This is a genomic window from Kitasatospora sp. NPDC054768, from assembly GCF_053612025.1.
Window position 1 is genome coordinate 29140 of the sequence record NZ_JBSHBN010000009.1, and the last position, 54216, is coordinate 83355.

A 54216-nucleotide genomic window follows, 5' to 3' on the forward strand; every position below is an offset into this window, starting at 1 on the left:
GTTTGGTGGTCGGGTGCTTCTTTTTTTTATATGACCATGTTTCCTGTGCGCCCGCGGGGCGGGGGCAACCCCCCCCCCCGCGCCCGACTGCCTCTTCACAGCCTTGACTCGGACGGCGACCAACCCCGCACCCCGGGCAGGGGGCTCCTCTCCCGGGCTCAGGCTCAGATGTCGCCGAACTCGCCGCTGCGGACAGCGGCAACGAACGACACCCAGGCCTCGGCGGGGAAGACGAGAGCCGGCCCCTGAGGATCCTTGGAGTCACGGACAGGAGCCAGGCCGGGAAAGTCAGGAGCCACCTCGACGCAAGACCCGCCATTGTTGCTGTAGGAAGACTTGAACCACCGAGCCCCGAACAGATCTACGCCGTCGACCATGACGCCCCTCTCAGGCTTCGCCGAACTCGCCACTGCGGACAGCGGCAACGAACGACACCCACTCTTCGAGCGGGAAGACGAGCACAGGCCCCTTCGGGTCCTTGGAGTCTCGGACCGGCATGACACCTGGGCAGCCGTCTGCAACGTCAATGCAGCCTCCCTGCCCGTTGCTGTACGTACTCTTCCGCCACCTGGCGTCGACGAGGTCGAGCTCCATAGCGCTCACAGCCCTTCCGTGCCCTCCCCCGCCCACGCAAAAACGCCTGGCTGGGGGAAACCCCCAGCCAGGCGTCCGACTACCTCTTCACAACTTCGACTCGGACGGCAACCAACCGTGCACCCCAAGCAGGAGACACCTCTCCCGGGCTCAGACGTCGCCGAACTCGCCGCTGCGGACAGCGGCAACGAACGACTTCCACGCCTCGGCCGGGAAGACCAGAGCCGGGCCCTGAGGGTCCTTGGAGTCACGGACAGGCATCACGCCTGGAAAACCGGGTGCTACCTCGACGCAGTTACCCCCGTTGTTGCTGAAACCGGACTTTTGCCACCTGGCGTAGGTCAGGTCGAGAGTGGGGCTGATCATTCGAGGTCCTTCCGAGCAGCGCGAATCACGTCGAGCGAAGCCACTTTGGACAGCGACTCCACCTGGAGTTGATCGTAGTCACTGTCCCAGGCTTCGACCGCCTTGTGTCCTCGCTCCACGATGCCACGGGCCTGAGACTCGGCATAGCCGACAATCGAGCGATCTCGCAAGGTCAGCAGGACGATAGGCATCGTGAACGGGACGTGTTCCCCGAGAGTAAACGGAGCCACTTGCAGCGTAAGGGTCGGAAGCTCGGCCAGGCTCTCAAGGTGTTGAAGCTGGCGAAGCATGACGTCACGTCCCCCCACTGGACGAAGCAGGCAGCTTTCATCCATGACGGCGTGCACCGTCGGCGGCGGAACACGATGGAGCACCTGCTGGCGGCCCATCAGGAAGTCGACTCGCTCTTTGGCTTGGGACTTGGTGATGCTGCCGCGAAGCACTGCCGCGCTCGCCAAGGCCGCCGCGTACGCCTCGGTCTGGAACAGGCCTGGCATTACGTTTAATTCAAAGGTTCGGATCTTCCGGCACCGCGCCTCAGCCTCGACGTACTCCTCGAATCCTTCCAGCAGGCTGGCGTTTGAGATCCGGCGCCACAGCTCGATGAACAGCTCGCCCGTATCGAACACCCGGTCGGCCGCAACCGCGAATTTACGGGTTACAGGCTTCTTAGCCCCTTCGAGGTAAGAGATCAAGCCGTGGCTGTAGCCCATGCGCTTGCCAAGGGCGGTCTGAGACCAGCCCCTTGCACGTCGCTGCCTGCGGAGTTCATTCCCGAAGCGCACAGCAGGAGACAGTGACTGATCGCCTTCATCGAGCTCCATGACTCTCCTCGCCTTGTCACTCGGCAGAACCGTGAAGGTTGAAGCCTGGTGATCGTAGCCGGCAAGGCGCCAGTATGGCTACACCCGGTGATTCATCGGGAGCACAGAGCAATCATCAGAGACCCCATGCCTTCCGCGCGGAATCCAGACACTCCCCTTCAACTCCACGAATTCTTAACGGACTTCACCAGCCCGGAGGGCGGCAACCCGCGCGGGAGCATCTTCGTGGAGGTCGCGCCCGGGAAGGCCTACCGCCCGCCCATCGACGGGTGGCCACTGCCACCCTCCATCAATTCCTCTTACCTGGAGCAGAGTTGAGCAGGACCCGCATCATGAGCAAGCCCCCGGCCCGCCGGTCGGGGCAGCAGATCTTCGCCCTGCGCGAGGACCCCGGCGGATCGGGCGAACTGTCCGCCCTCCTCGTCGATCCCGTCTACATGGACGGGCTGATCCTCCCCGGCGGCAGCGCCGAGCAGGACGAACTCCCCCACCTCGCGGCCCGCCGGCACCTCGAAACCGAGACCGGCCTCGTCCTGCCCCTGCGCACCGTCCTCACCATCGACTACATGCCGGCCGCCGAGTTCCCCGAGGGCCTCAACCTCGTCTACGCGGGCGGGAAGCTCACCCCCCAGCAGGCCAACACCGCCACCCACCACCAGCCCCCGGACGAACTCCGCGCCCTCCACTGGGTCCCCCGTCACCGGCTCCGCGACCTCATGGCCGACGACCAGTGCCGCCGTGTCGAGGACGCCTGGGACGCCTGGGAGCACGGCGACGGCCTCCCCCTCCTTGTCCGGGGCGTCCCGGTCCCGGTCGGCTGATCACACCGACACCCCAGAGGCCGGACCGCCATCGCTGCGGTCCGGACCCTCACTTCAGCAGAACCCCTGAGTCGGCGTCGTAGCGCACCGCACGGCGCACTCCATTCGCACACACCCCTCCCTTGAGGCACTCCCCCATGCTCAAAACCCACCGCCGTCCCCGCATGTTCGTCGCGCGTCTCGACTCCCGTACCGAGTCCACGCCCCTGGCGCGCTACCTGCTCCGCGCGTACCTCTCCGGCCTCCCCGCCGGCGAGCGCTACGCCGACACCGCCGAGTTGCTCCTCGGCGAGTTGTTCGCCAACGCCGTCCAGCACTCCGACGCCCCCGACGACCAGCACATCGAGGTCCGCTTCACCGTCACCGGCTCCCGTCTCCGGCTCGAAGTCCACGACGCCGACACCACCCACCCCTCCCTCCGCCTCCCCGCTCCCGACGACGAGCACGGCCGAGGCCTGCTCCTCGTCGACCAGCTCGCCGAACGCTGGGGCAGCGCCAACCGCCCCGGCGGCACCGGCAAGTACGTCTGGGCGCTCGTCGCCCCCGCCCCCAGCCCCTCCCTCGTCACCGCCTGAAAGCCCGAACCCCCATGCACCTCACCACGCTCGCTGGCCACGCCCTCTCCCGCGGCCGCACCCCCGCCGACACCTACGCCCTCCTCGCCCGCCGCACCCACAAGCCCGTCCCCTCCGCCCGGGCCGTCTGCCTCGCCCTCACCATCCCCCTCGCCGAGACCGTCCGCCGCCTGGCCGACTGCCACGACGCCCTGCTCACGGACCCCCGCCCGGGCTCCGAGACCGACACCGGCGAACTCCTCGAAGCCCTCGGCGTCTTCGACGTCCCCGCCTCCCTCACCGACACCGAACTCGCCGTCGTCGAGCTCTTCCTCGTCGCCATCGACGCCATGGGGGGCATCCGACCCGGCCACCACCACGGACTCACCCGCTGGTTCACCACCGGCAACCTCACCGCGGCCTACCTCTCCCTCGCCGCCGCCCGACCCCTCCCCCGCACCGGCAACCCCACCCGCTACTGGACCACCCTCGTCACCGCCGGCGAACTCCTCACCACCACCCCCAACCCCGACACCCGCCTCAAATACGCCCTCACCCACTGCCGCACCCAAGCCACCCGCACCTGACCAACACCCCTTGCTGCGCAGGAAGTCGGCCCCACCGACTTCCTGCGCAGCAGCACACGCCGATCGCCCCGCCCAAAAACCCAGCCGCCCCATGCACGAGAAGTCGACCCCGCCGACTTCCTGTACGCCATCCCAGAGGGCGTTCTGTGAGGGCATGAGAGAGGTCCATCCATTGCGCCGAAGGCCGGTGCCGATCAACGCGGTTGACGTTCGGCAAGGACGCGTTCCGACGGAGACAGGAACGAGCGCAGCCCGCCCAGGCGACCTCTCGGCCACCAGGGCGCGTTTCGAAAGTGCTGGTCACCGCCATTCGTTGACGGCTTCGACCAGCACCGTCGCTTCGTGGCGCACAGCGGGTTCGTCGTGTCCCGTGGCTGCCGCGGCGGTGGTGCTTGAAGCGGTGGATCACCATCACGGTGCCGCCGAGGCCGACGCGGCCCCCCGGCACTCGCCCTTCGAGAACGGATCCGTCACGACGGGCGACACGTCACGCCCGTCCTGGACCGGGTACCGCGAGGGCGACAGGCCCACCCGTCAGTTGCGCGAGTCACGCCGAGTTGGCCGCACGCACCTCCTGCGGACGTTCACCGATCAGGCCGCGGGACTCGCCGGCTGCGGGCATGCGACGGAGCCCCCCGCAGCCGAACGGACGGGGCGTCAGCGCATGCCACCGGAAGCGAGGATGACATCCCCGGTGATCCAGCGCGCGTCGTCGGAAGCCAGGAAGGCCACCAGCGGGCCGTAGTCGTCCGGGGTGCCCGTACGGCCCAGCGGGGTACCGGCGATCGCCTGTGCCTCCTGGGCCGAGCCGGGGAATCCTATGGCCCTGGTGCCCTCGGTGTCCGACGGTCCGGGCATGATCGCGTTGACCCGGATGCCGCGCGGGCCCAGCTCCTTGGCCGCCACGATGGTGAACGCGTTGACGGCGCTCTTGGACGCGACATAGAGCGAGGCGTACGGCGGGTGGGTGAGCGTGCCGGCCGTCGAGACGTTGATGATGGACGCGGCGCCGATGTCGTCCTGCGCGGCCAGGGCCTGCGTCGTGAGGATCGTACCGAGCAGGTTCGTGGTCATCTCGCGCTGGAACTCCTCCTCGGTGATGCCCGACAGCGGCGCGAAGGCGGCGACGGCCGCGTTGTTCACGAGCACGTCGACCGGTCCGTACTCCTCGCGCGCGCGATCGAACAGATGGCGCACGTCATCGCCGCGGGCCACGTCCGCCCGGACCGCGATCGCCCGGCCGCCCCCGGCGGTGATGCCCGCGACGACCCGTCCGGCACCCTCCGCGTCCTCCCGGTAGTTCACCACGACGGCCGCGCCGGTCCCGGCCAGCGCCTTGGCGATCCCCGCACCGAGGCCCTTCGACGCGCCCGTGACGATCGCCGTACGTGCGTTGCTGCTGATCACAGTGACTCCTCGAACGTTGGTGCCTGCGGAAGTCACCGTAGGAAAGCTGGTTACTGCGAGGAAGTACGTACTTTTTTGTCACCTCATGACGTGATGGAAACTCAGCACGTCGCGACGGCCGCCCGGCTCCTGGCCCACGACACCTTCGACAACAGGTGCGTGCTCAGGCCGATCATGGATCAGACGACAAGCCGCTGGGCGACACTGATCGTCTCGGCCCTCGTCGCCGGCCCGCACCGCTTCGCGCAGCTGCACCAACGAGTCGGTGGCATCAGCCAGAAGATGCTGTCGCAGAACCTCAAGGCACTGGCCCGGGCCGGGCTCGTCGACCGCCATGTCGCGCCCACCACCCCGCCCCAGGTCACCTACGACCTGACGGAACTCGGTGTCGGCCTGGCCGGACCGCTGACCGAACTCATCCAGTGGTTCGGCCGACACGGGGACGAGCTCCTCGCCGCCCAGGAGCGCTACGACCGCCGGCAGGAGCCACCGCACGCGTCCTGAGTGGGACGGCCGCCTGTCGGAGCCGTCGCCTAGAGTGCGGCATCGGATACGACGACGGCCGACAAGGGATGGGCGATGACCGAGGCGTGGGACCGACTGCGGGCGGTCATGGGAGAGCCGGTGTACACCCCGGCGCGGGTTCCGTGGGAGCTGGCGCCCGCCGAACTCGGGGTCCAGCTGCCCTCGGACTACCGCGCGTTCATCGACCTGTACGGCGGGGTGAGTCTGAACGGCGAGTGGGGCGTGTACACGCCGAGCGAGAAGCCGTCCTTCTACAAGGCGCCGGGCGGCCTGGCGGACTGGCGTATCACGAACGACGTCGATCTCCGCGACCAGATCGAGGGCGAGGAGCAGTGGTGGGACCAGCCGGGCCCCACCCCGGTGTTCCCGGATCCGGGCGGCCTGCTGTCCTGGGGCTGGAACAGCAACCACAACCAGTGCTGCTGGCTGACGACCGGTCCGGACCCCGAGCAGTGGCCGGTGACGGTGTTCTACGAGGACCGGCTCGACCACTTCGACGGCGGTTTCGCGGAGTTCGTGGCAACTGTGCTGACCGGCGGCTACGCGGCGGAGGACGAGCTGCTGGTGCGCGCGGACCCCGAGGTGTGGGGGCCTCAGCCGGCCCGACCCCTCTGGTCTCCCAAGAGCGACTGGGCGGGCAGGAACTGGGGCGCCGAGTGGGGTATCGAGGGATTCCTCGACGCGCCCGGGTCGACGGAGATGCCGTGGGTCAGGACGTGATGGGCGATCGGCGCGACGGGCAGCTCCGCTTCAAGGCGCCGATCCGGTACCGGCGGACGGGCCGGAGGACCTTGGTCCTCTTCCCGACCGCTCTGGCCTGCGCCCTTGCCTTCGTCCTCGCCGCGGGGGCCAAGGGCCGGGATCCCGCGATGATCGCGGCCTTCACGGTCTGCCTGATCGTCGCCTATGTCATCGCCGCCTCCTTCGTGGGCCCGTTCTGCGGCAGTACCACGGTGGATTCCGCGGGCCTGACCACGCGGACCCTGCTGAGGACACGTGTGGTCACCTGGCCGCAGGTGCGGTCGTTCGGGTTCTCGCCGGAGGTCAACCGCGGCATCGAGCACTGTCTCCTGGAGGTGCGCCTGCACCAGGGGCGGGCGGTCGTCCTGCCGGGCCTGGTCGCGTCGAGCGCGGACGACCCCGAGCTCCGGTCGCGCCTGTCCCAGCTGCGGGCCGCGTGGACCGCGGCCCGATCCGCTGCCGCGGCCGGGTGATGCGGCTCGACGGGCGTGCTGCCCCGGCTGGCCGGCCCGGCCGGGTCTGCCCCGCGGGGGCAGCGACTCTGCCCCCGTGTACCTGGCCGGGGGCCGACCGTGGCACGTATACAGGAGGCTGAGCCGTCCTCCGCCCCGAAAGGGTCCCTCATGCACGCACGGGAAGCCGCCAGAACGCCGGACGGCGCCCGCTCCGGCCGCCGGGGCGCCGACTCCGCGCGGACGGCCCGCACCGCGGCCGTGCCGGTGCGGCCGGGGGCGGGCCTTCCGTCCCCGCAGGAGGTGGCCGCCCTTCAGCGCACCGTCGGCAACGCCGCCGTGGCCCGGATGTTCGAGGAGGCCCGCCACCGGCACGGCCCGGGCTGCGGCCACCAGGAGCCGGACGGCGGCGGGGCGCCCGTGCAGCGCTCCGCCGTGCACCGGGTCCTCGGGTCGCCGGGCCGGCCGCTCGACGCCGGGCTGCGGGAGGAGATGGAGCAGCGGCTGCAGGCGGACTTCTCCGACGTGCGGGTGCACACCGGCACGGCCGCGCAGCGTTCGGCGCAGGAGGTGGGTGCCCGCGCCTACACCTCGGGCAGCCATGTCGTCCTCGGTGCCGCAGGGGCGGACAAGCACACCCTGGCCCATGAGTTGACCCATGTGATCCAGCAGCGCAACGGCCCGGTGGCCGGGACGGACCACGGGAACGGCCTGCGCGTCAGCGACCCGTCCGACCGCTTCGAGCGCGAGGCGGAGGCGACCGCGCGCCGGGTGATGGCGGCGCCGGTGCAGCGGGCCGTCGCCGTCCCGGACGCGCCCGGCCGCGTGGACCGTGCCCCGGGCGGGGCGGCCCCGGCGGTGCAGCGGGTCGTCACCGTCGCCAGGGGAACGATCGGCAGTTCGGGGGAGACCGACAAGGTCCAGTGGAATGCCGGGCGTCACAAGAACCTGCCGGAGGCGGACAGGAAGGCCATCCTGGCCGAGATCGGGAGGATGGCCGACGCGGAGGAATCCGAACACTTCACCTCGTACGAGAAGCTCATCGACGCGGCCCACGCCCGGGTGCGGGCGGCGAGCGGGCAGAACCTGGCGCCCGTGACGCCCGTCGCCGTCGCCACCGGGGCGCTCCAGCACACCTTGACGATCTCCGACGAGGAGCAGATGAAGCGCCACAAGGAAGTGCGCCGGCGGCTGTCCCTGCGCGGGGTCAGCCTCGACCTGGAGGCGTTCCGCAACCGGCAGGCGATGGTGAACCCGTTCACGTACAGCGACGTGGAGGACGGCGCCTCCTACACCATCGGCGCCGGCGGGAACTTCGTTCTCGGCAGCGTGCAGGAGGGCGACTACTCCCAGCTGTTCGACCTGGCCAGGAGCAAGTCGGGCCTCACGGAGCAGCAGTTGGCGAACCGGTTCATCAAGGCGCTGTCGGAGAGCGGCAGCAGGCCGTTCGACGATCTGCCCAAGGACGCGCAGAAGTACTGCGCCAAGATCGTGGCCATCATCCAGGGCGCCGAGTTCCGCCGGGCCGCCGCCAACCCGACCGCGGCCGTCGCGGCGTTCAACAAGGTGGTCACCGGTGAGACGGCCACGCTCCACGAAGCGATGAACACGTTCACCCTGTTCGCCAAGGCCGGCGGCGGATCGGCGGACTCGCAGTACCACCGCGCCGGCAAGGAGCCCGACGCGGAGCTCAACGCCCGCATCCTCCAGGAGTTCAGGTCACTGGCCCAGCTCGTGTCCGCGAACGGCTTCGACCCCAACGACGAGAAGCAGTTCTACACGGCCTGCGAGACCATCGCGGTCGGCTCCATGAACTCCTTCAAGTCGAACTTCAGCTACACGATGACGTGAGCGGACCGGCCCCCGGGACCGCGCAGGCGCCGAGGTGTCGGCCGTCGCCGCCGAGGCGACGACGGCCGACGCCCTTGTGCGGTGGGTCAGTTGTCGTTGTTGACCTTGGTGTAGGCCGCGCTGTAGCCGGTCGGACAGTAGAGGGTGTCGCTCCCGTTGCCCATGTGCCAGGAGCCGAGGACCGTCGTCTGGTTGCCCTTGACGTTGTCGTTGTTGCAGACCAGCACCAGCTGCCAGTGGTTCTTGGTGGCGGTGGTCTGGCAGCTCACCGATCCCCAGTTCGTGCCCTGGGTGGTGCTGCAGTACGAGGTCGCCGACGCCCCCGGCGCCGCCATCACACCGGCGGCCACCAGCAGCGCCGCACCGGTTCCCAGAGCCGCAATTCGACGCATGACCTTCTCCTTCGTCGCATCTCGAACAAGCTGTGCGGTCAGCATGCCGAGGATGCGATCAGTTGTATCCACCGTCGGCGCGACTGGCCGAAACCGGCCGTTCCGCTCTCCCGGGCGGCACCTGCCGGGACCGCCGTGCGCCCGGGGCGCCCGGCCGAGGGGGGAAGGTCCCGGCCGGGCGCCCGACGGTCAACCGGCTACCGCTCAGGGGCCCGTGATCGTCCAGTACACGGCGGCGTTGTTGCCACTGCCCCCGCTCTGCGCGAACCGGAACATCGGGTCGGAGCCGGCGGAGTCGTAGCCGTTGCTGCCGGCGTACGGGTTGTTCCAGTGGAGCTGCACGCGCTTGCCGTTGAGCCCGGGGTTCCCGCAGTTCTCCGCGTCGTAGATGACGTGGCCCTCGGTCCCGGTGAGGAAGCCGTCGCTCTCGGACTGCCAGCGCCCGGTGTTCCCGTCGCGCACGATGGCGTCCGGGGCCAGGCCGCTCGACCAGATGCCGTGGTCCAGCCAGGCGTTCTGCAGGCGCAGTTCGCAGCCCGTCCAGTTGACGACCGCGACCTGCGTGCTGCGCGCCGCGCTCAGCGCCTGCGCCGGCTGCTGGTCCGCGGTGGCCGCGCCGGCCGGGGCGGCCGTCGCGAACAGCGCGGCGGCGACGCCCGCCGCGGCCAGCGCCGTACGGACCAGGGACTTCCGCTGTGCCATGGGGTACTCCTCTCGTTCTCGGACCGCGTCGGTGCGGTCCTGCTGCTCGAAGCCTCGGCCGGGCCCGTCAACAGGCGGTCGACAATGTGTTGACAGGTGATGGACAAGCAGCGCGTCGTCGACCGCCCGGACCGGGCACGGCGCCTCTGACCAGGGGTGATGCGGTCGGTATCATGCGCCGGGGGGATCGTTGTTCGGGCGGAGGGGGACGGCTGGTGGGTGGTTTGCGGTTCGCGGTGCTGGGGCCGCTGCGGGGGTGGCGGGACGGCGGCGAGCTCGCGCTCGGGTCGCCGCAGCAGCGCAGCCTGCTGCTCGCGCTGCTGCTGCGGGCCGGCCGCCCGGTGTCGACCGGTCAGCTCGTCGACGACCTGTGGGGCGAGGAGCCGCCCGCCAAGCCCTCCGCCGTGATCCGCACCTACGTCCACCGCCTGCGCCGCGTCCTGGGGCCCGACGCGCCGACCACGCTCAGCGGGGGCTACCTGCTCGCCCTGGACCCGGGCGCACTGGACACCCACCGCGTCGAGGAGCTCCTCGACGAGGCGAAGGAGCTGCGCGCCGACGGCGAGCACGCCCACGCCGCCGGCGTGCTCCGCTCGGCGCTGGCCCTGTGGCAGGGCGAGCCGATGACCGCGCTCCCCGGCCCCTACGCCGAACGCCAGCGCGGCGAGTGGGCCGAACGCCGGGTGACCGTCCTGGAGTCGTGCCTGGAGGCCGAGGTCGAGGCCGGACCGTCCGGCGAGATCGTCGCCGAACTGAGCGCCGTCGTGGCCGAACACCCGCTCAGGGAAAGGTTCTCCGAGCTGCTGATGCTCGTCCTCTACGGAACCGGCCGGCAGGCCGAGGCCCTGGGCGTGTACCGCGCGGCGGACCGGCGGCTGCGCGAGCAGCTCGGCGTCAGCGCCGGGCCCGGACTGCGCGAGCTGCAGCGCCGGATCCTGGTGGCCGACGCCGGCCTCGTGACGCCCGCGCGGCCCCGGCCCGCCGCCGCGACCCGCCCGGCCCACCAGGAACGCCCGCCGTACCGGGCCGCGGTCCGGCCGACCCAGGTCCCGGCCGACCTCGCCGACTTCACCGGCCGCGAGGCGCAGACCGAGGCCCTGCGGGCCGTCCTGCTCGCCCCCGGCACCGTGCCCGTGGCCACCGTCTCCGGCCTGGGCGGCGTGGGCAAGACGGCGCTGGCCGTCCACGTCGCGCACGAGCTGGCCGCCGACTTCCCCGACGGCCAGCTCTACCTCGACCTGCACGGCGCCGACGGCCGCCCGACCCGCCCCGAGGAGGCCGTGGGCACGTTCCTGCGCTCCCTCGGCGTACCGGCGGACGCACTGGCCCCCGGGCTCGCCGAGCGCTCCGCCCAGTTCCGCTCGCTGCTCTCCGGCCGGCGCGTGCTGGTGGTCCTCGACAACGCCCGGGACGCCGAACAGATCAGGCCGCTGCTGCCCGGCCGACCCGGCTGCGCCGTGCTCGTCACCAGCCGGGCCAGGCTCGGTTCGCTGCCCAACGCGCACGTCGTCGAACTGTCCGCCTTCGCCCGGCAGGAGGCCCTCGGCCTGCTCGGCCGGGTGATCGGCGGGCAGCGGCTGCGGGCCGAGGAGCCGACGGCCGCGGAACTCGTCCGGCTCTGCGGGCACCTCCCGCTGGCCGTGCGCATCCTCGCCGCCCGCCTCGCCTGCCGGCCGGACTGGACCATGGCCCGGCTGCTCGACAAGCTGTCCGGCGACGGGCGCCGGCTGGACGTGCTGCGCGCCGGAGACCTCGCCGTCGAACCGGCGTTCCGCTTCGGCTACGACCAGCTGACGCCCGAACAGGCCCGGGCCTTCCGGCTGTTGGCGGTGCCGGAGGTGCCGGACCTGTCGCCGGGCGCGGTCGCGGCGGTGCTCGGCCTGCCCGAGGAGGAGGCCGAGGAACTGGCCGAGTCGCTGGTCGACTGCTCGATGCTGGAGACCGCGCCCCCGGACCGCTACCGGTACCACGACCTGCTGCGCGCCTTCGCCCAGCAGCTCGCCCCGGCCCCGCAGGCCGACCCGCAGGCGGGGGCCGGCTCGCAGGCGGAGGCGGCGGAGGACTTCCCGGCCGCCGTGCTCACCCGGCTGGCGGCCCACCACCACGCCGAGACCGTCGCGGCCCTCGGCCCGTCCGCCGCCCGCGCCGCCCTGCCCGGTGCCGGAGCCGACGGCGGTGCCGGAGCCGACGGCGGTGCCGGTGGCGGTGCCGCCTTGCGTGCGGCGGCACCGCCCCACGGCCGCGTCGACTACCACGGCATCGGCGCACTCGTCGGCCAGTACGCCGGGCTCCCCGAGTCGCCCCGGCTCGACCTGGTCGCCGAACTGCTGCTCGGCTGCAGCCTGTTGTGCGACACCGGCCAGGCCACCCGGCCGCTCGGACACGCGGCCAAGGTCCTGCTCCGGGCCGCCCTCCGGCAGGGCGACCGCACGGCCGAGGTCAGGGCCCGGCTGGTGCTCGGACGACTGCTCACCGAAGTCGGCTCCGAACCCGCGGCCCTCGCCGAACTGCTCAGGGCCCGCGACCTGTGCACCGCCCACGACCTGCCGGGGCCGCTCCTCGCCCTGGCCCACGCCTCACTGGCCGCCCTGTTCGTCCAGGTCGGCCGGCCGGGCGACGCGGTCGCCGGCTTCACGGCGGCGGTCTCGGCCTGGGAGAAGCTCGGCGACCGGCGCTCGGTGGCGGCCGAACTGCTCAACCTGGCCCGCGCGTTCACCGAACTCGGCCGGTTCGACGCGGCCGTCCGCGTCGTCGACCAGTCCCTGCTGATCTGCCACCGGCTCGCCGACCACGACCTCCAGGCGCTCGCCCTCGACTCGATGGGGACGATCGCCCACGACCGCGGCGAGTTCGAACAGGCCCTGCACCACCACCGCAACGCCCTGTCCCTGCTGCGGCCGGACGACCGGCGCCGCACGGGCCGTACGCTGCTGCGGCTCACCGAGTCGCTGCGCGCCGTCGGCCGCGGCGAGGAAGCCGTGGCGGCGGCCGACCGGGCGGTCGAGGTGCTGACGCTCGACGGCGACCGCCGGGGACGGGGGCTGGCCCTGGCGGCGCTCGGCGACGTACTCGCCGAGCGCGGCGGGGACGGCGACGGCGACGCGGCCCGGGCCCACCGGTCGGAGGCCTACGACATCCTGGCCTCCCTCGGCTCCCCCGAGGCCAACCGGCTGCGCGCCCTGATCGGCCCGGGCGGGCCCGCCGTGCGGCCCCGCCGGCAGTGGCCGTCCTGGCTGCCGGAGTGACCCTCCCAAGGCCCGGCCGGCGGCCGGCGGCTCACCTCAACGTCCACACCTGGTTGTCCGCACCCGAGCAGGGCGCCACTCGGACCCAGTGGCCCACGCCGTCGGACGTCAGGCACAGGTTGGTGTCGGCGTTGACGATCCGGTGGCCGCCCGGAACCGGCGTGATGGCCCAGACCTGGTTCCAGTTGGACGGCGGGCTCGTCCAGATCTGCACCCGACCGCTGTCCCTGTCCTGGTCCAGCCCCTTGGTGAAGTTGCTGGAGGCGTTGCGCAGGTAGTACCTACCCTCGTCGACCTTGTCCAGCCGCCACACCTGCGCCAGCGTGCCGTTGGCATCGAAGGTGTCGACCTGGTTGCCGTCCCGGTCCTTGGAGTAGGAGTTGTCCAGCGTGCCGCCGTTGCTGCTGATCCGCGCCAGCTCGGGCAGCGGCGCCACCGGCTGCTGGGTGGGCTGCGTCGGCGTCGCGGACGCCGTGGGCGTGGCCGTTTCGTCGGGGGCCGGCCGGGCCGGGGCGGTGGGGGTCGGCGCGGGCGCGGCGGGGTTCTCCCCGATGGTGGAGGCGGGGGCCGGGAGCGGGGCGGAGCTGCGGGTGGGCACGGCGGCGGCCGGGGCGGGGGGCGTGGCGAAGGGGCTCCGGGCGGTCGGCGCGGGGGCGGCCGGGGCGGGAGCGGGACTCTCGCCCGTGCCCGGCACGGCCGGCGGGGGCGGGAGCGCCGCCGAGGCGGACGGCTGTCCGGCGAGCGGGCTGCCGGCCTCCACGAACGCGGCGGCGTCCGACCGGGCGGGGCCGTCCGTGGGCCCGGCGACGGCGGCGGTGTCCTGCGGCGCGCCGTTCCGGTCGGACCGGACGACCGCCGCCCCGGCGGCCCCGGCCATGCAGAGCAGGGTCAGGGCCGTCACCCCGGCCAGCGCCCGCAGGCGGCGCCCGACCCGCGGGGCGCGTCCGGGCTGCGGGGCGCGTCCGGCCTGCGGGGCGTGTGCCGCGACCGGCCGGGGCCGGGTCCCACTCCCTGTCCAGGACGGGGACGGGCCCGGCGACGGCGCCGCCTCCACCGCGGTGAGGGCGCGGCGTGCGGCGGTGGCCATCGTCGCCGCGTCGGGCCAGCGCTCACCGGGTTCCTTGGCCATCGCCCGCTCGACCAGCGCCCACACCGGCGCGGGCACCTCCCCGGGAAGCGGCGGCACGGGCTCCGTCAGGTGCTTGAGGATCACTTCGAGGGCGGTCTCCCCCTCGTACGGGAGCCGGCCGGCGAGACACTCGTAGAGGACCACGCCGAGCGCGTAGAGGTCGGCCGAGGCGGTGACCGTCCCGGTGGAGGCCTGTTCCGGCGCCTGGTAGGCGGCGGTACCCAGCACCATCCCCGGGACGGTCGTCCGGGCGTCGCAGTCGGGCCGGGCGATGCCGAAGTCCGCGATCACCGTCCGGTCGCCACGGACCATCAGGTTGGCCGGTTTGATGTCCCGGTGGACCACCCCGGACTCGTGCGCGGCCTCCAGCGCCTCCAGCACCTGCAGGGCCAGCTCCAGGGCCTCCGCCACCGGCAGGGCTCCGCGGCGCTCCAGGACGGCGCTCAGCGGTTGCCCTTCGATCAGCTCCATGACCAGGTAGCCGACCGGGCGCCGACCGTTCGCGGCGCCGGCCCCGGCGTCAGGCCCGTGGTCGGGCCCGTGGTCGTCGCCGAGCCCGGCGTCGGGCCCGTGGTCGTCGCCGAGCCCGGCGTCGGGCCCGTGGTCGTCGCCGAGCCCGCGGTCGTGGTCGTGGCCGGGCCCGCGGTCGTGCCCGTAGTCGTACACGCCGACGATGCCCGGGTGCCGCAGCCGGGCCATGACCCGGGCCTCGGCGTGGAAGCGCTCGGCGAAGCCGGGCTCGTCCAGCAGGGCGGGCTTCACCACCTTGACCGCCACCCGGCGGCCGAGGACCTCGTCCTCGGCGAGCCACACATCGCCCATCGACCCGCCGCCCAGCCAGTCCACCAGTCGGTAGCGGTCGGCGAGCACGGTGCCGCGCATGCATCTCCCTGAATCGAGCCCGAGGACCGGAGCGGATCCGGGGACCGGCCCGGTTCCCCGGGCGTGCCCTGGTCCGGGCGCACTCCGAGGATCATGACACCGGCAAGTCAACTACTGAATTCCCATCATATGAACCGCTCTCGGCTCGGGCCATCACCGGCCCCCGCCCCCCGGCGGGCCGGCGGCGGGCCCGGTCTCCTCCGGCGGCGTGCGGGGCGCCGGATTCGTCGTTCGCCCACGGACGGTGCGACCGGGAGGCGTCTCCGCCCAGGTCGCGGGCAGCCGACCGTGCACGGACGACCCTCGCTCCACGGCCCGGTGAACCGCCCCGCCCGGCGCCGCGAACAGGCGGCGGACCGGCGGGCTTCCACGGACTTCCGCGGGCTTCTGCGGGTTCCGCGGGCTTCTGCGGGCGGTTCCGGTGCGAATGCCGACGTACCACCGCATAGCGTTCCGGGGTTTGCCCCTCCCCCAGGGGAAGGCGGCACAGTGGCGGGCGTGCAGCAGAACGTGATCACCATCGGCGAACTCGCCGCCCGGACCAGGCTCAGCCTCAAGGCCCTGCGGCTCTACGACGAGCGGGGGCTGCTGCCGCCCGCCCTGGTCGACGCGCGCACCGGGGTGCGCCGCTACGGCCCGGCGCAGGTCGAGCGGGCCCGGCGGATCGCGCTGCTGCGCGCCGCCGGGCTGCCGCTGGCGCGGATCGCGGCCGTGCTGGACGCGGCCGTGCCGGACCCCGACGCGGACCCCGACGCGGACGCCGACGGCAACGCGGGCGAGCGGGAGCTGCTGGCGTACTGGCGGGAGCGGGAGGCCGAGCACGCGGCCCGCCGGGAGGCGGTGGGCTACGCCCGGGAGGTTCTGAGCGGAAGGAGCACCACCGTGTTCGAGATCGCCGAGCGCGACGTGCCCGAGCAGCGGGTGCTGTTCGTGCGCCGGCACGTGGACGCCGCCGCGCTGCCCGGCTTCCTCGCCGAGGCCGGCGAGTTGCTGCTCGGCCGGCTGCGGGAGGTCGGCGCGTGCCTGTCCGGACCGCTGTTCGCGGTGTACCACGGCCTGGTGGGCGAGGACTGCGACGCCCTGGTCGAGGTCTGCGCCCCCACCCCGAACGACGTCGGGCCGCACGGCCCGTTCGCGGTGCGCATCGAACCCGCGCACCGCGAGGCGTACACCGCCCTGACCCGGCGGGGCTTCGCCGCGATGGCCGCCGCCCACGACGCGGTGGGCGCCTGGGCCGCCGCCCGCGGGTACGGGCGGGGCGGGCCGAACCGGGAGGTGCACTACCCGAACCGGGCGACCGCCGGACCGCAGGAGCACGTCGTGGACGTCGCCGTACCGCTGGCCGCGGGCCGGTAGCCCGCGACCCCCGGCCGGGGGTTGACGGCGAGCCGACGCGGGGCCCGCCACGGCCCGTCGGGGATGACGCAGCGGGGTCGCCCCCGTACGGACGGGCACCGCCCGAATGTGGAACGGGTCACAGTTCCAGGGCTGTTGGGGGCCGCGGGTGAGAAGGGTCACGCCCGGAGCGCTTTCGCGGCCCGCGGCGGCGGCCGCCCCCGGCAGGACTGGGCGGGCGCCGTTCCGGCACGGGCGAAGGGCCTGTCCGCTTCGGGACCTTGGTCGCGAATCCCCTCGACCTTCGGCCCGGTGGCGGCCCCGCGGGGCCGGGGCAACCGTGGACGGTCGCCCGTTGTGACCGGGCGATGGCGCCGTCCGAGGTGGGCGGCGTCTTCCCCTGCCGTCTACCCGGCGCACGGTGCGCAGTGCGTGCCGTACGCTCCGGAGGACCCCCAGCACATGTCCCAGACCATCGACAACGCCCCGTATACCGCGTTCCACCGCAGGCTGGCCCTGGCCTGTTCGGGCGGACCCCTGCTCGACGGCTACATCCTGAGCATCGTCGGCGTCGCCCTGATCGGGATGCGCCCGGACCTCGGGCTGTCCACCGCCGAGGTCAGCCTGATCGGCGCCGCCGCGCTGGTGGGAATGTTCGTCGGCGGCGCGCTCTTCGGCGTGCTGACCGACAAGATCGGCCGGGAGGTGATGTACACCGCCGACCTGCTCGTGATGGTCGCCTGCTCGGTGCTCTCCTTCTGGGTGGACGCGGTGTGGGCGATCGCCGTGCTGCGCTTCGTGCTCGGCATGGCCGTGGCCGCCGACTACCCCATCGCCACCTCGCTGCTCGCCGAGTGGCTGCCCGCCAAGAAGCGCGGCCGCCTGCTCGGGCAGCAGATCGTCGCCTGGTACGCCGGCTCGGTGCTCGCCTACGTGGTGGGCTACCTGTTCCTGGAGCTGGCCGGGCCGGGCAGCTGGCGGTGGATGCTGGCGAGCTCCACGGTGCTGTGCGTGGTGTTCCTGGTGATCCGGCGCGGCTCGCCGGAGTCCCCGCGCTGGCTCGCCGCCAACGGGCGGGTCGGTGACGCGGTGCGCGTGGTCGAGAAGCACCTCGGGGTCCGGGTCGACGGCCGCGAGCTGATGCCCGATCCGGCCGAGCGCGGCCGCCCCGCCGGGCTGCGCCTGCTGATGACCCAGCCCTACCGGCGCCGCACCCTGTTCTGCGGCCTGTTCTTCATGTGCCAGGTCGGCCCGCTGTTCGCGATGCTCACCTTCGGCCCGCAGATCCTCTCCTCCTTCGGCATGCCGGGCGGCACCGTGATGGAAACCCTCGGCACCGGCCTGATCAGCCTGGTCTTCCTGCTCGGCTGCTACCCGGCGCTGCGCCTGATCGACACCCGCGGCCGGCGGCCCGTCATCATCTGGTCCTTCGCGCTGATGACCGTCCCGCTGGCGCTGCTGGGCGTGTGGCCCACCGCCCCGGCCGCCGTCGCGCTGCTGGCGCTGTGCGCGTACGCCTTCCTGTGCGGCGGGCCGAACGTGCTCGACTGGACCTACCCCAACGAGCTGTTCCCCACCGAGATCCGTGCCACCGCCGTGGGCGTCGCCACCTCGGTCAGCCGGATCGGCGCGGCCGTCGGCACCTACCTGCTGCCGCTGTCGCTGACCGGGCTCGGCACCGGCCCGACCATGCTGATCGCCGCCGGGACCACCGCCGTCGGCCTGCTGGTCTGCGTCCTGTGGGCCGAGGAGACCCGCGGCACCGCCCTCGGCGCCTCCCCCGCGGCCGCCGCCGGCGCCCCGCGCCCGGCCCGGGCCGCCGTCCCGACCCAGCGGGTCCCGCAGACGGCGCGCTGACGGCCGCCGCGCACGGCCCCCGCGTCCCGCTTCGACGGCGCCGCCCGGTTCCCCGGGCGGCGCCGTCCGGCGTCCCGGGGTGCCGACCCTTGCAAGTCCCTGCGTGCGCAACTATTGTTTGCGAATGTAAATGCAGCTGCAAAAGTTGCATGCTCGTCCTTGATTAGCCTCTGCGTCCTGGCGTCAGCCGCCCCACCGGGAGTCCGACATGAGCACCTCTCTCTTCGCCCCGCTCACCCTGCGGTCCCTGACCGTCCCCAACCGCATCTGGATGCCGGCGATGTGCCAGTACAGCGCCGCCCCGAACGGGGACGCGGCCGGCGTGCCCACCGACTGGCACTTCGCCCACCTCGCGGCCCGCGCCGCCGGCGGCACCGGGCTGATCATCACGGAGGCCACCGCGGTCAGCCCCGAAGGACGCATCAGCCCGTACGACCTCGGCATCTGGAACGACGAGCAGGTCACCGCCTTCCGCCGGATCACCGACTTCCTGAAGAGCCAGGGCACCGTCCCCGCCATCCAGCTCGCCCACGCCGGACGCAAGGCCTCCACCGAGCGCACCTGGATCGACCGCGGACGCCCCGTCACCCCGGACGAGGAGCACGGCTGGACCCCGGTCGGCCCCAGCGCCGACGCCTTCTCCCCCGCCCACACCACCCCGGACGAGCTGACCGAGGAGCAGATCGGCGGGATCGTGCGGCAGTTCGCCGACGCCGCCCGGCGCGCGCTCGACGCCGGCTTCCAGGTCGCCGAGGTCCACGGCGCCCACGGCTACCTGGTCCACCAGTTCCTCTCCCCCGCGTCCAACCACCGCACCGACGGCTACGGCGGCTCCTACGAGGGCCGCATCCGCTTCGCGCTGGAGGTCGTCGACGCCGTCCGCTCGGTGTGGCCCGAGGACCTGCCGGTCTTCTTCCGCGTCTCCGCGACCGACTGGATCACCGAGAACCCGCAGGACGGCCGCGAGGGCTGGACCTCGCAGGACACCGTCCGCCTCGCCAAGGAGCTCCGGGCCCACGGCGTCGACCTGCTCGACGTCTCCACCGGCGGCATCGTCCCCGACGCCCGGATCGAGGCCGGGCCCGGCTTCCAGGTGCCCTTCGCCGAGGCCGTGCGCCGCGAGACCGACCTGCCGGTGGCCGCCGTCGGCCTGATCACCGACCCCGCCCAGGCCCAGGCCATCCTCACCGACGGCCACGCCGACGCCGTCCTGATCGGCCGCGAACTGCTGCGCGACCCCTACTGGGCCCGCCACGCCGCCGCCACCCTCGGCGGCGAGGTCGCCACCCCCGCCCCGTACCACCGCGCCTGACGCCCGCATGCGCGCGTGGGGCGGGGAGCCGATCCGGTCGGCTCCCCGCCCCACGCGGGCCCCAGGGGGCTGCTCAGGCTCCCTGTCGCCGCGAGCCGTCGGCGCCTTCGTCGTCCACGGCCGTGGCGTCGCTCAAGTCCTCCACTCTCACCGGCCGTTGGCCGTCGAACACGACCGCGAGGCCGTAGGGGTCGCAGATCGGCAGGCGTCCCTCGGCGAAACGCAGGTGCCACTCGTCGAGGTAGAAGTTGAGCTGCGGGCAGTCCAGGGGGAAGTCCGCGACGGGCAGGCCGCGGTAGGGCTGCGCCTGCGCTTCGGTGAGGCCGAAGAAGGCCGGGTCGGCCTCCACCTGCTCGCGCACGAAGCGGATCCCCGTCCCGATGTAGTGGTCGACCCTGCCGAGCACCTCGCCGACCAGGGGAAGATCGGCCCGGTCGAGGTCGTCGGTGCCTTCGAGCAGGATGGTGGTCTCGACGGGGGCGCCGTACAGCGTGCTCCTCGGCGCCCGGGCCACGCTCCAGACCCTCAGCCCATCGGGCCCCTGATCGGGGAGCAGCTGTCCGATGCCGCTGCGGAAGACGTTCGAGGACACGGCTGCTCCATCTCGCGAAAACCCGGGAACGGACGGACAACGCTACCCCGGCGCAGTGCGGGCCCGTCCGATCGGGTGCATGGTCCGCAGGAAATCTTTCGGCCCGGGTAGGGCGGGGTGATGCCATTTCAGGGGGTCCGGGCCGCAAATCTTCCTGTGGAGGTGGAGTCGTGTGGCGGACTTGAGTTGGAGTGCGCTCCAAGTTCTACGGTTCCTTCCGTGGTCGCCGCCGCCGTGGTCGGCGGCCGGGAAACGGGAGAGGAGCAGCGCAGATGAGCATGTCCGCGAGTGAGGCCGAGGTCCGCCGGGAGCGTTTCGCGCACGGGTCCGAGGTGCTCGACCGGATCGACGGCGAGGCCGGGCGGCGGGTGGTGGAGTCGCTGGGCGAGGTGAGCCCCGAGCTCGGGCACCAGGTGGTCGCCTGGGGGTTCGGGGAGATCTACAGCCGTCCCGGGCTGGCGCCGCGCGAGCGGCAGTTGGTCACCCTGGGCATGCTCACCGCGCTCGGCGGGTGCGAGCCGCAGTTGGAGGTCCACGTCAACGCCTCGCTGAACGTCGGGCTGACGCCGCAGGAGATCGTCGAGGCGCTGCTGCACTCCGCCGTCTACTGCGGGTTCCCGAAGGCGCTGAACGCGACCTTCGTCGCCAAGAAGGTGTTCGGCGAGCGCGGCCTCCTGCCGGTCGTGACGGACCGGCCGGCAGACGTGCCGTCGGACCGGCAGGCCGACTGACCGGCAGCCGGCCCCACGGCCCGGTGGTGCTGGTGCGCGCTTCGGTACGGCGGGTGCCGCACCTGGCCCGCCCCGCTGCAACAGGGCGGGCCGGATCCCCTGGGTGGTGTCGAGTGGCAACAACCGCACCCCAGCGAAGAGGCCTCGCCCCGCAGGCCGGAGCGGGAGGTCGGCCCGTCCGGCGTGTCATGCCGTGGCCGGTGGTTCCTCCTCGGGCAGCAGGTGCCGGCCGAGGTGCGCCGTGAGGAACGCGGCGATCGTCTCCGCATCGGTGGACTCCGCCGGCAGGTCACCCGGGCGGGGTTGGTGGATCCTGATGAGTTCGTCCCTCAACCGGGCGTCGAGAAGCGGCGCCTGGTAGCGGTCGATGGTCCCGCGGTGGAACAACCAGGTGGAGATCCTGACCGCGGGGCAGCGGCCGGACTGCGGCTCGTCCGACAGATGGCCCTCGTGCCAGGCGCCGACGTAGACGTAGTTGGCGCGCCTCAGGGCTCCGTCGAGGTTCGGGGTGGGGAGATCCTTCAGGTTCCAGTAGCTGCGGGCTTCGGCCTCGGGTACGGGTCCCGGGAGTGCGGCAAGCCAGAGACGAAATTCGAACACCGAAGCAGCTTGGCAGACCTTCACCGGACCGTCGGCCGGGACATCGGCTCAGAACCCGGTCAGGGTCGTCTTGCCGATCGCCGCACCGGACTCCTGGAGTCGGTGGGCCGCCCGGAGGTTGGCGGCGTTGACGGGGCCGAGGTCGCGGGTGGCGGTGGTGGTCAGGACGCCCGCGTCCACCAGGCGCGCGACCCGGTCGAGGATCCGGTGCTGCACCGCCTGGTCGGCGGTGGCGTGCAGGGAGCGGGTGAACATGAACTCCCAGTGGAAGGAGATGCTCTTGCCCTTGAGGACGCCGATGTCCAGGGAGTCGAAGTCGTCGATGGCGACGATGCCGCCGAAGGGGTTCAGGGCCTCGGCGTAGGCGGCGAGGTTGCGGTCGGTGGCGACGGTGCTGAAGACGTGGTCGAGGCCGCCGGGGGCGGCCTTCGCCAGCTGCGGGCCGAGCGGGCGCGTGTGGTCGATCACGTGGTCGGCGCCCATGCGGCGGGCGAAGTCGGCCGACTCCGGGCGGGACGCGGTGCCGATCACGGTCAGGCCGGTGAGGGCGCGGGCGAGCTGGGTGACGAGGGAGCCGACGCCGCCCGCGGCGGCGGTCACCAGCAGGGTGCCGCCCTGCTCCGGGCCGCCGGTGCCCAGGCCGAGGCGTTCGAAGAGGCCCTCCCAGGCGGTCAGCGCGGTCAGCGGCAGCGCGGCGGCCCCGGCGTGGGAGAGGGTGGCGGGCTTGTGGCCGACCAGGCGCTCGTCCACCGCGTGGTAGCGGGAGTTGGTGCCGGGCCGCTCCAGGGCGCCGGCGTAGTACACCTCGTCGCCGACCTCGAACAGTTCCACCTGCGGGCCGACCGCGACCACGGTGCCGGACGCGTCCCAGCCCAGCACCCGCGGCTCACCGCCCGGGTCGGCGTTCTGCCGGACCTTGTGGTCCACCGGGTTGACGGCCACCGCCTCCACCCGCACCAGCAGGTCGCGCGGGCCCGGCCGGGGCACGGGCAGCTCGACGTCGAGCAGGCTCTGCGGGTCGTCGACCGGCAGGCTCCTGCGGTAGGCGACGGCGGGCATCGTCGCGGGGATCGCGGCCGTCCCGGGGGTCGTGGTCGTCTCGGGCATCAGGGGTCTCCTCGTCGGAAGGGGTGGGCGGCGCATCGCCGTCCGGGCACGTCGGCGACGGTATGCGAGGGGTGGTGGTTACCCGCAAGGACCATTGGTACCCATCGGGTACCGAAGCAGTACCCGATGGGTACCATCGGCGGGTGACGACGACCCGTACGGCGAAGAGCCATGCCCCCGACTGCACCGACCCCAGGTCCGTCTACGCCGCGGCCTGCCCCTGCCGCGACATGCTCGACCTGCTGGCCAACAAGTGGAGCGCCCTCGCGCTGGGCGCCCTGGAGGACGGCCCGCAACGCTTCGGCGCGCTGCGCACCCGCCTGCAGGGCGTCAGCCCCAAGGTGCTCACCCAGACCCTGCGCCGGCTGGAGGAGCACGGCCTGGTCGACCGCGAGATCCACGCCGAGGTCCCCCCGCGGGTCGAGTACAGCCTCACCGCACTGGGCGCGGACGCCTGCGTCCCGCTGGCTCACCTGCGCACCTGGGTGGAGCACAACATCGACCGCTTCCCCGGCCCCGCCTGAGCCCGGCCCGCCCGAAAGGCCCGGGGCGAAACGCGCATGCGCTTCCGTCGGGGCGGCGGCCCTCGCCCGGCTCACCGAGCTGCCCCGGGGGCCGGTCGCGACGACCTGCCTCGTCGTCGGGGACGACGGTGAGGAGCCGGGCCCCCGGATCGCGCATCCCGCGGTCGACGGCCGGGCACCAGTGGCGCCAGCCGTCCCGGAAGACCACCTGCTCGCCGCCGTCCGCCCGGCACTCCTGGGCCGCCCGCCGCGCCGGAGCCGCGGAGGGTCAGCCGTCGGCCTGGTCCGGACGGCGGCGCTGACGCAGCGAGATCCGGTTGCCGTCCGGGTCCGCCGTCTCGATGCGGACCCCGAATCCGTAGTCCTCCGGCTCCGGCAGGTCGAAGACCACCCCGCGGTCGCGGAACACCCGGACGTCGGCCCGCAGGTCGTCCGATTCGAGGATGACCGGGCCGGGCGTCCCGTCCGGCCCGTCCGGCCGGCCCGCGGCGGCGGGGTGCGCCCACAGGAGGAGTTCGACCGGGGTGCCGGGGACGCCGACGGTGAGGAAGCGTCCGCCGGGGTTGGGGAAGTCGATGCGCTTCTCCAGGCCGAGCTGCTCCGTGTAGAACGTCAGGGCGCGGTCCTGGTCGGTGACGTAGAGCGTCACGTACATGAGGTTGGTGAGCACGGTGCGGTCCTTCCGGCTGTCGGTCGCTGTCGCCTCACCGACGGATCCCGGCCCGGGGATGTGACGGACGGAGGGATTTTTTCCGGTCATCCGGCTGCGCGCGGGTCGGGCCGTTCCCGGTCGGCGGCCGGGCCTGGCAGGGCGAGGGTCGCCCGCAGGCCGCCGGCCGGGTCGGGGGCGAGGTGGAGTTCGCCGTGGTGGGCCTCGGTGACGGCGGCGACGATCGCCAGGCCCAGGCCGTGGCCGCGGCGGGCCGGGTCGGTCCCGGCGGTGCGCCCGCGTCCGCGCAGGAACGGTTCGGTGAAGGTGGCCACGGCCTCCTCCGTCAGCCGCGGGCCGGTGTTGGTGACGGTCAGGTGCACCCGGCCGGGCCGCTCGGGGTCGGCCCCGGTGGCGACGGTGACCCGCCCGCCGGCGCCGGGCGGCAGGTTGTGCCGCAGCGCGTTGTGCAGCAGGTTGACGGCCGCCTGGCGCAGCAGGACGGGGTTGCCGGTGGTCGGGGCGGGGCGCAGGTCGGCGGTGAGGGTGACACCGAAGGCCTCGGCCTCGTCGCGGACGGCGGCCAGCGCCTCGCCGGTGGCGGCGGCGAGGTCGGTGGGGGCGAGGTCGGGCGGGGCGTGGCCGAGGTCGGCGAGCTGGAGCAGGGCTTCGCTGATCTCGATGCCGCGCTGGTTGGTGTCCTGGAGGCGGGTGACGAGGCGGCCCCAGTCCTGGCCGGCCGGGTCGGCGGCGGCGACCTGGAGCATGGTGCGGGTGATCGCCAGCGGGGTGCGCAGTTCGTGGGAGGCGTTGGCGGCGAAGCGCTGCTGGGCCTCGAAGGAGCGCTGGAGACGCGCCAGCATCTCGTCGAAGGCGTCGGAGAGGTCGGTGAACTCGTCGCGCGGCCCGGTGAGGGCGATGCGGTGTTCCAGGGCCCCGCTCGCGGCGCGGTGGGCGGCGCGGGTGATGTCCTGCAGCGGGCGCAGCACCCGGCCGGCGATCAGCCAGCCGCCGATCAGGCCGACGGCGGTCAGCAGGGCCAGGGCGTAGCCGCTGGCCCTGAGCAGCGAGTCCAGGATCTCCTGGCGGGAGGGGGCGTCGGAGCGGTAGCGCGGGTTGGAGGAGGTGAGGGGGTAGTTGGGGACGTAGCGCATGCCGACGTAGACCACGGCGAGGGAGAGGAGGCCGGCGGTGACGGCGAAAAGGGTGTAGCTAAGGGTCAAGCGCATCCGAGCGGTCAGGCGGCGCGGGCGGTTTCCGGTGCGGCGTCCGCCCGTACGGCGGCCGGGGTCGGAGGAGTCGGAGCCGGGGTCGGGGTTCACCGCGGGGTGCCTTCCTGGCCGGGGTCGGTGGAGGGGTCGGTGAGGCGGTAGCCCACGCCCGGCACGGTCTGGATCACCCACGGGTCGCCGAGGCGTTTGCGCAGGCCGGAGATGGTGATGCGGACGGCGTTGGTGAAGGGGTCGGCGTTCTCGTCCCAGGCGCGTTCCAGCAGGTCCTCGGCGCTGATGACGCCGCCGCGCGCCGCCATCAGGACCTCCAGGACGGCGAACTGCTTGCGGGACAGGCCCACGTAGCGGCCGTCCCGGTAGACCTCGCGGCGGAAGGGGTCCAGGCGCAGCCCGGCGTACTCCAGGACGGGCGGGGCGGCCTGGGCGGGGCGGCGGGCCAGCGAGCGCAGCCGTACGACGAGTTCGGCGAGGTCGAAGGGCTTGGTGAGGTAGTCGTCGGCGCCGAGTTCGAAGCCGGCGACCTTCTCGTTCAGGCGGGCGGCGGCGGTGAGCATCAGCACCCGGCAGCCGAGGCCGCTGCGGACGATGCTGCGGCAGACGTCGTCGCCGTGGGTGCCGGGGATGTCGCGGTCGAGGACGACGACGTCGTAGCTGTGGACGGCCAGGCGCTCCAGCGCCACGTCGCCGTCGGTGACGATGTCGCAGGCGATCGCCTCCAGCCGCAGGCCCGCCTGGACCGCCTCCGCGAGGTAGATCTCGTCCTCCACCACCAGGACCCGCACGTGCCGTTCTCCCTGCTCTCCGCTGTTCGTACCCATTGGACCCGATGGGACCTATCGAAAACGTATCGGCCTGCGCAGACGTCCTCGCAACACCGGCTCTCCTCCAATGGTCCGGCAACGGACGAGCAACACCGGGAGGCAGGAATGGACACGACGGACACCCCGACGGAGACGGGTACCGGCACGGCCACGGGCACGGCGGCGCGCGGCGGACGGCGGCGGCTGGCCGCGGGCGCCGCCGCGACGGCGGTGCTGACCCTGGCCGGGGCGTGCGCCGCCGCCGACCCGCCGGGCGCCGGGGCGGTGCTGCGCACCCTGGCGGCCACCGTCACCGCCAAGCCCGTCACGACGGAGGCCGAGGCGGACGGGGAGATCCCGGACGGCAGGACCCTGAGCCCTTCCGACACCGGCTCCCCGGCCGTGGGCAACCTGGACGGGCCGCTGCGCGAGGCCCTGCAGCGGGCGGCCGGCGACGCCCGGGCCCAGGGCATCGAGATGACCGTCACCTCCGGCTGGCGCAGCAAGGCCTACCAGCAGCGGCTGCTGGACCGGGCGGTGACCAGGTACGGGAGCGTGGAGCAGGCCCGGAAGTTCGTCAACACGCCGGAGAAGTCCGCGCACGTCTCCGGCAAGGCGGTGGACGTCGGCCCGACCAGCGCCGACTACTGGCTGATCCAGTACGGCGCCCGGTACGGGCTGTGCCAGGTGTACAACAACGAGATCTGGCACTTCGAACTGCTCACCCGGCCGGGCGGGACCTGCCCGGCTCCGCTGCCGGACGCCGCAGGGTGAGGGGGCGCGCCGTGACGTCTTCCGTGCCGTCCGAGACGCCCGGGACGCCCGTGCCGTCCGAGACGCCCGGGACGCCCGTGCCGCACGTGCCGCCCGGGACGCCCGCACCGACCGGGGCGCCCGCCCGGCCCGGCCCGCCGGAGCGACGGCGACGGGCCGCGCCGACGTGGCCGGCCGCACCGAGATGGTTGGCCGCACTGAAGCGGCTCCTCGTGTCGAGGGGGCAGGGCGCACCGGAGCGGGGAGCCGCGCCCGCGTGGCGGGCCGTGCCCCGCTGGCGGCGCGGGCGCGTGCCCGCCGCGCTCGGGCTGCTCACCGCGCTCGCCCTGGGCGGCCACCGGCTGGTGCCGGAGCTCGGCGTGGGCCTGGGCAGTCTGTGGGAGAGCGCCGTGCCGTGGAGCGGCCTGGTGGCGGTGGCGGCGCTGCTGTGCGCGGCGCTGCGCCGGGCACCGGCGGCGGCCTGCGCGGGCGGGGTGCTGGTGGCGGTGTGGGCGGTGGTGTTCGGGCCGCTGCTGCTGTCCGGCGGGGCCCCGGCGGGCGGGGCCGGCGGGCCGGGCCTGACGGTGGTCACCCACAACGTGAACGCCGCCAACCGGGACCCGGCCGGCACCGCCCGCGCGCTGCTCGCCGCCGACCCGGACCTCATCGCGCTGGAGGAGGTCACCGACGCGGCCCTGCCCGCCTACCGGAGCGTGCTGGACCGGGCCCTGCCCCACCACGCCCGCACCGGCACCGTCGCCCTGTGGAGCCGCTACCCGGTGACGGAGTCCCGGCGGCTGATCATCGACCCCGGCTGGAACCGCTCCCTGCGGGCCGAAGTCAGCGCCCCGGGCGGGCCGTTGGCGGTGTACGTCGCCCACCTCGCCTCGGTGCGCACGACCTTCTCCGGCTTCGCCACCGCCCACCGCGACCGCGACATCGCCGCCCTCGCCGGGGCCCTGGACGCCGAACCGCTGCGCCGGGTCGTGCTGCTGGGCGACCTCAACACCGCCGCCGACGACCGCGCCCTGGCCCCGTTGGCCCGCCGTCTCACCCCGGCCCGCAGCGGCTTCGGCTTCAGCTGGCCGGCCGCGTTCCCCCTGGTCCGCATCGACCACGTGCTCACCCGCGGCCTTGCCGCCACCGACACCTGGACCCTCCCCGCCACCCCCAGCGACCACCGCCCGGTGGCGGCGAGGCTGCAGGGGTGACGGCAGGGGCCCGGCGGCCGGGCCGGGACCGTGCTCCCGGCCCGGTCAGGCGACCAGGCGCAGCCAGGCGGCCGCGAGTGCGGCGTGGCCGGCCGGGGTCGGGTGGACGCCGTCCGCGGACCAGTGCTCCGGTCGGGCCGTCGCGCCGAGTTCGGCGAACCTGCCGTCCGCGGCGAGCAGTTGGGCGCCGTACCGGCGGGCGAGCCTGCGCACGGCCTGGATCTTCGGGTCCAGGTCGGCGCGCCACTGCTCGCGTTCCTTCTCGCCGATGAGCACCGCGTCGCCGGCCTCGACGACGCCGCGGATCGGCACGAGGAACGGCTCGATGAGGAGCAGTTGGGTGCCCGCCTCGGCGAGGGGCGCGAGCAGGCGGTCGTAGGTCGCCTCGAAGCGCTCCGCGGGGATCGGGTACCCCTCCGGGTCGAGGGTGTGCCAGCCCGTGTCGTTGACCCCGACGAGGATCGACACCACGTCCGGGCGCGCGTCGAGCACGTCCGTGCGCCAGCGGGCCTCCAGGTCCATCGCCTTGTCGCCGGCGTTCGCGGTGTTCAGCCAGGTCACCGGCCGGTCCGGGTGGCGGTGGCCCCACTCGCCCGCGACGAGCAGCGGGTAGCCGGTTCCGAGGCCGTCCTCGCTCTCCCGGCGCCGGCCGTCGGTGATCGAGTCGCCGGTGAACATCACGGTGCTTCCCGGCCGGACGGTGATCGTCATGTGCGCTCCTTGGAAGAGGTGGGGCAGGTCCTCTTCCAAGGTGCCGGGCCGCGCCGTCGGCACACCGACGGCCGTCGGCATTCCGCCGTCATCCGGCTTTCACCATCGTGTATGTGACGTGGCGTCAGCTCGCGGGGACGGCGTCCTTGGGCAGGGTGTGCCAGTTGGTGACGACCGGCTTGTCGACCGGGGTGGTGCCGACGGGGACGCTCGCCGGGTTCGGGTCGGGGGTGCCGATGCCGATGATGACGTCGGTGTACTGGACGGCCTGGTTGCCCTTGGTGGTCTTGGCCATGATGCCCGCGTAGGCGGTCTTGGCGCCGCTCAGGGTGATCGACTCTCCGGTGCCGTGCTCGAAGGGCCCGGCCTCGATGCCGCCGGAGCCGAACGCGATGACGGGGTGGGTGGCGGGGAGCGTGCAGGTGATGCCCTGCTTGGCCTTGGCGCTGATCAGGATGTAGCCGCCGGCCTGGGTTTCGGCCTTCGCGGTGAAGTCCAGGTCGTTGGCTCCGCAGGCCTGGCCGTACCCGCTCTTGTCGGCGCCGGGGGCGGCCGGGGCGGAGGGGGCGGCGGAGGACTTGGGCGGGGTGGTCTTCGTCGGCGCGGCCCCGGCCGGGGCGGCCGTGGTGGGCGCGGCGGCGGGTGCCGCGGGGCCGGTGGCGGCGGGGCCGGTGGCGGCGGGAGCGGCGCTCGTGTCGCTGTTGTCCGGTCCGCAGGCCGTGGCGGTGGCGGCGATCGCCGCGACGGCGGCGGCGGTGAGGACGAGGCGGCGCGTGCGCATGGGTTCTCCTGCTGTCGATTTTCGGCGGTGCGTTCTCCGATGCGTGATCACCGTACGCGGGGGTCGTTCACGGGCCGGTGCGGGAAATATCCCGATCCTGTCCCAGAAGGCGCGCGGGGAAGACGGCCGGGCCGGCCCCCCGGGGGGAACCGGCCCGGCCGCTGAGGCGAGGTCAGGACAGCAGATCCGCCTGGAGGGTGACGACCTGCCGGAACGGCGCGGTGGGCACGCCGGCGGGGTTGGTCATGGTGACGACGGCGAGGACGTCGGCGGCGGAGAGGTAGGCGACGCGGGCGGTGGGGGCGCCCTTGGAGCCGGCCGCGGTGGACTCCACGGTGGTCAGGCTCATGCCGTCGAGGGTGTCCCAGTCGTCGTGGGGGGTGCTCCTGGTGTCGGCGGCGGCCTTGGGGCGACCCTTGGAGCGCAGGTCGGCGAAGGCCTCCCAGGACTCCCGGACGGAGCCGAAGCGCAGCAGCCGGATCTGGGTGCGGGTGCCGTCGGAGGCCGTCCACTCCCGGACGGTGGCCGCGCGGCAGGCGTCCTCCAGCAGCAGGACGCGCACCTTGACCGGGTCCTGCTGGTCCTCGGCGAGCGCGTCGCAGGGCACCCACTGGCCGAACCCGGAGCCGGCGGCGGGCGCGCCGGCGGCGGCCGAGGGCGCCGGGGAGGCGGTCGGCGACCCCGAGGCGGTGGGCGCCCCCGAGGGGATGGCACCGGCACCGGGGGCCGGGAAGACGGGCGGGGTCAGCGAACCACCGGCCTCCTCGGGCGCGGGCAGCAGCAGGTGGCGCAGGTCCGCGTGGTGCAGGGACTTGCCCTTGTCGTCCGGGGCGTTCTTGCCGGCGGGCAGCGGCGGCAGGGTCAGCGGCGCGAAGGTGTAGCGGCCGTCGCTCGCGGTGGCCAGGCCCGGCAGGTCGGTGCGCTCGGGCGCGGTGACGGCCAGAGCGGTGCCGGTGCCGGCGAGGACGAACACCAGGGCGGCGCCGCCCCAGCGCACCGCGGCCTTGCGGCGCAGGGCCCGGCGGGCCTCCCGCTCCGCGAGGACGGCCGGGTCCTCGGGGACGGCGACGGGCGCGGCGAGCGCCGCCAGGAGCGGATCGGGCGCGTTCTGCGGCGCGTTCCCGGGCGCGGGCGCCGGGACGTTCCCGGGCGCGGGCGCGTTCGCCGGGACGTTCCCGGGCGCGGGCGCGCTCTCGGGCGCGGGCGGCGGGGTGGCGTGGTCGGTCATACGGACGCTCCCGGGCGGGCGAGGCGGTCGAGCTGGGCGGTGAAGAGGGCGACGATCCTGTCCTTGGGCAGCGGTGCCACGCCCTCGGCGCTCATGATCACCAGGAGGTCGCCCTCGGCGGCCGAGCACTCCAGGTAGTCGATCGGCGCGGACGGCGGCGCCGGCATCAGGTAGCAGTGCGCCTCGGGGTGGCCGGGGATCGCCGGGCCGATCCGGAACAGGCCGGTGTCGCCGGTGAAGACCGCGGTGTACTCGTTGATCCGCTGCACTTCCTGCTGGTTGAACTGGCGCAGCTTCAGGCCGATCACCAGGTCGTCCCCGTCGGCGCGGTAGGTGCGCACGCCGGTGGCCTTGACGTGCATGCTCTCCCAGTAGGCGCGCATCTTGTCGCGCTTCTCCTTGGGGAGCTGCTGGAGGTCGGCGTCCAGCTCGGCGGCCAGCTGCTCGCCGCCCAGCTCGGTGTCGTTGCCGTAGCCGCCGTCGTCCGGGCCGGGCTGGTAGCCGGCCGGGACGGGCAGCAGCAGGTCGCGCAGCGAGCCGAAGTGGCTGCCGTTGGACTTGGCGCCGTACGGCGTGGCGGTCGCGGTGGGCGTGGGACCGGTGGACGGGGCGGCGACGGTGACCGGCGCGGGGTCGTCGTACCGGGTCTTGATGATGCCGACGCCGATGACCACACCGACCAGCGCGGCCGCGGCGGTCGCGGCGCCCGCGCGCAGCAGGCGGCGGGAGGCGGGACTCGGACCGGCCGGAACGCCGGGCGCGGCGGGTGCGGCGGGCACCGGCTCGGGGGTGCCGGGGGCGGCAGCGGTGGTCACGGTGTCGTCGTTCATCGGGGACCTCCGTGGATACCCCCGGCTTGGGCCGGGGGAGGAAACGGGCTGCCTGCGGGGCAGGTCAGGGAACGGCGTTTCGCCGTTGGAACGGACCGCCGTACAGGTGGCCACAGGTGATTGTCAGTGCCTGCTGGCAGGCTGATCCCGTGTATCTCAGGTACTCCTATCGCATCTATCCGACGGAACGTCAGTGTCAGGTACTGGCCCGTACGTTCGGGTGCGTGCGGGTGGTCTACAACGATGCGCTCGCCCTGCGGAAGCAGGCGTGGAAAGCGGACCGGTCGAATATCCCGACCGGCACATTGGCCAAAGCTGTGATCACCGACGCGAAGAAGACCGTTGCCAGGTCGTGGCTCGGGTCGGTGTCGGTGGACGCCTTGCAGTCGCCCCTTCGCGACCTGGACACCGCCTACCGGAACTACTTCGACTCGAAGACCGGCAAGCGGGCCGCTCGCCCGGTGGGCCTGCCCGTGTTCAAGTCCCGCAAGGACAACCGGCAGTCGCTGCGGTTGTCCCGGAACGGGTTCCGCCTGCGGTCCAACGGCAAGCTGCATCTTGCCAAGATCGGTGACGTCCGGGTCAAGTGGTCCCGGCCTCTGCCTTCCGGCCCCTCGTCCGTGACGGTGGTTCTCGATCCCTCCGGCCGCTACCGCGCCAGCTTCGTCGTGGACGTCGAACCCCAGCATCTTCCCGCATTGGACACCGAGATCGGAGTCGACCTCGGTTTGACCACATATGCCGTTCTCTCGGACGGCACAGTGATCGACAACCCGCGCTTTCTGCGAAAAGCGGAGCGCCGGTTGAAGGCCGCCCAGAAGGCTCTGTCCCGCAAGGCCAAGGGATCGAAGAACCGGGCGAATGCTCGGCGCAAGGTCGCCAGAGCTCACGCCAAGGTGGCCGACACCCGCATGGACTGGTTGCACAAGCAGACGACCGGGATCATCCGCGAAACCCAAGCGGTGTACCTGGAAGACCTGAATGTGCACGGCCTTGCCCGCACCCGCCTGGGCAAGTCCGTCCACGACGCGGGATGGTCGACCTTTCGGCGTCTCCTTGAGGAGAAGGCCACGCGGTACGGACGACACCTCGGCGTGATCGGCCGGTACGAACCCACGTCGCAGGTGTGCTCCACGTGCGGAACCTTGGACGGGCCCAAGCCGCTGGACGTCCGCCTGTGGACGTGTGGCGCGTGCGGCACCTCTCACGATCGTGACCTCAATGCTGCTCGAAACATCCTGGCCGCCGGGCGGGCGGACAGGCTGAACGCCTGCGGAGGGCCAGTAAGCCCCGGCGTGGCAATCCCACGCCGGGCACGGCCCGTGGAAACAGGAACCCACCGGAGCGTCGGCGGCACCGGGCGCAAGCCCCGCGCCGCGGGCGCGGCCGGAATCCCCGTGCTTCAGCGCGAGGAGGACGTCAAACCAGCCGCTCCCACTGCCGCTTGGCGAGGTCCTTGAGGGTGTCGGGGTTCACCGGCTGGGGGCCGAAGACCTCGACCTTCATCTCCAGCGGGCCGCGCTTGGCGACGGCCTCGCCGAGGTAGTACTGCTCGTTGCTGTCGGCCCAGTGGTGCGGCGCGGCGTCCACCTTGTAGCCGCCGGGAGCACCGTCGGCGAACGCCGGCCAGGTGACGGAGCGCACCTGGTCCGCGTGGTCCGCGGTGTACTGGGTCAGCGTGATGCGGTAGCGGACGTCGTCCTTCTTCCAGGCCACCTCGGCCGCGCGGCGGAAGCCGTTGGAGGCGAGGTCCTTGAAGGTGGCGACCTCGTCGCCGTTCTCCTCGGCGAGTTCGCCGATCGAGACCCAGCTCGGCTTGTCCGCGAAGTCCGCCCAGGGGGCGCTGCCCTCGGGGGCGGTGATCAGCAGCTTGGTCAGGTCGCCGTCGATGGCCAGCGGCTTGGGCTGTTCGGCGGCGAGGGCGGCCGGGTCGACCGTGCCGGCCGGGTAGGACGGGTGGGCGACCTGGAGCGGCGGCAGCGGCGTGGGCGGGCGCTGGGCCTGCACGGCGTAGCCGATGCCGCCGCCGGCCAGGGTGCCCAGCACCAGGGCGCAGGCGCCCAGCAGCACGGGGCGGGGGCGGCGCGGGGCGCGCGGGGCGGGGGCGGGCTCGGCCGCGAACGGCTCGGCGGGGACGGCGGGTTCGCCGTGCTCCGGCGCGACGGGCGGGGCGACGGGCGGCATGGCGGGCGGGGCGACGGGCGCCGGCGGGACAGCGGCCGCGGACGCGGCGGGCACGGCGGGCGCCGGCTCCGCGGGTTCGGTGGTCACGGAAGTGGCTCCAGAGAAGGGGGAAGTGGAAGGGGCGGAATCGGGCGGGCGGTCCGTCGGAGCCGGGCTCAGCCGCCGGCGGTGAGCCACTCGCGCTGGCGCTTCATCAGCTCGTTCAGCAGCGCCTTGTCGGGCGTCCCCTTCACGTCGACGTCGACCGTGTACTGCACGTCGCCCTGGCTGGAGATGCCGCTCATCGATCCGGTGTAGGCCTGCTGCTTGGGGGCCTGCAGGTAGCCGTGGCCGCCCGGGTCGCCGTCGATGTCGAACGGGCTCAGCGACTTGACCTCGTAGCCCTTGACGAAGTCGCGTGCCGCCGCGGTGGAGCCGAACTTCAGCAGGGTGACGGTGACTTCGGCCTTGCCGTCGGCGGTCCGGTACGTCCGGGTCGCGCCGCTCCTGTAGCCGTACGAGCCGAGGATGTCCATGATGCCGTCCTGCTTGCCGAAGAGCGCGGCGACGTCGTCGTTGGTCATGGTCATCCCGTCCGCGGGACCGTAGGACTCGCCGCCGGCCGGGAGGGGGAGCAGGAAGTAGCGCAGGTCGCCCTCGTGCTGGCCGTTCTTGACCGTGCCCTTGACGGTGCTGGCGGGGGCGGGTTCGGCCGGGGCGGCGGTGGGCGCCGGGACGGGCGCGGCCGAGGGCGTCGCGGACGCGGTGGCGCTCGCGGTGGCACTGGCGCTCGCGCTCGCGGCCACCCGCGACGGGGCGGGGGCGGCCGCGGCCGAGCGGGCGGCGGGCTTGCCGACGGCGACGGTCACCGCGGCGCTGGCCGCGGTGACGGCGAGCAGGCCGGCGGTGGCCAGCGCGACGCCGACGGCGCGCGGCAGCCGGCGCGGGGCCGGCTGCGTTGCCGGCTCCGGTGCGGGCGCAGCGGCCGGCTCGGCCGGTGCCGGAGGTGCGGCGGCGGCGCCCTCGTTCTCGGGCTCAGGCTCGGGCAAGGAAATCCCCCCAGGAAGAATGCGGAATCCCACGCGCGGGCCCCTTGCGGGCGCCACTGCCCCAGCGGGTTCTCCGGGAATTCCGTCACGCGTGTCGGCAGGAATTATGAGAGGCCGCCGACACCGCTGCCAAAACAGTTAACCGTCACACTTTCCCCCAATGTTCGACGAATCGGACACACCGTGATCGAACCGCAATGGGCGCTGTCCTGCGGTGATGACACTGTGTCGACACATCGATTCGAACATGGCCTCCTCCCGGCCCCGGCGGCCCGTGACGATGTCGCGGTCCCGTCACCGCTCGGCACGAAGGCGCGCCCGCGGGGTCGGGACGGCGTCAAGAACGGGCAAGGACGGGGAGAAGGACGGGAAAAAAGGGGGGACGTGCCGTGACGAGGGGGGAAGCCGGCCGCCGGCGGGCGTGGCCGGCCGTGGTGGCGCTCGCGGCGCCGGCCGCCGCCGGAGCACCGGTGGTGTGGGCGTGGTCGCTGGACCGGCCGGTGGGCGCGGGGCCGCTGTGGCTGTGCGCCGCCGCACTGGCGGTGGGCACGGCCGCCTCGGTCCGGCCGGGCCGAGGTGCGGATCAACGGCCGGACCGGCGGGCGGGCCGTCGCACGGGAGGCGGCGGGGACGCGGCGGTCCGCGCGTGGGCGGTGGTGCTGCTCGCGGCCGCCTGGGGGACGGCGTTCGCGACGGCCCAGGCCGTCCACACCGTCCAGGTGCGGGCGCACGAGCCACGCAGCGTCGCGGCGGTGGTGACGCACTGCCGGGCGACCGGCCAGCGGCCGGTGGAGGGCGGCGGTCTGGGCTCGAAGACGTACGGCTGCACCTACCGTTGGAGCGTGGACGGACAGGAGTTCAGCGAGGAGCGCCCGGTCGACGAGCCCTACCCGGACGGCCATGAGGTCCGGGTGGGGCTGGAGGACGGCGGGCGGATGGTCACCGGCCGCCCGAGCCCGGCGGCGGTCCCGTTCTGGATCGTGCTGGCCCTGCTCGGCCTGGCCGCCGTACCGTACGCCGCCGTCCGCCTGGCCGCTCAGGTCCGGGAGGCGGACCGGTGAGCAGCGGCGGCGGGACCGGCCCGCGGTTCGCCGTCGGCCCCGGGTACGCGCTGTACCAGGGGCCGCTGGCCGACAGCGCCTTCCACCGGCACACCACCTTCCAGATCGCCGTCGCGGGCGCCACCCGCACGGTGGCCATCGAGGACGACACCGGGCGGCGCCACCGCGGTCCCGCGCTCGTGGTGCCGCCGATGGTGCGCCACCGGATGGCCCCGACCCGGGAGGTGCTGACCTTCTACGTCGACCCGCACTGCGCCTTCGCCGACCGGCTGCGCGCGGACTGCGGCGACGGGGTCACCGTCGCCCCGCAGTGGCACGGCCTGACCGAGCGGGAGGTACGGCCGGACGGCGGGCTGCCCGCCACCGGCCTGGACCCGCGGCTGCGCGCGGCCGTGGCGGCGCTGGCCGACGGCCGGGAGCCGCTGGAGGGTCTCGCCGCGCGCGTCGGGCTGTCCCCGCAGCGCCTGCGGGCCCTGGCGCGGCGGCAGTTGGGGGTGCCCCTGGCGCGCTGGCGCAGTTGGCAGCGGCTGTCCCGGGCGGCGCTGGCGCTCGGCGAGGGGTGCTCGCCGGCGCAGGCGGCGTTCGCGGGCGGGTTCGCCGACCAGGCCCACTTCTCCCGGTGGATGCGGGAGTTGACCGGGCTGACGCCCTCGCAGGTGCTGCCCGCGCTGCGCGCGGCGGAGGGCGGGGCCGGGGATGCGGCCGGGGGTGCGGCCGCTCAGCCGGGGCGGCGCGCGGTGTAGAGGGACATCGAGCCGGTCACCGTCGCGACGGTGTCCGTCTCGCGCACGCCCTCGAAGCCCGCCTCGGCGATGAGGCGGGGCAGGATGCCGTCGGCGTTGGGCTGGGTGTCCTGCTTCCCGTCGGCGAACTGGACGATCCGGAAGGCCAGGCGCATGGCCGGGGTGCGCTGCCGCCCGTAGTCGGCGATCACCAGTTTGCCGCCGGGGCGCAGGGTGCGGTGCATGGCGGCGAGGATCGCCCGCTTCATCGGGACGGGGCACTGGTGGAGGACGAGGCTGGAGACGACGGTGTCGGCCGCTTCGTCGCCGACGACCTCGGCCACCGCGTCGCCCATGCCGGTGCGGAAGTCGGGGGTGGCGCCGGCCGCGGCGGCCTTGCGGCGGGCCAGGCGCAGCACGGCGGGGTCGGGGTCGACGCCGATGACGGTGGCCTGCGGTTCGGCGCGGTGGAGGAGGACGGCGAAGGAGCCGGTGCCGCAGCCGACGTCGACGATGACGTCACCGGGGCGGGGGGCGGCGTGCATGGCCAGCAGGCTGCGCCACAGGCGTTCGCGGGTGAGCGAGACGATGGGGTCGTAGAGGCCGAGGGCGAAGCGTCCGGCCGCGGGGGTGAAGGTGTCGGTCGGTGTCATGGGGTCAGTGTGGGCGGGTGGTTGGGGCGGAGTCTTGAACGAATCGCTCGCCCGCCTCGCCCACTGAGACGCCTGCGGCCGGGCGGCTCCCGCGGGGGCTGGTGTCAGGACGATCCGGAGATCGCAGGGCCTCGTTCGATAGTCCTGGGCCGTGCCCCACCTGTTCCTTCGCCGGTCTCGACGTCGCGCAGGAAGTCGGCGGGTCCGACTTCCTGCGCACAAGGGGGCAGTGAGGGCGGCGGGAGCGACGACAGGCCCACGGCATCACCGAGGTTGCGAACCGCAGCACAGCACCGGGTGGCCCCGCGCACTCGGCGGGGCCACCCGAGAGCTCTTCAGAAACGGTCCGGAACGTCGCCCGCCCTGATGCCGATGACGAAGGACCGCCACGCCTCGACGGTGAAGGCGAGAGCCGGACCGTGAGGATCCTTGCTGTCCCGAACCCGAACCATGCCCGTGACGCCATCGGCCACCTCGACGCAGTGGCCTTGGCCGTTGCTGTAGGTGCTCTTTCGCCAGACAGCATCACGGGGGCGATCTCTCATGTGCCGTACTCCTCTGCGACGTTCCCAAGGAAAAATGGCTTGAGCAAGCAGACCGGGCGGCCTCGCGTGCTCCGCGAGGCCGCCCGGCAAAAAGCGCTTCAGGATCAGGCCGGGAAGTCGTGGGCCTGGATACCCGCAACGAAGGACCGCCACGCCTCGGCGGTGAAGGCGAGAGCCGGACCATCAGGGTCCTTACTGTCCCGGACCGGAACCATGCCGGTGATGCCGTCGGCCACCTCGACGCAGTCGCCACCAGAGGCGTTGCTGTAGCTGCTCTTACGCCAGTTCATGCTCCGTACCCTTCTGTCACCAGCTTCTGCATCCAGGAGACGGAATCCTCCGGAGTCATCGCCAACGACGTTAGTTGGTTGAAGACAGTCTCGTGCCGAATGATGTCTGCCTCCTTCTCGATGTAGAGGCTGCTGGTGACTGACTCACAGAAGACAACCTCGCCAGGCACCTCCGCGAAGGAGAGTATGCGGAAATTCGTTCCCATCGCCGCGTGAGCACCCACGCTGAACGGAATCACCTGAACGGTGATATTGGGCAGTTGTGCAGTCTCGACCAGGTGGCCGACCTGCTCCGTCATGACTTGAGAGCCACCGACCGCGCGCCGGAGGACAGCTTCGGAGAGCACAGCATGTACGGCGAGTGGTTCTGGATTCCGAATCAGCTCTTGGCGTTGCAACCTGAGCTTCACCCGTCGTTCGATAGCTTGGTCACTGTTCTGCTCCGACCGGAAGGTCCGAAATACCTCGCGCGCGTAGCCGGCGGTCTGGAACAGCCCAGGAATCAACTCGGACTCGTAGGAGCGAATCCGCGCGGCGTCGGCCTCCAGGCCTACGTACGTCTGGAACCAGTCCGGCAGCGTGTCCGCATAGTCGTGCCACCAGCCGCGCTGTGTGCTTCGGCGAGTCAGCGAGATGAACTGCCGCAACTCGGCCTCGTCGCTGACGCCATACAGTTCGAGCATCGCGCGAACGTCGGATTCCTTCAGAGTCGTCTGACCCGACTCGATCCGCGACACCTTGGTTGCGCTGAAGCCGAGCTCGTCCGCAACGAACTTGGCTTGACGCCCGGTCCGTTCGCGCAATCGTCGCAGCTCGGAGCCGAGCCTACGGCGTAGCACGGTTGGACTGTCCACGCTCGTCGCTCCCTCTTGGTTGACGTCGGGTCACAGTCTGCCACCTCCCTCGGGATCACAGGAATCTTGCGAGTCCGCGCAATTGCGCGATGGTGCGCTTGCATAATGACGCCATTGCAGAGCATGCTACGGCGCGTAGCCACTCAGAGCCCCTGAGTGACGTTCCGTCGGGCATCCTCATACCTCCGCCCGACCCACATGGCTTCAAACTTCGCTCCTGGAAGGGGACTTCGTTATGTCCTCCTGCCCCTCCACCACCTGGCTGCCGCGCAGCCGCCGCGCCCCCTCCGAGGGGCGCCGCTTCCTCGCCTCGATCCTCTCCTCCACCCCTCACGGGGAGCCCTACCTCGACTCCGGGCTCCTGATCGTCTCGGAGCTCGTCACCAACGCCCTCCTGCACGGCACGCCGCCGGGTCACCGCATCTACCTCTCCCTCGATCTCGACCCCACGTTCCTCCGCATCGAGGTGCACGACGCCCGGCAGGACCGCGAGCCCGTCCTGCGCGCCCTCACCCTCGACGGCGAGGCCGGGCGCGGCCTGCACCTCGTCAAGTCCCTGGCCAAGAGCACGGGTTGCTCCCCGCGCCAGCCGATCGGCAAGATCGTCTGGTGCGAGGTGGCCGTGTGAGGGCCGATCACGACATCCGCGTGGAAGTCCCGGGCCACCGCCCGCCCGCCGTCCACACCCTCAACGCCGACGCCCTCGAACGGATCTGGGCCTCGGTCTGCCACCTGCCGATGTCCCGCTTCCAGCACTACGTCCTGGAGCGCCGCCTCACCGGCCCCTGCGCCCGGCGCGACATCGTCCGCGACCTCGCCGACGCCCCCGTCCTCGCCCTCCCCCTCGGCGACCGCGAGATCCGCATCAGCTGGGCGGACACGGCCCGGTAGCCGTCCGGCCCGGACGCCGCCGCATCGCCGGGCCGCTCCGATCCGACGGCGGCCGCAGCCACTCCCCCACGTGAGAAGTCGGCCGGTCCGACTTCTCGCGCCGAACCGCACCGAGACACCGCACCCGGAGCCGGCACCCCCGGCCAGAGCCACCCCCGCCGCACCACCCGCCCCCACGCGAGAAGTCGGCCGGTCCGACTTCTCGCGCCGAACCGCGCCGAGCAGCACTTCGCCCCCCGCTCAGAGCCACCCCCGCCGGGCCGCCTGCACCCCCGCCTGAAACCGGGTGGTGGCGCCCAGGTGCGCCAGCAGGGTGGAGACCCGGCGCACCACGGTGCGCCGCCCCAGCCCCAGCCGGCGGGCGATGGCATCGTCCGTCGCACCTCCCGCCATCAGCGTGAGGATCCGCCGGTCGCGTTCGTCGATCCGCAGGTCGACCTCGGCCATCGACGCGGGCACGGCCAGGCGCCACAGCGTCTCGAACACCGCCGTCAGCGCGTTCAGCAGTCCGGAGGGCCGGATCAGCAGCGACACCACCCCCGGCCGGTCGTCGGCGGGCAGGGTGACGATGGCCAGGTCGTCGTCGCCGATGGCGAGTTTGAGCGGCGGCTCGTCCAGGGTGCGGGCCTGCTCCCCCGCCTCGATCATCCGCGCCATGTTGGGCCCGACCACCGGGTCCTGGAACGCGCAGCCCTGGTAGATCACGCGGTAGTTGACGCCCGCGGCCATCCGGCGGCGTTGCAGCACCTCCTGGTCGAGGTAGTGGGCGGGGCTGCCGGAGTAGGGCGGCACGTCGATGACCCGTAGCTGGTGGCGGGCCGCGAGCTGGAGGCGGCGGCTGGCGGCCAGCACCTCGGCGGGGTCCTCGACCACCTCCAGGGCGCCGTAGCTGCCGGTGTCGCGGCGGGCGAAGCGGTAGAGCCGTTCCAGTTCGGCGCCGGCCCGGCGGGCGGTGGCCTGGCGCAGCGCGTCGTGCTGCAGCACCGCTTCGACGACCCGGGCGGGTGGCAGCGCCTCCCAGGCGTGGTCGCGGTCGTCGGCGCTGTCGGTGGTGTCGAAGGCCACCGCGACGCCCTCGTCGGCGAGGTCGCGCAGGACGGCCAGGACGGCGTCCTCGTCCAGGCCGCTCTCGCGGGCGAGTTCGGGCACGCGGGCCCGTGGCCGGCCGACCAGGCCGTGGTAGACGCGGCCGCGTTCGGAGTCCGGTTCCAGCACGTCGTGCACGACGCCCCCCAGTCATCGTGTCCCGCCACCATGTCATGTCCAGGGCAGGCTTGGGGGAGCCTACCCGCGCCTGCGGCGCACATGCGCCAGTGGCCCAGGTGCGCCGCCGGGGACCCTGGCGTCGGGGCGGGCCCACTGACAAGAGTTGTCGGCGATCAGTCAGATTGCCGAAGATTGCCAAAGGTCGCTGAAGGTCGAGGACGCCCATGCCCCCTGCCCGGCTCCGGCGCGCCCGCGCGGCACTCGCCGCCCTGGCCGCCTGCCTGCTCCCGCTCGCCGCGACGCCCGCGGCCTCCGCCACAGCGGCGCCCGCCGTACGCGCCGAGGCCGCCGTACGCGCCGAGGCCGCCGTACGCGCCGAGGCCGCCGTACGGGACGGGGCCGACGCACCGCCGCCGCTGACCGACGGCTTCGGGCTGACCCAGGTCGGCGCCGCCACCGGCACCGCCACCAACTTCGTCATCACCGTCACCACGGCGAAGGTCGCCGGGCCGCACACCATCCGCATCCTGCTGCCCGCCGACTACGCGCAGCGGCCGGACAAGCGCTACCCGGTGCTGTACTTCCTGCACGGCGCCTCGGACAACCCGAGCGACCCGGCCCTGGCCTACCCCGCGCTGACCGCCGCCCAGTCGATGATCACCGTCATCCCGGACGGCGGCCTGCGCGGCTGGTACACCGACTGGCTCGACCAGAACACCGCCGCCGGCGCCCAGAACTGGGAGACCTTCCACCTCACCCAGGTCCTGCCGTTCGTCGACGCCAACCTGCGCACCCGCACCGACCGCGCCCACCGGGCCGTCGGCGGGCTGTCCATGGGCGGCTTCGGCGCCCTGCACTACGCCCAGGACCGCCCCGACCTGTTCGGCCAGGTCCTCACCATGTCCGGCGCCAACGACCTCTCCACCGACGAGATGATCATCCGCGGCGCCGTGGTCGCCACCCTCACCAACGCCGGCACCGTGCTCTGCGGCCCCAGCGACGGCCACCCCTGCGGCCTGGACTTCGGCCCCACCGTCTCCAGCGACGCCATCTTCGGCACCCCGTACCCGGTGTTCAACGCCGACTGGCGCTGGAACGCCGCCGACCCCGTCTCGCGCGCGGCCCTGCTGGAGCACACCGGCATCACCGTCTACACCGGCAACGGCAACAACAACCCCGCCGACATGGAGTTCTGGGCCGAGGGCACCGCCAAGCGCCTCAAGCAGCGCCTGGACGCGCTCGGCCTGCCGTACCGCTACGTCGGCTACGGCGACGGCACCGGCTGGGGCGCCGACTGCCACGGCGGCCACACCCCGGGCTGCTGGGCGCAGGACCTCGCGGACTACGTCCCGCGCCTGGAGACGGCCTTCGCCGCCGCGCCCTGAGCCCCTCCCCTCCCTCCTGCTCCCCTCCCCCTCTCCCCGACGAAAGGAAAACCCTTGCCCACCACGACCTTCGGCCGTACGGCGCCCTGGCTGCGCCTGTTCGCGGCCCTCCTGGTGACCTGTTGCGCCGCCCTGGGCCTGACCGCCGCGCCCGCCCGCGCCGCCGCGGCCACCCCGGAGGCCGCGCCGGCCCCGCTCGCCGCCTGCGCCTCGCCGCAGCAGTGCCTGACCATCAAGTCGCTCAGCAACGGGCGCCAACTCGACGTCCAGAACGGCAACATGGGCGACGGCGCCTACATCGTCACCAACTCCGCCCCCGGCTACCACCAGTCCTGGCGGCTGAACGTCGACCCGTCCGACTCCTCCTTCACCATCGTCAACAACGACACCGGCAAGTGCATCGACCTGGCCTTCTTCACCCCGGCGCTGCGCCAGCAGAGCTGCGCCGGGCAGGCCAGCCAGCGCTGGTACTTCCAGCCCGCGGCGGCCGGCGGGGCGGACTCGTTCATGATCCGCCACGCCGGTGACAACACCTGCCTGGACCTGCTGCTCGGCGGCAACTACGACGACGCCTGGACCGACCAGTACAGCTGCAACGGCACCGTCAACCAGCAGTGGTCCACGGGCTTCGCCCAGGCCGCCCGCAACCTGGCCGTCGACCACGGCGCCAAGCAGTGCCAGAAGGACCCCTCCAGCTGCTCCTGGGCCACGAAGAGCGAGGCCCCGGCCGCGCCGCTGCCGCGCACCTGCGCCTCCGCGGTCTGGTTCAACAACACCAGCAGCGCCGTCCAGCAGTCCTTCGCGGTCACCGACGACAGCGGCTGGTCCAACACCATCGGCGCCGACATGGGCACCCAGATGTCCGCCGGCGCCCCCGGCAACGTCCTGACCGGGACGATCAGCTCCTCGCTGAAGTACAGCAACGAATGGCACGGGTCGCGGAGCGTCAACAACAGCGTGACCGTCACCGTCCCGACCCAGGAGTACGGCTGGGTGACGCTCGCCAAGATCGCCCGCAAGGTCACCGGCACCTGGACCTTCGACGCCCACGGCATCCCGTGGACCGCCGAGGACACCGTCACCGTCCCGCTCAGCTCCGACCCCACCGCCGGCGCCACCCTCTACATCGCCAACACCAGCGCGACGTTCAGCAGCTGCTCCTGACACCGCGCCCGCTCCACGGCCGCCGCCCGCGCACCGCGCCGGGCGGCGGCCCCGCGTTTCCGGCCGGGCGGCAGGGCCGTCCGGACGTGCGCCGCCGCGCAACCCGCCGTACAGTGCCCCGGCTCACCCCGCCCGCACGGCTGTGACCTGCGCATTCACCCGAAGCTGCGGGCGGACGGACCTCTGGCTAGCCTGGTCGTCGGGTGGGTGCGAAGCATCGCCGTGCCCACCGGCCCCCGGAGGCCCGGCGGCCGGTGCGACCCACAGGGACCCCCAGGGCTTCCGGCGTCATCCGCGGAAGTGCCCGCGCACCTCTCGGACCACCTCACAAGGGACAACCCGCATGAGAGTGACAACCATGTCTCCTGCCAAGCGCATCGCGACCGCGGCCGTCGCCGCCGTCCTGCTGGGCGCCACCCCCGGCCTGGCCACGGCCGCCACTCCGCAGACCGCACTCCCCTCCCAGCCGACCGGCGAATGGCACCAGTTCAAGATCTACCCGCCCAACCTCCCGCCCAGGAACCTGGACGTCGACAGCGCCGGCAGGGCCGTCGTGGCCGTCGTCGACCCCGAGAGCGCACGCCAGCAGTGGAACCTGAGCAACATCGGCGGGCTGCCGCTCATCGAGAACAGGGCGACGGGCACCTGCCTGACCGCGCCGAACGACACCCTGGACGCCGTCACCGTCCAGGCCTGCGACAAGAACAACCCGAACCAGCGGTGGGACGTGCACTACGTGACGGCCGGCCAGGTGGCGATCTCACCGAAGGCCCACCCCCGCCTCGCCCTCACCGGGGGCACCCAGGCCGGCAGCAACGCAGCCCTCCTGCGGACCTACGCGGCGCAGGACAACCAGCAGTGGTCCATGCGGTCCGTGAAGTAGTGGCCCTCCCGGGCGGCCCCGCCCCCGGCAGGCCCGCCGACGCCCGCGGCACGCCCGTGACCTGCCTGTTCCCTCGGAGCTGCGGACGGACCGACCTCTGGCTAGCCTGGTCGGGTGGGTGCGAAGCACCTCCGTGCCCACCGGGCCCCGGCGACCGGGGCGGCGAGTGATCCACCCCCTCGCATGCACCCCCCGGCGCGCCCCACGGCCCCGTGAACCCGCGGTGCTTCCGGCGCCATCCGCCGAGGAACCCGCACGCCTCTCGGACACCCCACAAGGGAAAACACATGAGAGTGACAACCATGTCTCCCGCGAAGCGCATCGCGACCGCGGCCATCACCGCCGTGCTGCTGGGCGGCACGCCCGGCCTGGCGGCGGCAGCCACCGGAACGGCCGGCTCCCAGGCCCCGCAGCAGACGACGCAACCGTCCAAGCAGACCGAGAACTGGAACCAGCTCCGGGTCTGGCCGCGGGGCGACACCTCGGCCAGGAACCTGGAGGCCGGGCGCGGCGGCCGGGTCATCGTGGCCACTCCCGAGCGCAACAACGACCGCCAGCAGTGGAACCTGAGCACCATCGCCGGGAAACAGCTCATCAAGAACAAGGCGACGGGCACCTGCCTGACCGCGCCGAGCGGCTCCCGCGGCTCCGTCACGCTCCGGCCCTGCGACCAGAACGACATGAACCAGCAGTGGACCGTACGCAACGTGGGACAGGGCAAGGTCAGGATCTCCCCCGCCACCCACCCCGACCTCGCCCTCACCGGCGGCACGAGGCTCGGCAGCGCCGTCGCCCTGCGCACGTACGACGGGGCGCGCTCCCAGGAGTGGAGCACCGTGCCCCCGGGGTCCTGATCCCCCCGAAAAGCTGCCGCCCCAGGGGCGGCCGACCCTGGGGTCGACGGCCCTGCCTGGCGAACAGTCCCCCGGCGCAACGACTCTGATCTGCCGTCAGATCTCCTGGCCGCCGCTCAGGCGGTCCAACGCCTCGCGCACCGCCAGGCGCCCGGCGGTGCGGAAGGAGTACTCGCGCGAGTCGGCCAGGTGCACCACGGTGTGGTGCACCACCAGCGCCAACGCCACCGGGGTGCCGGGCAGTTGCTCGGACAGTTCCGCGCGCACGCCCTCGGCCAGGGCGGCGTGGAAGCGCTCCAGGTCCCCGGGCTCCGGATCGCCCCGGACGGTGGCGTCCGGGGCGGACTCGACGCGCAGGCCCTCCTCCCAGGGCTCGAAGTCCACGGTGACGATCGCGACGTCGCCCGGGCAGCTCGTCTGGTGGACGTAGCGGGCCCGTACGCCGCGGACCGGGCGGGGCGGGAAAGCCTGCTGCTCGGCGGTCACCGGGTCAGGCGTGCTCGATCTCGACGGAGGTGATCACCACGTCCTCGACCGGGCGCTCGTTGTCGGTGGGGGTGGTGGCGATGGCGTCGACCACGGCCTTGGAGGCGGCGTCGGCGACCTGGCCGAAGATGGTGTGCTTGCGGTTGAGGTGGGCGGGGGTGCCCACCGTGATGAAGAACTGCGAGCCGTTGGTGCCCGGGCCGGCGTTGGCCATCGCGAGCAGGTACGGCTTGGTGAAGAACAGCTCCGGGTGGAACTCGTCCGCGAAGGAGTAGCCCGGGCCGCCGGCGCCGGTGCCGGTCGGGTCGCCGCCCTGGATCATGAAGCCCGCGATCACCCGGTGGAAGAGCGTGCCGTCGTAGTACGGGCCCTGGCCCGGCTCGCCGGTGCGCGGGTCGGTGTACTCCCGGGTGCCCTCGGCGAGTTCGGCGAAGTTGCGGACCGTCTTCGGCGCGTGGAACGGGAACAGCTCCAGGCGGATCGGGCCCGCCGTGGTGTGCAGGGTGGCGAACCGGGCAGTGGCCACGGGTGACTCCTCGGGTACGGCTGGCGGGTGGGGCCCGTGCGGCCCGGTGCGGTGACCTGGGCCGTTCGGCTACCGCATCCTGGCACAGCCTCCGCCCGCACGGCCGAACCGGGTGGGACGATCCGGACGTCAGACGTAACAGGACGTCGGGCGAAAGGCGGGTGGTCGTGATGGTCGGTGCGGTTCTGGTGGGAGTGCTGGTCCTGGTCGTCGCGGGGTGCGGCTGCGTGGTGTGGGCCGACCGCGGCGGGCCGCGCTGGACCCGGGTGGTCGCGGCCCTCACCCTCGGCGCCGGGAAGGCGGTGCGCAGCTACCAGCGCCAGCGGCCCCGCCGGGTGGGAAACGGCGGGGCGGACGGCGGGGACGGCGGGGACGGCTGCTGAGCCACCGGCCGGGGGCGGGCGACGCGGCGGACGGCGACGGGCCGCCCGGGACGCGGCGCGTCCCCGGCCGCCGGGGGTGTGCGGCGGCCGGGGACGCGAGGGGGTGTCAGCTCTCGGTGGAGCGGCGGCGGGCGGCCACGACCATCGCCGCGCCCGCGGCGAGGGCCGCGGCGGCGCCGCCGGCCTCCCAGCCGAGCCCGTCACTGCCGGTGGCGGCGAGCGTGCCGGAGCCGGTGCTGCCGGTGCTGCCCGTGGTGCCGTTGCCCGTTCGGGCGCCGGTGGTGGTCGTGCCGCCGGTGGTGGTGCCGGTGCCAGTGCCGGTACCGGTTCCGGTGAGGCCGGCGGGCTGGACGGTCTGCGGCTGCTGCCCGGAACCGTCGGTGCCCGTGCCGGTGCCGGTGCCGGTGCCCGTGCCGGGCTTGGCCGCCGCGGCCTCGTCCTCGGCCCTGGCCTTGGCCCAGCCCTCCTTGAGGAAGGCCAGGAGGTCCGCGTAGCTGCCCTCGAAGGCGGCCATGGCGGCCTTCTTCACCGCGGGGCCGCCGGTCTCGATGATCTGGGAGACCTTCAGCCGGTTGTCGCTGAAGCGCAGGTTCGGCAGCTCGACGGTCAGGAAGCGCCGCACGTCCTCGGCGTTGCCGTCCATGGCCTTCTGGGCGGCCGCGGCGGTGACCGGACCGGTCTCCTTGTCGGCGATGATGCGCAGCACCTCGACCCGGTCGTCCTCGAACTGGGCCTTGGCGAAGCCGCTGTTGAGGAAGGCCTCGACGGCCTCGTCGGTGCCGGCGTCCAGCGCCTTGCCGGCCGCCTCGCGCACGGCCTTGCCGCCCTTGTCCATGAGCTGGGCGAGCTTGACCCGGTTGTCGTCGCCGCGCAGCTTGGGCAGCTGGACGTCCAGGAAGCGGCGCAGCTCGGCGGCGCCGCCCTTGAGAGCGTTCTCGGCGCCCTCGCGCACGCCGGGGCCGGTCTTCGGGTCGGCGAGCAGGGCCTCGACCTCGGCGCGGTCCTCGTCCTCGGCGCGGGCGATGTACTGGCCGGTCTTCAGGAACTCGGCGATGGCGTCGTCGCCGCTGTTGAGGGCGGCCCTGGCGGCGGCCTTCACAGCCGGGCCGCCGGTGCTGTAGATCTGGGAGGTCCTGACCTGGTCGTCGATCTTGCGCTGCTCGTCGAGCTCGACCTCCAGGAAGTGGCGCAGCTCGGCGGCGCCGCCCTTGAGGGCCTTCTCGGCGGCCTCGCGCACGCCGAAGCCGCTCTTCGGGTCGGCGAGGATGCGCTTGACCTCGGCGCGGTCGCGCTGCTCCTGTCCGTCGTCGTCCCCGGGGGCGGCGTCCTTGGCGGAGTCCGAGCCGGTGTCGGGACCGGAGAGGCCGATCGGCTTCGGGGCGTCGGAGGCGGAGGCCGTGGAGGGGAAGAGGACAGCGGGGGCCAGGACCGCGGCGGCGACGACGGCGGACACCCGGGGCAGCTTCATCGAGAGCAAACCTGCTTTGTGTGAAGGGATCATGAATGACCCACAGCATAGATCCACTTTTACGATCGGCATACCGGATAAGTGCCGACCCCCGACCCGCCCCGACCTGCCCTGACCTGCCCCGATCTGTCCGGCTTCCCCTTCCGCCTTCCCCCTTCCGGCGCCGGGCCGCACCGGCCCGCACCGCGCCCCCTGCCGGTCCGAGGCCGCCGCTAGGCTCTGACGGATGAGCTTCCACCTGGTCGTCGGACACGGGCCCGCCGGGGCCGCCACCGCCCGCCTGCTGGCCGAACAGGGCCACGAGGTCCGGGTCGCCACCCGCACCGGGCGCCCCGCCGGGCCGGCCGTCCCCGGCGTCGAACACCTCGCCCTGGACGCGAGCGACCCCGCACAGCTGGCACCGGCCGCCCGCGGTGCCGCCGCCGTCCACGGCTGCGCCGCGCCGCCGCTGCCGCAGTGGGCGCGGCGGTGGCCGGCGCTGACCGCCTCGCTGTGCGCGGCGGCCGAGGACAGCGGCGCGGTGCTGGTCATGCTCGGCAACCTGTACGGGTACGGGCCGGTGGCCGGCCCGATGACCGAGGACCTGCCGCTCGCCGCGACCGGCCCCAAGGGTCGGGTGCGGGCGGCGGCCTGGGAGCAGGCGCGGGCGCTGCACGAGGCCGGGCGGATCCGGGCGGTGGAGGTGCGGGCCTCGGACTTCTTCGGCCCCGGGGTCACCGACGGCGGCCACCTGGCGGCGCGGGTGATGCCCGGTCTGCTGAAGGGCCGCCCGGTCGCCACCCTCGGCGACCCGGACACCGCGCACAGCTGGACCTACCTGCCGGACGTGGCCCGGGCGATGGCGGAGATCGCCGGCGAGGAGCGGGCCTGGGGCCGGGCCTGGCACGTGCCCACGGCCCCTCCCCTGTCGGTGCGCGCGATGGTCGACCGACTGGCCGCCGAGGCCGGCGGCGGACCGGTCGCGGTACGCCGCCTGCCCGCGGCCGCGCTGGCCGTGGCGGGGCTGGTCTCCCCGCTGCTGCGCGAACTGCGGGAGGTGCGCTACCAGTTCGACCGGCCGTTCGTGGTGGACAGCTCCGCGTACGAGGCCGCGTTCGCGGTGCGGGCCACGCCACTGGAGGAGCAGCTGCGGGCGACGGTCGCCTGGTGGCGCGAGCGCGCGCAGCCGTAGCACCGCACGGGCAACCGGCCTGCGCGGAAGGGACCGTTCCGGCTCGATGCCGCGCTGCTGCCGCATCACGTCCCGCACGCAGGGGTGCGGTTGACCGCGCCGGGTCTGACCCTTGCCTACAGCGGCGACGCGGGAGCGGACCCCGCCCTTGCCCGGCTGGCCGCGGGAGCGGATCTGTTCATCGCCGGAGCCACGCTGCAGGGCCCGTCCGCCGACGGCGGCGACCCCCACCTGATGAACGCCGCGGAGGCCGGGACGTGGGCGGCCCGTTCCGGGGCCGAGCGCCTGCTCCTCACGCACTTCTGGCCCGGCAGCGACCGCACGCGTTCGACCGCCGAGGCCGGGAGCCGGTTCTCGGGCGAGGTGATCGCGGCCGAGGAAGGCATGGTGCTCTCGTTATAGCTGGAAAGCGTGGAAGGAAATCCTCCTGTCGCCCGACGGCAGCGGGGCCGGCAGGCCGGGGACGGCGATCCGTCCGGCGTACAGGCCCTCCAGGAAGGACACGGCCCCCTCCGGGTACGACCACCAGCCGCCGCTGCGGCCCCGGACCACGACCGGCCACGCGTCGGGGTCGGCAGCGGCGGTGTGCCAGAGGATCTCGTCGCCGTCCGGGGTGCCCGCCCACGCCAGCAGTGCGGGCCGTGCCCCCGTCCCCTTCGCCGGTGGTGTACTCCGCCGGGATGTCCCCCTCCCGGAGGTCGTCCTCCAGGATCTCCCGGTCGGAGCGGACGCCTGCGACGAACGCCGCCTCCGACCCGGGCACCGGGGTCGACACGAGGAGGAACTCGTCGGCCGAGAAGCCGGGGCAGCGGGCCGACAGTTCGCGGTGGTCGGAGGGCAGTCCGGTACCGGTCCCCTCCCGGATCGCCGCCCAGCCGATGTCGCGACCACCGGCGGGCGCAACACCGGCTCCCGCGCCCCCGCCGGGCGACGTTGTCGCAGGTGGGGCCTAGGGTGCGGGACATGAACGTTCCCGAGGTCATACCGATCCGCCACGAGCCCGACTACCGCACGGACACCATCGGGCGGTGCGAGGGCGGCCAGTTCTACGCGACCGTCGTCGCGGCCTTCCCCGAGGACTGGAGCGGCGACGACTGGCAGGCCGTGAAGCGCTGGCACGCCGTGCTGCACCGGTTCGACGAGGCCGGCCGCCACCTGGGCTCGCGCATCGAGTCCACCGGCACGACGGCGGACGGCGAGCGGCAGGCGGTCGACGCGGCCGCGCTGCTGCTGGAGCAGTGGCTGGACGCCCTGCCGGGGCGGCACTACCAGGACATCGCCATCGCCCCCTTCGAGGTCCGCTTCGAGGGCGCCCTGTTCGGCCTGGTCCTGGAGGTGGACGAGGACGAGGAGGACGAGGAGGACCGCGTGCACCTGGAGCTCTACCCGGACGGCCTGGGCTTCTTCGCCCCGTGGGACGGCTGCTACGACACCTGAGCAGCGGCGGCCCGCGCGGCCCGTTCCTCGCTAGGCTCGGCGGTGCCGGGGTCCGCGAGGCCCCGGGGTCTCCTGCGGGAAGGCGGGTGCGCGCATGCTCGGGTACGACGCGGACGGGTTCGTGCGGGACGGGGTGCCGCACCGGGTGGTGGCCGGGGCGGTGCACTACTTCCGGGTGCACCCCGAGCTGTGGGAGGACCGGCTGCGGCGGGTGCGGGCGCTGGGTGTGAACACGGTGGACACCTACGTCCCGTGGAACTTCCACGAACTACCCGACGGCACGGTGGACTTCACCGGCTGGCGGGACGTGGCGCGCTTCGTGCGCCTCGCCGCCGGCCTGGGGCTGGACGTGATCCTGCGCCCGGGCCCGTACATCTGTGCGGAGTGGGAGTTCGGCGGGCTGCCGGCCCGGCTGCTGGCGGTGGACGGGCTGCGGCTGCGCTGCGCGGACCCGGCGTACCTGGCCGAGGTGGACGGCTGGTTCGACGCGCTGGTGCCCGAACTGCTGCCGCTGCTGGCGAGCCGGGGCGGGCCGGTGGTGGCGATGCAGGTCGAGAACGAGTACGGCAGCTACGGCGACGACGCCGCCTACCTCGCCCACCTGCGCGACGGCCTGGTACGGCGCGGGGTGGACTGCCTGCTGTTCACCACCGACGGCGCCCACGACACCATGCAGCAGGGCGGCACGATCCCGGGCCTTCTCGCCACCGCCACCTTCGGTTCGCGCGCCCCCGAGCGCCTCGCGGTGCTCCGCCGCCACCAGGACGAAGGCCCGCTGACCGCCATGGAGTTCTGGATCGGCTGGTTCGACCAGTGGGGCCTGCCGCACCACGTCCGCGACCCGAAGGAGACCGCCTCCTCGCTGGACGAACTGCTGGCCACCGGCGCCTCCGTCAGCCTCTACATGGCGCACGGCGGCACCAGTTTCGGCCTGTGGTCCGGCGCCAACCACTCCGGCACCCACCCGCTGGACGCCGGCTACGAGCCGACCGTCACCAGCTACGACTACGACGCGCCGATCGGCGAGGCCGGCGAGCTGACCGAGAAGTTCCACGCCCTGCGCGAGGTCATCGGCCGCCACCTGCCCCTGCCGGACGCCGAACTGCCCGACCCCCCGCCCCGGGTGGCGCCGCAGCGCCTGGAACGGGCCGACGGGCGGGCGCTCCTGGCGCAGGCCCTGGACGCGCTGTCGCAGCCGCGTCGGCACGCGGCGCCGCTGCCGATGGAGCGGCTCGGACAGGACCGCGGCCTGATCCACTACCGCACCCGCGTGCCCGGGCCCCGCCCCGAACTGCCGCTGCGCATCGACGGGTTGGCCGACCGGGCGCAGGTGTTCGCGGACGGGCGCCCGCTCGGGGTGCTGGAGCGCAACTCCCCCGGCGCGACCCTGCCGCTGGCCACCGGGCCCGACGGGGTGGTGCTGGACATCCTGGTCGAGGCGCTGGGACGGGTGAACTACGGCCCCCAGATGGACGACCGCAAGGGCATCACCCGCGGCGTCTCGCACGGCCACCAGCGGCTCTTCGACTGGCAGATCCGGCCGCTGCCGCTGACCGACCTGTCCGCACTGCGCTTCACGGACGACGTCGAGGCCCGCGACGGCGAGCCGGGCGACGGCGAACCGGCCTTCCACCGCTTCACCGCCGAACTCCCCTCCCCCGCCGACGCGTTCCTCGCCCTGCCCGACTGGGGCCGCGGACTGCTGTGGCTCAACGGCTTCCTGCTCGGCCGCCACTGCGCCGCCGGCCCCCAGCGCACCCTCTACGCCCCCGCCCCGCTGTGGCGGCCCGGCGCCAACGAACTGGTCGTCCTGGAACTCGAACGCCACGGCACGGCACTGGAGTTGCGCGACCGACCGGACCTCGGCCCGGTCACGGCGGCACCCAGCTCCGAGTACTGACCGGCCGGGCACGCCCCCCGCGTCGGGCGGAAAGGCGGATGTGTTCCGTTCCCGAACTCCCGCGAACCGGCCGGGTCGAACGGTTCCGCTTTCGGCCCCGGCAACGTACCCCGGCACGGAACCGGACCGTCCTGGCGCCGATCCGGACAATCGCGCGGTCGGCGACCCGTCATTGCCGAGCATTCCTGTGTCCTTGTCCGGCACGTGAACTGCCAGGAGTACGAGTCGCACGAAGGAGCCAGGATGTTCCGCAGGAATTCCGCTCGCACAGCGGCCCTCGCCGTGATGGCCGGCTCGATTCTGCTCGCGGTGCCCGCCACCGCCGACGCGTCCACCACCGCCTACACCCCGCAGACGGCCTGCGGGTCCAGCTACGCCACGATCGATTCCTTCAACCTGCCGGGCGGCACCTCGACGGTCTACCTGACCTACAGCAGGACGACCGGCAAGAACTGCGTCGCCACCATCAAGAACACCAAAACCGGAACCCCGACGCTGACCGGCGCCTACCTGACCTTCGGCGACGGCAGCGGAAGGCAGCAGGACCTGGGGAACTACAGCTACTACGCCACGGCCTACCTGTCCGCACCCGGACAGTGTATTTACTACGGCGGCCGGGACTACAACTCCGGTGACTGGTGGGGAAAGGGCCCGGGATGGTGCAGCTGAGCGGCCGGTGGCCCGGTAGCGGTAGCGGTCGGACGACGGAATTCCGCGCCCGCTGAGACCGATCGGTGAGTGCGCCGGCGCCTGTCGCCGCATCCCGCGATGCGGCGACGGGCGCCGGCCCCGCTCAGGGCCCGATCAGGCGCAGCGAGGCCCACAGGGCCAGGACGGCGGCGGTGAGGGTGGCGGGGACGGCGAGCAGGCCCAGGCGGGTGAACTCGCGCAGCTCCACCGGTACTCCGCGGTCGCGGACGATGCCGCGCCACAGCAGGGTGGCCAGCGAGCCGGCGTAGCTGAGGTTGGGGCCGATGTTCACCCCGAGCAGGACCGCGAGGACGGCGCCGGGCCCGGCCGGGGCGGCCAGCGGCACCAGGGCGAGGGTGGCGGGCAGGTTGTTGATGACGTTGGCGAGGACGGCGGCCAGGGCGGCGGTGGCGAGCAGGGCGGGCAGGGCGGTGCCGTCGGGGACGAGGTGGGCCAGGCCGGCGGCCAGGCCGTTGTCGACGACCGCGCGCACCACGATGCCCAGGGCGAGGACGAACGCCAGGAACGGCAGGGCGGCCGAGCGCACCACCGTCGCGGGGGTGGCGTGGCCGCGGGCCAGGGCGCGCGCGGCCAGGGCGGTGGCGCCGGCGGCCGCCGCCCAGGCCGGGTCGACGTCGAGTGCGGAGGCGAGGGCGAACCCGGCGAGCGTGCAGCCGACGGTGGCCAGGGCGAACAGCGGCATGGCGGGGGCCGGTCCGGTCTCGGGCGCCGCGGTGGGGGCGGCGTCCAGGTCGGCGGCGAAGAAGCGGCGCAGCACCAGGTACTCGACGCCGACCGCCGCCAGCCACGGCAGTGTCATCAGGGCGGCGAAGCGGCCGAAGCTCAGGCCGCTGGCGGTGAGGGCGAGCAGGTTGGTCAGGTTGGAGACCGGCAGCAGCAGCGAGGCCGTGTTCGACAGGTGGGCGCAGGCGTACAGGTGCGGCCCGGGCCGGGTGCCCAGGCGGGCGGCGGTGGCGAGGACGACGGGGGTGAGGAGCACGACGGTGGCGTCCAGGCTGAGCACCGCGGTGACCAGCGAGGCGACGGTGAACACCTGGACCAGCAGTCGGCGCGGGCGGCCGGCGGCGCTGCGTGCCATCCAGGCCCCGC

59 protein-coding genes (1 of these 59 only partly in view) are annotated in these 54216 nt (G+C 73.4%); 30 read left to right on the forward strand and 29 right to left on the reverse strand.

The features are described 5' to 3' along the window. Positions 1-164 precede the first annotated feature (164 nt). From ACWGKU_RS04365 to ACWGKU_RS04380, 4 genes are all read right to left on the reverse strand, one after another. Positions 165-377 (reverse strand): DUF397 domain-containing protein, encoded by a 213-nt coding sequence (locus ACWGKU_RS04365; protein ID WP_452178889.1) that lies wholly within the window; start codon positions 375-377, stop codon positions 165-167. A gap of 10 nt (positions 378-387) precedes the next feature. After that, positions 388-594, reverse strand: coding sequence for a DUF397 domain-containing protein (locus ACWGKU_RS04370; protein WP_452178890.1), 207 nt, complete (start codon positions 592-594; stop codon positions 388-390). A gap of 150 nt (positions 595-744) precedes the next feature. Continuing rightward, positions 745-960, reverse strand: a complete 216-nt coding sequence (locus ACWGKU_RS04375) for a DUF397 domain-containing protein (RefSeq protein ID WP_452178891.1) — start codon at positions 958-960, stop codon at positions 745-747. After that, entirely contained in the window at positions 957-1784 is an 828-nt protein-coding gene (locus tag ACWGKU_RS04380) for a helix-turn-helix domain-containing protein (protein WP_452178892.1), read from the reverse strand. Before ACWGKU_RS04380 ends, ACWGKU_RS04375 begins: the two co-directional genes overlap by 4 nt. A 332-nt stretch (positions 1785-2116) precedes the next feature. On the opposite strand from ACWGKU_RS04380, the gene ACWGKU_RS04385 reads away from it, so the two are divergent. From ACWGKU_RS04385 to ACWGKU_RS04395, 3 genes are all read left to right on the forward strand, one after another. Next, positions 2117-2605 carry an NUDIX domain-containing protein gene (locus tag ACWGKU_RS04385; protein ID WP_452178893.1) on the forward strand — a complete coding sequence of 163 codons (489 nt, stop codon included), beginning with the start codon at positions 2117-2119 and terminating at the stop codon, positions 2603-2605. A gap of 164 nt (positions 2606-2769) precedes the next feature. Beyond that, positions 2770-3180: an ATP-binding protein gene (locus tag ACWGKU_RS04390; protein WP_452178894.1), complete on the forward strand. Its 411-nt coding sequence runs from the start codon at positions 2770-2772 to the stop codon at positions 3178-3180. A gap of 14 nt (positions 3181-3194) precedes the next feature. Next, positions 3195-3746: a hypothetical protein gene (locus tag ACWGKU_RS04395; RefSeq protein WP_452191338.1), complete on the forward strand. Its 552-nt coding sequence runs from the start codon at positions 3195-3197 to the stop codon at positions 3744-3746. Between the two features lie 657 nt (positions 3747-4403). Here the strand turns inward: ACWGKU_RS04395 and ACWGKU_RS04400 are convergent. After that, a complete protein-coding gene (locus ACWGKU_RS04400; RefSeq protein WP_452178539.1) occupies positions 4404-5153 on the reverse strand; it encodes an SDR family NAD(P)-dependent oxidoreductase in 750 nt (249 codons plus the stop codon). A 93-nt stretch (positions 5154-5246) separates the two neighbouring features. On the opposite strand from ACWGKU_RS04400, the gene ACWGKU_RS04405 reads away from it, so the two are divergent. The 4 genes from ACWGKU_RS04405 to ACWGKU_RS04420 all read left to right on the forward strand — a co-directional run bounded on the left by ACWGKU_RS04405 (position 5247) and on the right by ACWGKU_RS04420 (position 8722). Further along, a complete protein-coding gene (locus tag ACWGKU_RS04405; protein ID WP_452178540.1) occupies positions 5247-5657 on the forward strand; it encodes a winged helix-turn-helix transcriptional regulator in 411 nt (136 codons plus the stop codon). Positions 5658-5732: 75 nt separating this feature from the next. Beyond that, positions 5733-6398, forward strand: a complete 666-nt coding sequence (locus ACWGKU_RS04410; protein WP_401054526.1) for an SMI1/KNR4 family protein — start codon at positions 5733-5735, stop codon at positions 6396-6398. Beyond that, positions 6383-6892 carry a PH domain-containing protein gene (locus ACWGKU_RS04415; protein ID WP_401054528.1) on the forward strand — a complete coding sequence of 170 codons (510 nt, stop codon included), beginning with the start codon at positions 6383-6385 and terminating at the stop codon, positions 6890-6892. Before ACWGKU_RS04410 ends, ACWGKU_RS04415 begins: the two co-directional genes overlap by 16 nt. 150 nt (positions 6893-7042) lie before the next feature. Further along, a complete protein-coding gene (locus ACWGKU_RS04420; RefSeq protein ID WP_452178541.1) occupies positions 7043-8722 on the forward strand; it encodes an eCIS core domain-containing protein in 1680 nt (559 codons plus the stop codon). 86 nt (positions 8723-8808) lie between these two features. Here ACWGKU_RS04420 and ACWGKU_RS04425 read toward each other — a convergent pair whose 3' ends face one another. Then, positions 8809-9114 (reverse strand): hypothetical protein, encoded by a 306-nt coding sequence (locus ACWGKU_RS04425; RefSeq protein ID WP_401050661.1) that lies wholly within the window; start codon positions 9112-9114, stop codon positions 8809-8811. Between the two features lie 204 nt (positions 9115-9318). Then, positions 9319-9816: an aegerolysin family protein gene (locus tag ACWGKU_RS04430; protein ID WP_401050659.1), complete on the reverse strand. Its 498-nt coding sequence runs from the start codon at positions 9814-9816 to the stop codon at positions 9319-9321. A gap of 215 nt (positions 9817-10031) precedes the next feature. Here ACWGKU_RS04430 and ACWGKU_RS04435 point away from each other — a divergent pair, with 215 nt between their 5' ends. After that, on the forward strand, positions 10032-13061 hold the full coding sequence (locus tag ACWGKU_RS04435) for an AfsR/SARP family transcriptional regulator (protein WP_452178542.1): 3030 nt from the start codon (positions 10032-10034) through the stop codon (positions 13059-13061). A 31-nt stretch (positions 13062-13092) separates the two neighbouring features. Here ACWGKU_RS04435 and ACWGKU_RS04440 read toward each other — a convergent pair whose 3' ends face one another. Then, entirely contained in the window at positions 13093-15072 is a 1980-nt protein-coding gene (locus ACWGKU_RS04440; RefSeq protein WP_452178543.1) for a serine/threonine protein kinase, read from the reverse strand. 498 nt (positions 15073-15570) lie between these two features. Here ACWGKU_RS04440 and ACWGKU_RS04445 point away from each other — a divergent pair, with 498 nt between their 5' ends. From ACWGKU_RS04445 to ACWGKU_RS04455, 3 genes are all read left to right on the forward strand, one after another. Then, positions 15571-16428, forward strand: a complete 858-nt coding sequence (locus tag ACWGKU_RS04445; protein ID WP_452178544.1) for a MerR family transcriptional regulator — start codon at positions 15571-15573, stop codon at positions 16426-16428. Positions 16429-16869: 441 nt separating this feature from the next. Next, the gene (locus tag ACWGKU_RS04450) at positions 16870-18264 is read left to right on the forward strand and encodes an MFS transporter (RefSeq protein ID WP_401051614.1); all 1395 of its coding nucleotides are present in this window, start codon (positions 16870-16872) and stop codon (positions 18262-18264) included. Positions 18265-18472: 208 nt separating this feature from the next. After that, entirely contained in the window at positions 18473-19576 is a 1104-nt protein-coding gene (locus ACWGKU_RS04455; protein ID WP_452178545.1) for an NADH:flavin oxidoreductase/NADH oxidase, read from the forward strand. A gap of 73 nt (positions 19577-19649) precedes the next feature. On the opposite strand, the gene ACWGKU_RS04460 is transcribed toward ACWGKU_RS04455, so the two are convergent. Next, a complete protein-coding gene (locus ACWGKU_RS04460; protein WP_401054852.1) occupies positions 19650-20168 on the reverse strand; it encodes a hypothetical protein in 519 nt (172 codons plus the stop codon). 278 nt (positions 20169-20446) lie between these two features. On the opposite strand from ACWGKU_RS04460, the gene ACWGKU_RS04465 reads away from it, so the two are divergent. Continuing rightward, a complete protein-coding gene (locus tag ACWGKU_RS04465; RefSeq protein ID WP_401054856.1) occupies positions 20447-20899 on the forward strand; it encodes a carboxymuconolactone decarboxylase family protein in 453 nt (150 codons plus the stop codon). A 186-nt stretch (positions 20900-21085) separates the two neighbouring features. Here the strand turns inward: ACWGKU_RS04465 and ACWGKU_RS04470 are convergent, their stop codons facing one another. Both ACWGKU_RS04470 and ACWGKU_RS04475 read right to left on the reverse strand, forming a co-directional pair. Beyond that, on the reverse strand, positions 21086-21499 hold the full coding sequence (locus ACWGKU_RS04470; RefSeq protein ID WP_401054854.1) for a hypothetical protein: 414 nt from the start codon (positions 21497-21499) through the stop codon (positions 21086-21088). 48 nt (positions 21500-21547) lie between these two features. Continuing rightward, entirely contained in the window at positions 21548-22606 is a 1059-nt protein-coding gene (locus tag ACWGKU_RS04475; protein ID WP_452180688.1) for a zinc-binding alcohol dehydrogenase family protein, read from the reverse strand. 143 nt (positions 22607-22749) lie between these two features. Between ACWGKU_RS04475 and ACWGKU_RS04480 the strand changes: the two genes are divergently transcribed. Continuing rightward, positions 22750-23130 (forward strand): winged helix-turn-helix transcriptional regulator, encoded by a 381-nt coding sequence (locus tag ACWGKU_RS04480; RefSeq protein WP_401055248.1) that lies wholly within the window; start codon positions 22750-22752, stop codon positions 23128-23130. A 268-nt stretch (positions 23131-23398) separates the two neighbouring features. On the opposite strand, the gene ACWGKU_RS04485 is transcribed toward ACWGKU_RS04480, so the two are convergent. From ACWGKU_RS04485 to ACWGKU_RS04495, 3 genes are all read right to left on the reverse strand, one after another. After that, a complete protein-coding gene (locus ACWGKU_RS04485) occupies positions 23399-23800 on the reverse strand; it encodes a VOC family protein (protein ID WP_401055247.1) in 402 nt (133 codons plus the stop codon). Positions 23801-23886: 86 nt separating this feature from the next. Beyond that, entirely contained in the window at positions 23887-25008 is a 1122-nt protein-coding gene (locus tag ACWGKU_RS04490; protein ID WP_452180687.1) for a sensor histidine kinase, read from the reverse strand. Between the two features lie 89 nt (positions 25009-25097). Then, a complete protein-coding gene (locus ACWGKU_RS04495) occupies positions 25098-25793 on the reverse strand; it encodes a response regulator transcription factor (protein WP_452180690.1) in 696 nt (231 codons plus the stop codon). 144 nt (positions 25794-25937) lie between these two features. Here ACWGKU_RS04495 and ACWGKU_RS04500 point away from each other — a divergent pair, with 144 nt between their 5' ends. Then, positions 25938-26585, forward strand: a complete 648-nt coding sequence (locus ACWGKU_RS04500) for a M15 family metallopeptidase (RefSeq protein WP_401045131.1) — start codon at positions 25938-25940, stop codon at positions 26583-26585. A 290-nt stretch (positions 26586-26875) separates the two neighbouring features. Continuing rightward, on the forward strand, positions 26876-27775 hold the full coding sequence (locus tag ACWGKU_RS04505; RefSeq protein WP_452180686.1) for an endonuclease/exonuclease/phosphatase family protein: 900 nt from the start codon (positions 26876-26878) through the stop codon (positions 27773-27775). Between the two features lie 45 nt (positions 27776-27820). Here ACWGKU_RS04505 and ACWGKU_RS04510 read toward each other — a convergent pair whose 3' ends face one another. The 4 genes from ACWGKU_RS04510 to ACWGKU_RS04525 form a co-directional block, all read right to left on the reverse strand. Next, positions 27821-28486: a GDSL-type esterase/lipase family protein gene (locus ACWGKU_RS04510; protein WP_401045125.1), complete on the reverse strand. Its 666-nt coding sequence runs from the start codon at positions 28484-28486 to the stop codon at positions 27821-27823. A 124-nt stretch (positions 28487-28610) separates the two neighbouring features. Then, the gene (locus ACWGKU_RS04515) at positions 28611-29267 is read right to left on the reverse strand and encodes a hypothetical protein (RefSeq protein WP_452180685.1); all 657 of its coding nucleotides are present in this window, start codon (positions 29265-29267) and stop codon (positions 28611-28613) included. 172 nt (positions 29268-29439) lie between these two features. Beyond that, entirely contained in the window at positions 29440-30495 is a 1056-nt protein-coding gene (locus tag ACWGKU_RS04520; protein WP_452180684.1) for a hypothetical protein, read from the reverse strand. Next, positions 30492-31325 (reverse strand): hypothetical protein, encoded by an 834-nt coding sequence (locus tag ACWGKU_RS04525; protein ID WP_452180683.1) that lies wholly within the window; start codon positions 31323-31325, stop codon positions 30492-30494. Before ACWGKU_RS04525 ends, ACWGKU_RS04520 begins: the two co-directional genes overlap by 4 nt. A 149-nt stretch (positions 31326-31474) precedes the next feature. On the opposite strand from ACWGKU_RS04525, the gene ACWGKU_RS04530 reads away from it, so the two are divergent. After that, the gene (locus ACWGKU_RS04530; protein ID WP_452180689.1) at positions 31475-32785 is read left to right on the forward strand and encodes an RNA-guided endonuclease InsQ/TnpB family protein; all 1311 of its coding nucleotides are present in this window, start codon (positions 31475-31477) and stop codon (positions 32783-32785) included. Here the strand turns inward: ACWGKU_RS04530 and ACWGKU_RS04535 are convergent. Next, positions 32745-33596, reverse strand: coding sequence for a hypothetical protein (locus tag ACWGKU_RS04535; protein ID WP_452180682.1), 852 nt, complete (start codon positions 33594-33596; stop codon positions 32745-32747). The two genes, ACWGKU_RS04530 and ACWGKU_RS04535, sit on opposite strands and share 41 nt — an antisense overlap. Positions 33597-33664: 68 nt before the next feature. Further along, complete coding sequence (locus ACWGKU_RS04540; RefSeq protein WP_452191340.1) at positions 33665-34537, reverse strand: hypothetical protein; 873 nt, start codon at positions 34535-34537, stop codon at positions 33665-33667. A 389-nt stretch (positions 34538-34926) separates the two neighbouring features. On the opposite strand from ACWGKU_RS04540, the gene ACWGKU_RS04545 reads away from it, so the two are divergent. Beyond that, complete coding sequence (locus ACWGKU_RS04545; RefSeq protein ID WP_401045110.1) at positions 34927-35598, forward strand: hypothetical protein; 672 nt, start codon at positions 34927-34929, stop codon at positions 35596-35598. After that, positions 35595-36341 (forward strand): helix-turn-helix domain-containing protein, encoded by a 747-nt coding sequence (locus tag ACWGKU_RS04550; protein WP_452179390.1) that lies wholly within the window; start codon positions 35595-35597, stop codon positions 36339-36341. The genes ACWGKU_RS04545 and ACWGKU_RS04550 overlap by 4 nt, the downstream gene beginning before the upstream one ends. Here ACWGKU_RS04550 and ACWGKU_RS04555 read toward each other — a convergent pair. From ACWGKU_RS04555 to ACWGKU_RS04570, 4 genes are all read right to left on the reverse strand, one after another. Continuing rightward, on the reverse strand, positions 36317-36973 hold the full coding sequence (locus ACWGKU_RS04555; RefSeq protein ID WP_452179391.1) for a class I SAM-dependent methyltransferase: 657 nt from the start codon (positions 36971-36973) through the stop codon (positions 36317-36319). The genes ACWGKU_RS04550 and ACWGKU_RS04555 overlap by 25 nt on opposite strands. Positions 36974-37308: 335 nt before the next feature. After that, entirely contained in the window at positions 37309-37518 is a 210-nt protein-coding gene (locus ACWGKU_RS04560; RefSeq protein ID WP_452179392.1) for a DUF397 domain-containing protein, read from the reverse strand. 104 nt (positions 37519-37622) lie between these two features. Then, a complete protein-coding gene (locus tag ACWGKU_RS04565; RefSeq protein ID WP_452179393.1) occupies positions 37623-37808 on the reverse strand; it encodes a DUF397 domain-containing protein in 186 nt (61 codons plus the stop codon). Continuing rightward, positions 37805-38662 (reverse strand): helix-turn-helix domain-containing protein, encoded by an 858-nt coding sequence (locus ACWGKU_RS04570; protein ID WP_452179394.1) that lies wholly within the window; start codon positions 38660-38662, stop codon positions 37805-37807. Before ACWGKU_RS04570 ends, ACWGKU_RS04565 begins: the two co-directional genes overlap by 4 nt. A gap of 235 nt (positions 38663-38897) precedes the next feature. Between ACWGKU_RS04570 and ACWGKU_RS04575 the strand changes: the two genes are divergently transcribed. Both ACWGKU_RS04575 and ACWGKU_RS04580 read left to right on the forward strand, forming a co-directional pair. Beyond that, a complete protein-coding gene (locus tag ACWGKU_RS04575) occupies positions 38898-39290 on the forward strand; it encodes an ATP-binding protein (RefSeq protein ID WP_452179395.1) in 393 nt (130 codons plus the stop codon). After that, entirely contained in the window at positions 39287-39553 is a 267-nt protein-coding gene (locus ACWGKU_RS04580; protein WP_452179396.1) for a hypothetical protein, read from the forward strand. The genes ACWGKU_RS04575 and ACWGKU_RS04580 overlap by 4 nt, the downstream gene beginning before the upstream one ends. Before the next feature lie 240 nt (positions 39554-39793). Here the strand turns inward: ACWGKU_RS04580 and ACWGKU_RS04585 are convergent, their stop codons facing one another. Continuing rightward, positions 39794-40777 carry a helix-turn-helix transcriptional regulator gene (locus tag ACWGKU_RS04585; RefSeq protein WP_452179397.1) on the reverse strand — a complete coding sequence of 328 codons (984 nt, stop codon included), beginning with the start codon at positions 40775-40777 and terminating at the stop codon, positions 39794-39796. A 206-nt stretch (positions 40778-40983) separates the two neighbouring features. Between ACWGKU_RS04585 and ACWGKU_RS04590 the strand changes: the two genes are divergently transcribed. The 4 genes from ACWGKU_RS04590 (at position 40984) to ACWGKU_RS04605 (ending at position 45045) form a co-directional block, all read left to right on the forward strand. Then, entirely contained in the window at positions 40984-42144 is a 1161-nt protein-coding gene (locus ACWGKU_RS04590) for an alpha/beta hydrolase (RefSeq protein ID WP_452179398.1), read from the forward strand. Between the two features lie 54 nt (positions 42145-42198). Further along, on the forward strand, positions 42199-43308 hold the full coding sequence (locus ACWGKU_RS04595) for an RICIN domain-containing protein (protein ID WP_452179400.1): 1110 nt from the start codon (positions 42199-42201) through the stop codon (positions 43306-43308). 358 nt (positions 43309-43666) lie between these two features. After that, the gene (locus ACWGKU_RS04600) at positions 43667-44191 is read left to right on the forward strand and encodes an RICIN domain-containing protein (protein ID WP_401049366.1); all 525 of its coding nucleotides are present in this window, start codon (positions 43667-43669) and stop codon (positions 44189-44191) included. A gap of 302 nt (positions 44192-44493) precedes the next feature. Continuing rightward, entirely contained in the window at positions 44494-45045 is a 552-nt protein-coding gene (locus tag ACWGKU_RS04605; protein WP_401049367.1) for an RICIN domain-containing protein, read from the forward strand. Positions 45046-45141: 96 nt separating this feature from the next. Here the strand turns inward: ACWGKU_RS04605 and ACWGKU_RS04610 are convergent, their stop codons facing one another. Both ACWGKU_RS04610 and ACWGKU_RS04615 read right to left on the reverse strand, forming a co-directional pair. Next, positions 45142-45531: a hypothetical protein gene (locus ACWGKU_RS04610; protein WP_452179401.1), complete on the reverse strand. Its 390-nt coding sequence runs from the start codon at positions 45529-45531 to the stop codon at positions 45142-45144. Between the two features lie 4 nt (positions 45532-45535). Beyond that, complete coding sequence (locus ACWGKU_RS04615) at positions 45536-46057, reverse strand: peptidylprolyl isomerase (protein WP_452179402.1); 522 nt, start codon at positions 46055-46057, stop codon at positions 45536-45538. A gap of 170 nt (positions 46058-46227) precedes the next feature. Here ACWGKU_RS04615 and ACWGKU_RS04620 point away from each other — a divergent pair, with 170 nt between their 5' ends. After that, a complete protein-coding gene (locus tag ACWGKU_RS04620; protein WP_380546641.1) occupies positions 46228-46440 on the forward strand; it encodes a hypothetical protein in 213 nt (70 codons plus the stop codon). A 106-nt stretch (positions 46441-46546) separates the two neighbouring features. Here ACWGKU_RS04620 and ACWGKU_RS04625 read toward each other — a convergent pair whose 3' ends face one another. After that, positions 46547-47908, reverse strand: coding sequence for an ALF repeat-containing protein (locus ACWGKU_RS04625; protein ID WP_452179403.1), 1362 nt, complete (start codon positions 47906-47908; stop codon positions 46547-46549). A 226-nt stretch (positions 47909-48134) separates the two neighbouring features. Here ACWGKU_RS04625 and ACWGKU_RS04630 point away from each other — a divergent pair, with 226 nt between their 5' ends. From ACWGKU_RS04630 to ACWGKU_RS04650, 5 genes are all read left to right on the forward strand, one after another. Next, on the forward strand, positions 48135-49079 hold the full coding sequence (locus tag ACWGKU_RS04630; protein ID WP_401049375.1) for an NAD-dependent epimerase/dehydratase family protein: 945 nt from the start codon (positions 48135-48137) through the stop codon (positions 49077-49079). A 57-nt stretch (positions 49080-49136) separates the two neighbouring features. Further along, entirely contained in the window at positions 49137-49481 is a 345-nt protein-coding gene (locus ACWGKU_RS04635) for an MBL fold metallo-hydrolase (protein ID WP_401049378.1), read from the forward strand. A gap of 561 nt (positions 49482-50042) precedes the next feature. Continuing rightward, positions 50043-50516: a hypothetical protein gene (locus ACWGKU_RS04640; protein WP_401053289.1), complete on the forward strand. Its 474-nt coding sequence runs from the start codon at positions 50043-50045 to the stop codon at positions 50514-50516. A 94-nt stretch (positions 50517-50610) separates the two neighbouring features. Next, complete coding sequence (locus tag ACWGKU_RS04645) at positions 50611-52416, forward strand: glycoside hydrolase family 35 protein (protein ID WP_452179404.1); 1806 nt, start codon at positions 50611-50613, stop codon at positions 52414-52416. Between the two features lie 243 nt (positions 52417-52659). Continuing rightward, entirely contained in the window at positions 52660-53085 is a 426-nt protein-coding gene (locus ACWGKU_RS04650; protein WP_401053293.1) for a spore-associated protein, read from the forward strand. Positions 53086-53209: 124 nt separating this feature from the next. Here ACWGKU_RS04650 and ACWGKU_RS04655 read toward each other — a convergent pair whose 3' ends face one another. Next, a protein-coding gene (locus ACWGKU_RS04655) for an SLC13 family permease (RefSeq protein WP_401053295.1) crosses the window boundary here: on the reverse strand, positions 53210-54216 show its 3' portion. The gene runs 253 nt beyond the window's last position; 1007 of the gene's 1260 nt are visible here — the last part of the coding sequence; the start codon falls outside the window, past its right edge; its stop codon occupies positions 53210-53212.

Excerpts from the sequence above, each read along its gene's own strand:
- ACWGKU_RS04365 (WP_452178889.1), bottom strand. The coding sequence starts at position 377 with ATGGTCGACGGCGTAGATCTGTTCGGGGCTCGGTGGTTCAAGTCTTCC.
- ACWGKU_RS04370 (WP_452178890.1), bottom strand. The coding sequence starts at position 594 with ATGGAGCTCGACCTCGTCGACGCCAGGTGGCGGAAGAGTACGTACAGC.
- ACWGKU_RS04375 (WP_452178891.1), bottom strand. The coding sequence starts at position 960 with ATGATCAGCCCCACTCTCGACCTGACCTACGCCAGGTGGCAAAAGTCC.
- ACWGKU_RS04380 (WP_452178892.1), bottom strand. The coding sequence starts at position 1,784 with ATGGAGCTCGATGAAGGCGATCAGTCACTGTCTCCTGCTGTGCGCTTC.
- ACWGKU_RS04385 (WP_452178893.1), top strand. The coding sequence starts at position 2,117 with ATGAGCAAGCCCCCGGCCCGCCGGTCGGGGCAGCAGATCTTCGCCCTG.
- ACWGKU_RS04390 (WP_452178894.1), top strand. The coding sequence starts at position 2,770 with ATGTTCGTCGCGCGTCTCGACTCCCGTACCGAGTCCACGCCCCTGGCG.
- ACWGKU_RS04395 (WP_452191338.1), top strand. The coding sequence starts at position 3,195 with ATGCACCTCACCACGCTCGCTGGCCACGCCCTCTCCCGCGGCCGCACC.
- ACWGKU_RS04405 (WP_452178540.1), top strand. The coding sequence starts at position 5,247 with ATGGAAACTCAGCACGTCGCGACGGCCGCCCGGCTCCTGGCCCACGAC.
- ACWGKU_RS04410 (WP_401054526.1), top strand. The coding sequence starts at position 5,733 with ATGACCGAGGCGTGGGACCGACTGCGGGCGGTCATGGGAGAGCCGGTG.
- ACWGKU_RS04420 (WP_452178541.1), top strand. The coding sequence starts at position 7,043 with ATGCACGCACGGGAAGCCGCCAGAACGCCGGACGGCGCCCGCTCCGGC.
- ACWGKU_RS04425 (WP_401050661.1), bottom strand. The coding sequence starts at position 9,114 with ATGCGTCGAATTGCGGCTCTGGGAACCGGTGCGGCGCTGCTGGTGGCC.
- ACWGKU_RS04430 (WP_401050659.1), bottom strand. The coding sequence starts at position 9,816 with ATGGCACAGCGGAAGTCCCTGGTCCGTACGGCGCTGGCCGCGGCGGGC.
- ACWGKU_RS04440 (WP_452178543.1), bottom strand. The coding sequence starts at position 15,072 with ATGCGCGGCACCGTGCTCGCCGACCGCTACCGACTGGTGGACTGGCTG.
- ACWGKU_RS04450 (WP_401051614.1), top strand. The coding sequence starts at position 16,870 with ATGTCCCAGACCATCGACAACGCCCCGTATACCGCGTTCCACCGCAGG.
- ACWGKU_RS04455 (WP_452178545.1), top strand. The coding sequence starts at position 18,473 with ATGAGCACCTCTCTCTTCGCCCCGCTCACCCTGCGGTCCCTGACCGTC.
- ACWGKU_RS04465 (WP_401054856.1), top strand. The coding sequence starts at position 20,447 with ATGTCCGCGAGTGAGGCCGAGGTCCGCCGGGAGCGTTTCGCGCACGGG.
- ACWGKU_RS04475 (WP_452180688.1), bottom strand. The coding sequence starts at position 22,606 with ATGCCCGAGACGACCACGACCCCCGGGACGGCCGCGATCCCCGCGACG.
- ACWGKU_RS04490 (WP_452180687.1), bottom strand. The coding sequence starts at position 25,008 with ATGCGCTTGACCCTTAGCTACACCCTTTTCGCCGTCACCGCCGGCCTC.
- ACWGKU_RS04500 (WP_401045131.1), top strand. The coding sequence starts at position 25,938 with ATGGACACGACGGACACCCCGACGGAGACGGGTACCGGCACGGCCACG.
- ACWGKU_RS04510 (WP_401045125.1), bottom strand. The coding sequence starts at position 28,486 with ATGACGATCACCGTCCGGCCGGGAAGCACCGTGATGTTCACCGGCGAC.
- ACWGKU_RS04515 (WP_452180685.1), bottom strand. The coding sequence starts at position 29,267 with ATGCGCACGCGCCGCCTCGTCCTCACCGCCGCCGCCGTCGCGGCGATC.
- ACWGKU_RS04520 (WP_452180684.1), bottom strand. The coding sequence starts at position 30,495 with ATGACCGACCACGCCACCCCGCCGCCCGCGCCCGAGAGCGCGCCCGCG.
- ACWGKU_RS04525 (WP_452180683.1), bottom strand. The coding sequence starts at position 31,325 with ATGAACGACGACACCGTGACCACCGCTGCCGCCCCCGGCACCCCCGAG.
- ACWGKU_RS04555 (WP_452179391.1), bottom strand. The coding sequence starts at position 36,973 with ATGACACCGACCGACACCTTCACCCCCGCGGCCGGACGCTTCGCCCTC.
- ACWGKU_RS04560 (WP_452179392.1), bottom strand. The coding sequence starts at position 37,518 with ATGAGAGATCGCCCCCGTGATGCTGTCTGGCGAAAGAGCACCTACAGC.
- ACWGKU_RS04565 (WP_452179393.1), bottom strand. The coding sequence starts at position 37,808 with ATGAACTGGCGTAAGAGCAGCTACAGCAACGCCTCTGGTGGCGACTGC.
- ACWGKU_RS04575 (WP_452179395.1), top strand. The coding sequence starts at position 38,898 with ATGTCCTCCTGCCCCTCCACCACCTGGCTGCCGCGCAGCCGCCGCGCC.
- ACWGKU_RS04590 (WP_452179398.1), top strand. The coding sequence starts at position 40,984 with ATGCCCCCTGCCCGGCTCCGGCGCGCCCGCGCGGCACTCGCCGCCCTG.
- ACWGKU_RS04600 (WP_401049366.1), top strand. The coding sequence starts at position 43,667 with ATGTCTCCTGCCAAGCGCATCGCGACCGCGGCCGTCGCCGCCGTCCTG.
- ACWGKU_RS04605 (WP_401049367.1), top strand. The coding sequence starts at position 44,494 with ATGTCTCCCGCGAAGCGCATCGCGACCGCGGCCATCACCGCCGTGCTG.
- ACWGKU_RS04620 (WP_380546641.1), top strand. The coding sequence starts at position 46,228 with ATGGTCGGTGCGGTTCTGGTGGGAGTGCTGGTCCTGGTCGTCGCGGGG.
- ACWGKU_RS04625 (WP_452179403.1), bottom strand. The coding sequence starts at position 47,908 with ATGAAGCTGCCCCGGGTGTCCGCCGTCGTCGCCGCCGCGGTCCTGGCC.
- ACWGKU_RS04630 (WP_401049375.1), top strand. The coding sequence starts at position 48,135 with ATGAGCTTCCACCTGGTCGTCGGACACGGGCCCGCCGGGGCCGCCACC.
- ACWGKU_RS04640 (WP_401053289.1), top strand. The coding sequence starts at position 50,043 with ATGAACGTTCCCGAGGTCATACCGATCCGCCACGAGCCCGACTACCGC.
- ACWGKU_RS04645 (WP_452179404.1), top strand. The coding sequence starts at position 50,611 with ATGCTCGGGTACGACGCGGACGGGTTCGTGCGGGACGGGGTGCCGCAC.
- ACWGKU_RS04650 (WP_401053293.1), top strand. The coding sequence starts at position 52,660 with ATGTTCCGCAGGAATTCCGCTCGCACAGCGGCCCTCGCCGTGATGGCC.